This window comes from Kitasatospora sp. NPDC101108 (assembly GCF_055584725.1).
In genome coordinates this window covers 108536-149928 of record NZ_JBVJLM010000001.1, presented here as the reverse complement: position 1 = coordinate 149928, position 41393 = coordinate 108536, and the positions used below count along the sequence as shown (strand labels likewise).

Annotated in this window: 40 protein-coding genes and 1 pseudogene (1 of these 41 cut by a window edge); 15 read left to right on the top strand and 26 right to left on the bottom strand. The window is 71.9% G+C overall.

Annotated features, from left to right (window positions below; genetic code table 11):
• Positions 1 to 193 precede the first annotated feature (193 nt).
• From ACZ6Z8_RS00770 to ACZ6Z8_RS00735, 8 genes are all read right to left on the bottom strand, one after another.
• Positions 194 to 1444, bottom strand: coding sequence for a ferritin-like domain-containing protein (locus tag ACZ6Z8_RS00770; RefSeq protein ID WP_465604771.1), 1251 nt, complete (start codon positions 1442 to 1444; stop codon positions 194 to 196).
• Positions 1441 to 2268, bottom strand: coding sequence for an HvfC/BufC family peptide modification chaperone (locus ACZ6Z8_RS00765; protein WP_465604769.1), 828 nt, complete (start codon positions 2266 to 2268; stop codon positions 1441 to 1443). Before ACZ6Z8_RS00765 ends, ACZ6Z8_RS00770 begins: the two co-directional genes overlap by 4 nt.
• Positions 2261 to 3127, bottom strand: a complete 867-nt coding sequence (gene bufB, locus ACZ6Z8_RS00760) for an MNIO family bufferin maturase (protein WP_465604766.1) — start codon at positions 3125 to 3127, stop codon at positions 2261 to 2263. Before bufB ends, ACZ6Z8_RS00765 begins: the two co-directional genes overlap by 8 nt.
• On the bottom strand, positions 3124 to 3699 hold the full coding sequence (locus ACZ6Z8_RS00755; RefSeq protein ID WP_465604763.1) for a hypothetical protein: 576 nt from the start codon (positions 3697 to 3699) through the stop codon (positions 3124 to 3126). The genes bufB and ACZ6Z8_RS00755 overlap by 4 nt, the downstream gene beginning before the upstream one ends.
• A 333-nt stretch (positions 3700 to 4032) precedes the next feature.
• Positions 4033 to 5061 carry an LLM class flavin-dependent oxidoreductase gene (locus ACZ6Z8_RS00750; protein ID WP_465604761.1) on the bottom strand — a complete coding sequence of 343 codons (1029 nt, stop codon included), beginning with the start codon at positions 5059 to 5061 and terminating at the stop codon, positions 4033 to 4035.
• A gap of 211 nt (positions 5062 to 5272) precedes the next feature.
• Positions 5273 to 5662, bottom strand: coding sequence for an SCO5389 family protein (locus tag ACZ6Z8_RS00745; RefSeq protein ID WP_465604758.1), 390 nt, complete (start codon positions 5660 to 5662; stop codon positions 5273 to 5275).
• 104 nt (positions 5663 to 5766) lie between these two features.
• Positions 5767 to 7338, bottom strand: a complete 1572-nt coding sequence (locus ACZ6Z8_RS00740) for an MFS transporter (RefSeq protein WP_465604755.1) — start codon at positions 7336 to 7338, stop codon at positions 5767 to 5769.
• Positions 7339 to 7591: 253 nt separating this feature from the next.
• Positions 7592 to 8572: an Lrp/AsnC family transcriptional regulator gene (locus ACZ6Z8_RS00735; protein WP_465604753.1), complete on the bottom strand. Its 981-nt coding sequence runs from the start codon at positions 8570 to 8572 to the stop codon at positions 7592 to 7594.
• A gap of 127 nt (positions 8573 to 8699) precedes the next feature.
• Between ACZ6Z8_RS00735 and ACZ6Z8_RS00730 the strand changes: the two genes are divergently transcribed.
• Complete coding sequence (locus ACZ6Z8_RS00730; protein WP_465604750.1) at positions 8700 to 10163, top strand: FAD-dependent monooxygenase; 1464 nt, start codon at positions 8700 to 8702, stop codon at positions 10161 to 10163.
• Positions 10164 to 10832: 669 nt separating this feature from the next.
• Positions 10833 to 11825, top strand: coding sequence for an alpha/beta hydrolase (locus tag ACZ6Z8_RS00725; protein ID WP_465604748.1), 993 nt, complete (start codon positions 10833 to 10835; stop codon positions 11823 to 11825).
• A gap of 30 nt (positions 11826 to 11855) precedes the next feature.
• Here the strand turns inward: ACZ6Z8_RS00725 and ACZ6Z8_RS00720 are convergent, their stop codons facing one another.
• The gene (locus ACZ6Z8_RS00720) at positions 11856 to 12719 is read right to left on the bottom strand and encodes a phenylalanine 4-monooxygenase (RefSeq protein WP_465604745.1); all 864 of its coding nucleotides are present in this window, start codon (positions 12717 to 12719) and stop codon (positions 11856 to 11858) included.
• Between the two features lie 506 nt (positions 12720 to 13225).
• On the opposite strand from ACZ6Z8_RS00720, the gene ACZ6Z8_RS00715 reads away from it, so the two are divergent.
• Positions 13226 to 14863: an alkaline phosphatase family protein gene (locus ACZ6Z8_RS00715; RefSeq protein WP_465604743.1), complete on the top strand. Its 1638-nt coding sequence runs from the start codon at positions 13226 to 13228 to the stop codon at positions 14861 to 14863.
• A gap of 210 nt (positions 14864 to 15073) precedes the next feature.
• Complete coding sequence (locus tag ACZ6Z8_RS00710; RefSeq protein ID WP_465604740.1) at positions 15074 to 15928, top strand: hypothetical protein; 855 nt, start codon at positions 15074 to 15076, stop codon at positions 15926 to 15928.
• Between the two features lie 45 nt (positions 15929 to 15973).
• Here ACZ6Z8_RS00710 and ACZ6Z8_RS00705 read toward each other — a convergent pair whose 3' ends face one another.
• The 7 genes from ACZ6Z8_RS00705 to ACZ6Z8_RS00675 all read right to left on the bottom strand — a co-directional run bounded on the left by ACZ6Z8_RS00705 (position 15974) and on the right by ACZ6Z8_RS00675 (position 23885).
• Positions 15974 to 16522, bottom strand: a complete 549-nt coding sequence (locus ACZ6Z8_RS00705) for a YciI family protein (protein WP_465604737.1) — start codon at positions 16520 to 16522, stop codon at positions 15974 to 15976.
• Between the two features lie 211 nt (positions 16523 to 16733).
• Positions 16734 to 18467 (bottom strand): Ig domain-containing protein, encoded by a 1734-nt coding sequence (locus ACZ6Z8_RS00700; RefSeq protein WP_465604735.1) that lies wholly within the window; start codon positions 18465 to 18467, stop codon positions 16734 to 16736.
• 247 nt (positions 18468 to 18714) lie between these two features.
• Positions 18715 to 19905: a M20 metallopeptidase family protein gene (locus ACZ6Z8_RS00695; protein WP_465606285.1), complete on the bottom strand. Its 1191-nt coding sequence runs from the start codon at positions 19903 to 19905 to the stop codon at positions 18715 to 18717.
• Positions 19906 to 20158: 253 nt separating this feature from the next.
• Complete coding sequence (locus ACZ6Z8_RS00690; RefSeq protein ID WP_465604732.1) at positions 20159 to 21637, bottom strand: SulP family inorganic anion transporter; 1479 nt, start codon at positions 21635 to 21637, stop codon at positions 20159 to 20161.
• A 44-nt stretch (positions 21638 to 21681) separates the two neighbouring features.
• Positions 21682 to 22272, bottom strand: a complete 591-nt coding sequence (locus ACZ6Z8_RS00685; RefSeq protein ID WP_465604729.1) for a carbonic anhydrase — start codon at positions 22270 to 22272, stop codon at positions 21682 to 21684.
• A gap of 214 nt (positions 22273 to 22486) precedes the next feature.
• Entirely contained in the window at positions 22487 to 22831 is a 345-nt protein-coding gene (locus ACZ6Z8_RS00680; RefSeq protein WP_465604726.1) for a hypothetical protein, read from the bottom strand.
• A gap of 679 nt (positions 22832 to 23510) precedes the next feature.
• Positions 23511 to 23885, bottom strand: a complete 375-nt coding sequence (locus tag ACZ6Z8_RS00675; protein ID WP_465604724.1) for a hypothetical protein — start codon at positions 23883 to 23885, stop codon at positions 23511 to 23513.
• A 338-nt stretch (positions 23886 to 24223) separates the two neighbouring features.
• On the opposite strand from ACZ6Z8_RS00675, the gene ACZ6Z8_RS00670 reads away from it, so the two are divergent.
• Entirely contained in the window at positions 24224 to 24427 is a 204-nt protein-coding gene (locus ACZ6Z8_RS00670) for a cold-shock protein (protein WP_045694210.1), read from the top strand.
• Between the two features lie 106 nt (positions 24428 to 24533).
• Here the strand turns inward: ACZ6Z8_RS00670 and ACZ6Z8_RS00665 are convergent, their stop codons facing one another.
• Both ACZ6Z8_RS00665 and ACZ6Z8_RS00660 read right to left on the bottom strand, forming a co-directional pair.
• Positions 24534 to 25025, bottom strand: a complete 492-nt coding sequence (locus ACZ6Z8_RS00665) for a universal stress protein (protein WP_465604722.1) — start codon at positions 25023 to 25025, stop codon at positions 24534 to 24536.
• A 14-nt stretch (positions 25026 to 25039) separates the two neighbouring features.
• Positions 25040 to 26296: an SLC13 family permease gene (locus ACZ6Z8_RS00660; RefSeq protein ID WP_465606283.1), complete on the bottom strand. Its 1257-nt coding sequence runs from the start codon at positions 26294 to 26296 to the stop codon at positions 25040 to 25042.
• Positions 26297 to 26624: 328 nt separating this feature from the next.
• Here ACZ6Z8_RS00660 and ACZ6Z8_RS00655 point away from each other — a divergent pair, with 328 nt between their 5' ends.
• The 5 genes and pseudogenes from ACZ6Z8_RS00655 (at position 26625) to ACZ6Z8_RS00635 (ending at position 30682) form a co-directional block, all read left to right on the top strand.
• Complete coding sequence (locus ACZ6Z8_RS00655) at positions 26625 to 27641, top strand: zinc-dependent alcohol dehydrogenase family protein (RefSeq protein WP_465604719.1); 1017 nt, start codon at positions 26625 to 26627, stop codon at positions 27639 to 27641.
• Between the two features lie 365 nt (positions 27642 to 28006).
• A complete protein-coding gene (locus ACZ6Z8_RS00650; RefSeq protein ID WP_465604716.1) occupies positions 28007 to 28192 on the top strand; it encodes a hypothetical protein in 186 nt (61 codons plus the stop codon).
• Between the two features lie 98 nt (positions 28193 to 28290).
• Positions 28291 to 28809 (top strand): annotated as a pseudogene (locus ACZ6Z8_RS00645) (cobalamin-dependent protein); the annotation flags it as partial.
• Positions 28810 to 28913: 104 nt separating this feature from the next.
• The gene (locus ACZ6Z8_RS00640; protein ID WP_465604714.1) at positions 28914 to 30119 is read left to right on the top strand and encodes a RiPP maturation radical SAM C-methyltransferase; all 1206 of its coding nucleotides are present in this window, start codon (positions 28914 to 28916) and stop codon (positions 30117 to 30119) included.
• The gene (locus tag ACZ6Z8_RS00635) at positions 30116 to 30682 is read left to right on the top strand and encodes a DUF5825 family protein (RefSeq protein WP_465604711.1); all 567 of its coding nucleotides are present in this window, start codon (positions 30116 to 30118) and stop codon (positions 30680 to 30682) included. Before ACZ6Z8_RS00640 ends, ACZ6Z8_RS00635 begins: the two co-directional genes overlap by 4 nt.
• Positions 30683 to 30735: 53 nt before the next feature.
• Here the strand turns inward: ACZ6Z8_RS00635 and ACZ6Z8_RS00630 are convergent, their stop codons facing one another.
• Together ACZ6Z8_RS00630 and ACZ6Z8_RS00625 are read right to left on the bottom strand one after the other, a co-directional pair.
• On the bottom strand, positions 30736 to 30921 hold the full coding sequence (locus ACZ6Z8_RS00630; protein ID WP_465604709.1) for a DUF397 domain-containing protein: 186 nt from the start codon (positions 30919 to 30921) through the stop codon (positions 30736 to 30738).
• Between the two features lie 2 nt (positions 30922 to 30923).
• On the bottom strand, positions 30924 to 31799 hold the full coding sequence (locus ACZ6Z8_RS00625) for a helix-turn-helix domain-containing protein (RefSeq protein WP_465604706.1): 876 nt from the start codon (positions 31797 to 31799) through the stop codon (positions 30924 to 30926).
• A gap of 126 nt (positions 31800 to 31925) precedes the next feature.
• Here ACZ6Z8_RS00625 and ACZ6Z8_RS00620 point away from each other — a divergent pair, with 126 nt between their 5' ends.
• From ACZ6Z8_RS00620 to ACZ6Z8_RS00610, 3 genes are all read left to right on the top strand, one after another.
• Positions 31926 to 32378: an ATP-binding protein gene (locus tag ACZ6Z8_RS00620; protein WP_465604704.1), complete on the top strand. Its 453-nt coding sequence runs from the start codon at positions 31926 to 31928 to the stop codon at positions 32376 to 32378.
• A 430-nt stretch (positions 32379 to 32808) separates the two neighbouring features.
• On the top strand, positions 32809 to 33819 hold the full coding sequence (locus tag ACZ6Z8_RS00615) for a quinone oxidoreductase family protein (protein ID WP_465604702.1): 1011 nt from the start codon (positions 32809 to 32811) through the stop codon (positions 33817 to 33819).
• Positions 33820 to 34132: 313 nt separating this feature from the next.
• The gene (locus ACZ6Z8_RS00610; RefSeq protein ID WP_465604699.1) at positions 34133 to 34630 is read left to right on the top strand and encodes a GNAT family N-acetyltransferase; all 498 of its coding nucleotides are present in this window, start codon (positions 34133 to 34135) and stop codon (positions 34628 to 34630) included.
• A gap of 744 nt (positions 34631 to 35374) precedes the next feature.
• On the opposite strand, the gene ACZ6Z8_RS00605 is transcribed toward ACZ6Z8_RS00610, so the two are convergent.
• From ACZ6Z8_RS00605 to ACZ6Z8_RS00590, 4 genes are all read right to left on the bottom strand, one after another.
• A complete protein-coding gene (locus ACZ6Z8_RS00605) occupies positions 35375 to 35662 on the bottom strand; it encodes a hypothetical protein (RefSeq protein WP_465604697.1) in 288 nt (95 codons plus the stop codon).
• Between the two features lie 171 nt (positions 35663 to 35833).
• A complete protein-coding gene (locus ACZ6Z8_RS00600) occupies positions 35834 to 36280 on the bottom strand; it encodes a nitroreductase family deazaflavin-dependent oxidoreductase (RefSeq protein ID WP_465604694.1) in 447 nt (148 codons plus the stop codon).
• A 54-nt stretch (positions 36281 to 36334) separates the two neighbouring features.
• Positions 36335 to 36562, bottom strand: coding sequence for a DUF3291 domain-containing protein (locus ACZ6Z8_RS00595; RefSeq protein WP_465606281.1), 228 nt, complete (start codon positions 36560 to 36562; stop codon positions 36335 to 36337).
• Positions 36563 to 36676: 114 nt separating this feature from the next.
• Positions 36677 to 37102 (bottom strand): tautomerase family protein, encoded by a 426-nt coding sequence (locus ACZ6Z8_RS00590; RefSeq protein WP_465604692.1) that lies wholly within the window; start codon positions 37100 to 37102, stop codon positions 36677 to 36679.
• 98 nt (positions 37103 to 37200) lie between these two features.
• Here ACZ6Z8_RS00590 and ACZ6Z8_RS00585 point away from each other — a divergent pair, with 98 nt between their 5' ends.
• On the top strand, positions 37201 to 38148 hold the full coding sequence (locus tag ACZ6Z8_RS00585) for a LysR family transcriptional regulator (protein ID WP_465604689.1): 948 nt from the start codon (positions 37201 to 37203) through the stop codon (positions 38146 to 38148).
• A 70-nt stretch (positions 38149 to 38218) separates the two neighbouring features.
• Here the strand turns inward: ACZ6Z8_RS00585 and ACZ6Z8_RS00580 are convergent, their stop codons facing one another.
• Both ACZ6Z8_RS00580 and ACZ6Z8_RS00575 read right to left on the bottom strand, forming a co-directional pair.
• Positions 38219 to 38875, bottom strand: coding sequence for a hypothetical protein (locus ACZ6Z8_RS00580; RefSeq protein ID WP_465604686.1), 657 nt, complete (start codon positions 38873 to 38875; stop codon positions 38219 to 38221).
• A gap of 612 nt (positions 38876 to 39487) precedes the next feature.
• Positions 39488 to 40729, bottom strand: a complete 1242-nt coding sequence (locus tag ACZ6Z8_RS00575; RefSeq protein ID WP_465604683.1) for a PucR family transcriptional regulator — start codon at positions 40727 to 40729, stop codon at positions 39488 to 39490.
• 457 nt (positions 40730 to 41186) lie between these two features.
• Between ACZ6Z8_RS00575 and ACZ6Z8_RS00570 the strand changes: the two genes are divergently transcribed.
• Positions 41187 to 41393, top strand: the beginning of a protein-coding gene (locus tag ACZ6Z8_RS00570; RefSeq protein ID WP_465604680.1) for a SpoIIE family protein phosphatase. The gene runs 1959 nt beyond the window's last position; 207 of the gene's 2166 nt are visible here — the first part of the coding sequence; the start codon lies at positions 41187 to 41189; its stop codon lies beyond the right edge, outside the window.

Genomic DNA, 41393 nt, shown 5'->3' with positions numbered 1-41393 from the left:
GCCCGGCCCCCGGTACCCTCGCTCCAAACACTGAACGTGGTTATTGGCCCCGCCCGGGGTGGGGGCCGCGGGGCCCGGCCCCGGCCGGGGGGCGGGGCGGGGGCCGCCCGTGGCAGGGGGAACGCGACCGGCCCGGCTCCCCAGGGATGGGGAACCGGGCCGGCCGGAGGATGCGAGGAGGGCGACCCTCGGGTCAGACCGCGTCGGGGAGCTTGCTGATCAGCCAGCGCACGCTGTTGTCGCCGCCGAGCTGGGGGAAGTGGACCATCGCGGCGTCGCACAGCTTCATCAGGTGCTGCTTGTTCTTCCCGGCGCCGGGCAGTTTGTGGAACTCGAAGGTGGGGCCGGCGTGGAGCGGCACGTCCTGCGTCAGGTTGACCTGGGTGGCGGCCATCACCTCGGAGATCGAGACGAGGATGCCCTGCATGGTGGCCATGAAGGTCCGCTCGTAGTGGTAGCGCGGGCTCTGCTTGCCCGCCCGGACGTCCTTCCGTGAGGTCCGGTAGATCATGTCGATCATGTGCAGGACGTAGCAGTACACCGCGTTGAAGAGGGCGTTGAGGCTGGTGACGGCCTGGTCGGCGGCGTAGAGCTTCGCCTCGGGGTCGGTGGGCAGCGGCCAGACCGGGCCGATCGGTTCGACGCCGTCCGCGATCCGCTTGAACTTGATGTAGTGGGGCATCTCGTCCAGGCCGGGGACGGGCTTGAGCGGGTCGATGGGGACGGAGAGCTTGTTGTCCTTGGTCCCCTCGCCCTGGTCGACGATGATCTTCAGAGCCCCCTGGGCGGTCTTCAGGTCCTTGATCAGGACGGGTTCGCCGCCGCCGTCCTTGTTCCAGTAGGCCGCCACGTACTGGAGGTCGGGCTTGTTGGACTTCCATAGGTCCGGGACCTTGCCGTCGAGGTACTTGAGCCCCTCGCCGACGGCCTCGTAGAACGCGCCGATGCTCGGGTACCAGCCGGGCGGCACGGGTTGGGGGCGGTTCTTCGCCGCGGGCTTCTCGAACTCCATGAAGACGTCCCGGACCAGCTCCCGCGAGCACGGCCCCATGTGGAGCTTGAGCGGCGGCCAGCGGTGCGGCATGTACATCGGGAAGCCCGGCATGAAGTCCTGGTCGTAGAACGTGACCTTGTCGCCCTCCCCGAGCGCCACCAGCAGGTTGCGGACCAGACAGAGGTGCAGCATCTCCTCCACCACGATGCTGCGGATCAGCCGGAACGCGCCCATCCCCGGGTCCCACTGGGAGTAGCCGCGCGAGGCGATGGAGAAGGACGGGTAGAGGTACATCGGGATGGTGATCATCTCCAGGCGGGCGGCCTGCCTGAGGTGTTTGATCAACTCCTCCCGGGTGGTGATGGGTTCCCCGGCGTTGACCCTGGTGGTCTCGTCGGTGAGGAAGGTGGGGACGAGGGCCTCGTCGAGGGCGGAGGTGGTGGCGGTCACGATGGGTGTCTCCTGACGGTGGGGGTTGGGGGGAGCGGATCGGCCAGGATCCAGCCGTCCGCCGTCCAGCGGTGGAGCAGGTGTGCGGCGGCGGCCTCGTCCAGGCCCGTTCCGGCGGCGGCCGTGCGGACGGTGCCGCCCTCGACCAGGGCGGTGAGGAACCGGTGGGCGGGGTCGGTCAGTTCGGTGGCCGTGACGACGTAGTCGCGCCGGGAGAGCACCAGCGGAACCCGCCTCGGCAGCGGATCCTCGGCGGGCAGGCCCCGGCGGACGGCCGCCGCGTAGGTGTGCACCGGTGCGCTCAGGACGAGCAGCCGCAGCGACGGGGCCGGCCGTACGCGGCCGTGCGGCGGCGGGACGGCTGGGGTTTCCGGCAGACCCTCGGTGCCGGGGCCGTCGTACACCTCGGCGAACGCCCGCTCGTAGCGCGCCAGATCGATGACCACGTCGATCCACGCCTCGCGCCCGGCGGCCGGCCGGTCCCGGTCGGGCCGGTGCTCGGCCAGGAACTCGGCGAAGTGCGCGTCGAGTTGGAACAGGGTGTAGGAGCGGGACGGACGGGAGTCCAGGTACTCCAGGGCGCAGTCGTCGAACAGCTCGTCGCCCAACAGCGCCCGCAGGGCGGGGTGGAGCCCACGCATCGCCTCCAGCAGGCGCAGCCGGTAGCCGCGCCGGTAGACCTCCAGGCACTGGCCGGGGGAGAGCTGGGCGGCGGCCGCCAGCACGGTGTCGGCGGACCGGTCCTTCCGGGGCCCGTACGGGGCCAGGACGGCCTCCTGGAACCAGCGTTGGGCGGCGGCGGTCGCATCGGTCGGGCTAGCCACGGCCCACCGCGACCGGTTCCGGCAGGTGGCGGCGGGCCTTGTGGAGCTCGGCGAGCAGTTCGGGCAGGGGTGGGATGCGGTCGTCCCACTCCAGCAGGGTGGGCACGGGTCCGGTCAGCGAGAGCGCCAACTCGTAGAGCTCCCAGACGGGTTCGGCCACCGGCTGGTCGTGGGTGTCGATGATGTGCGTCCCGAGGTGGGTGTGCCCGGCGAGGTGGATCTGCACCACCCGCTCGGCGGGGAGCGCCCGGACGTACTGCTGCGGGTCGAACCCGTGGTTGACGGCCGAGACGTAGACGTTGTTGACGTCCAGCAGGAGGCCGCAGCCGGACTCGTCGGCCAGGCGGGCGACGAACTCCCACTCCGGCATGCTCGCACCCGCGAACGCCGCGTACGTGCTCGGGTTCTCCAGGACCAGAGGCCGCTCCAGGACGTCCTGGACCAGGCGCACGCGACGCACCAGGTGGGCGAGCGACTCCTCGGTGAACGGCACCGGCAGCAGGTCGTGGGTGTTGACCCCCGCCGTGCCCGTCCAGCAGATGTGGTCGGACACCCAGCGCGCCCCGGTGGCCCGGGCCAGGCGGCCCAGCCGGTCGAGGTAGTCGCGGTCCACCGGGTCGGTGCTGCCGATCGACAGCGAGACGCCGTGCATGACGATCGGGTAGCGCTCGGCGATCCGGTCGAGGGCATGGCGCGGGTAGCCGCCGGAGTCCATGAAGTTCTCGGAGATGATCTCGAACCAGCCCACCTCGGAGGGCCAGGTCTCCAGCACCTCCTTGAGGTGCGGGAAGCGCAGGCCCAGGCCGAGTCCGAGACCGGAGCGGCCGGGAACGTCCACCGGTGTGGCGCGGCCGGTCACGAGCCGGCGGCGCTCTTGCCGTGCGGCTTCTCGTAGCTGGGCACGAGGTCGTCGGGGTAGCCCTCGCCCGGCGAGGGGCCGAACGGGATGCCGGCCTCGAACATCCGGTGCTCGAAGATCTTGCGGGCCCGCTTCCACACGCTGGTGCCGCGGTACGGGCCGGCCGCGTGCACCCGGCTGACGTTGATCGGGCTGGCGCAGCTGCCGTTCCACCGGCAGTCCTGGGCGCCCGGCTTGGCCTGCTCCGCGTCGGACCCGCTGTAGCCGCAACCACCCTGCCCGCGGCACTCGTTGGCGCCGTGGCAGACGTGGAAGACGGTGGCGCAGTCGCCCATGCCCGCCATCTCCCCGGTCCCGCCGAACCCGTGGCCACGGCACGCGTTCAAGCCCATGCACACGTGCAGTTCGATCGCGGGCTGGAGCTTGGCCGGTTCGATCCGGGCCGGGCCCGCCTCGGTGGCCTCCAGGTGCTTCTGCTTCCCCTCCAGGCCGCCGACCAGGAGTGACTCGACGTCCTCCAGGTTGGTCGGTTTGCCGTCGACCTGTCCGTGTCCGTTGTGTTCCGGTTTCATACCGGCCTCCTTGTGACTCCCCCCGGTGGATGGCGAGTGGGCGACCGGAATCGCGCCCACTCGGTTCTGCCGTCACAACGGCTATCAGGGAGCGGGGGCCGTCGCACCTCGGTGGCTACGGAACGTGACCGCCACAGTGGGGTACGGAACGGCGCAGGCCAGCGGGGCCGCGTGGCGGCCGGGTCGGGAGCGCGGAGGCCGCCCGGTCCCGGCGCGCGGGCGCGGGCACCGGACGGCCAAGAGGACCCGGAAGCAGGAGCGCGTCATTCGGGCAGCGCAAACGGCCGGTGCGATCGGCGGGCACCGCGCCGGCGGGTCGGCGGCCCGGCTTCGTCAGACCGCGGGAGACCAGCCGAGGGCCGGCCCGAGCCGGGTGGCGAGGTCGGTGAGGATCTGGACGTAGTCCTCGTGCCCGAAGGTGAACGGCAGGGCGAAGGCGACCTCGTCGACCTCCCGGTAACCGGCGTGGGCGTGCAGCCGTTCGGCGAGCTCCTGGGAGGTGCCGACCAGGTCGGGGGCGAAGAGCAGCCGGGCCGGGCCCTGCGGCGCGAGGGTGCGCGGGGTGCGGGCGAGGGCGTACGCCTCGTACCTGGCGCGCTGCTCGGGGGTGGCGCTGTCGGTGGGGATGACCACCAGGCCCTGGGAGACCCGGGCGCGCTCGCCCTCGGGGTGCAGGGCCCGGAAGGCGCGGATCAGCTCGGCCTGGATCTCGGCGAAGTCCCGTGCGGCATCGTCCGGTTCGGGCTTGACCACGCTGCTGGTCAGCAGGTTGAGTCCGTGCTCGCCGGCCCAGCGGGCCGAGCGCAGGCTGCCCGCGCCGTACCAGAGCCGGTCGGCCAGGCCGGGTGAGTGCGGCTGGACGCGGCGCGAGTACACCTCGATGCCCTCGGTGCCGGCGAAGTCGGAGGCGTCCTCGCCGCGGACCAGGGCGAGCAGCCGTTCGGCGCGGCGGTGGCCGAAGTCCTCGTGGTCGCCGGTGTCCGGGTAGAGGGCGCCGCGCACGTGCTCGTAGTGGGTGGGCAGGCCGACGCTGAAGCCGGGGTTGAGCCGGCCGCCGGAGAGCACGTCGACGGTGGCGAGGTCCTCGGCGAGCCGCAGCGGGTTCTCCCAGCCGAGCGGGGTGACGGCGGTGCCGAGCTCGATCCGGCTGGTGCGCTGGGTGGCGGCGGCGAGGACGGCGACGGGCGAGGAGATCCCGTACTGGAGGTGGCGGTGGCGCAGCCAGGCGCTGTCGAAGCCGAGCCGCTCGCCGAGGGCGATCAGGTCGAGGGTGGAGTCGTGGCCCCGGCGCGGGTCGGCCTCGTCGAAGAGCCCGATGGTGAGGAAGCCGAGTTTCCGCAGCGGGCGGGGGGAGGGCGGCATGGTGGCGGCTCCGCGTGGGATCTTGCGGCCCGGGGAGGGCCGGACGGCTGGTGCCCGTCGACCGTACGCAGGCCGTCCGCGGGCCGACAAGATCGGCGGGCGATCCGGACAGCGGATCGCAACGGGCCGCAACGCGGTGCAACACCGGGGAACCCGCGCCGGGCGCCCACCCGTCCGGGGCGGGCACCCGGCGCGGCCGTGCGCGTGCGGGTCAGCAGCTGCGCAGCTCCGGGCTCTGGTTGCGGATCTGGTTGTGCAGCGAGGTGAACTCGCGGTACGCCTCGCTGTCCTCGGAACCGGGCCGGAAGGCGCCGACGCGGTGGCAGTTGACGAAGGCGAGCTTCACGCCGAAGTGGTCCTCCAGGCTGCCCCGGATGGCGTTGCTGGCCAGCGCGCGCAGCAGCTGGGCGCGCTCCTCGTCACTGGGCGTGGTGTTGTCGGTGGTGAACTCGGCGCCGGTGGCGGCGAGTTCGGTGCTGAGTCCGGCGACGACCTGGTAGGCGTACGGGAGCGAGCCGCGCACGGTGTCGAGGAAGTCGGCCTCGTCCACGCGGCCGTTGCGGGCCTGGTCGAGCAGGGCGGGGGAGACGTCGAGCGACATGGGGGTCCTCTTTCGCGGGGCGCGCACAGGGCGCGGCCGGGGAACGGTTAGCGAAGATGAAAACCATTTGCGAGAAGGACTCTCCTGGAAGCCCCGACGGTCTGTCAAGTACCGCCCCCCGAAGGGCCGACCCCCGGCGCCCCCTTCGAAGGGCCGGTGTCCGGAGCCTGCGGCAGCCGTGGCACCTTGATGACGAACACCGCGATCAGCACCGCGAGCGCGGCGAACACCAGGCCCATCCGGAAGGCGGTCGCGATGCCGTGCACCAGTACCTCCGAGGAGTACGGCGCCGGCAGCTTCCCGCTCGCCCGGAACCGGGCGGCCTCCTGCGGGGTGGCATGGAGGAGGAACCTCCCGACCTGCTGCCGGGCCTCGTTGCGGCTCGCCGTGCCGTACACCGTGACCAGGATCGACAGGCCGAGCGAACCGCCCACCTGCTGGGTGGTGTTGAGCATCCCGGTGGCCGCCCCGGTCTCGTGCGGGGCCACCTGCGACACGGCGGTGAGCATCACCGGGACGAAGATCGAGCCCATCCCGAAGCCGAACAGCAGCGTCGGGCCGAGGATGCCGCCCGCGAAGGTGCTGTCGATGTCGATCCTGGTCGCCCAGAACACCCCGCACAGCACCAGGACCGAGCCGGTGACCAGGAAGGGCTTGGGACCCCAGCGCAGCTGGTTGCGCGCGGCGAACTGGGCGGCCGCGACGATCGCGGCGCTGATCGGCAGAAAAGCGAAGCCGGCCCGCAGCGGGCTGTAGTCGAGGATCTCCTGCACGAACAGGGTGATGAAGAAGAAGATGCTGAACATCGTCGCCGCCACGCACAGCATCAGCCCGTACGCGCCGGAGCGGTTGCGTTCGCGGAACAGGTGCAGCGGGGTGATCGGCTGGGGCACCCGCCGTTCGTTGACCACGAAGGCCGCCAGCAGCACGACCGCCAGGCAGAACGCGGTCAGCGTGACGGCGTCCGTCCAGCCGTGGTCGGAGGCCCGGATGAAGCCGTACACCAGCGACACCATGCCCGCCGTGGCGGTGAACGCGCCGGTCAGGTCGAAGCGCCCGGGATGCCGCTCGGACTCGTTGATGTACAGCGGCGCCAGCAGGGCGATCGCGACGGCGATCGGCACGTTGACGAACAGCACCCACCGCCAGGACAGCCAGGAGGTCAGCATGCCGCCGAGCAGCAGGCCCACCGCCCCTCCCGCACCGGCCACGGCGGAGTACACCCCGAACGCGCGGTTGCGCTCCGGGCCCTCCTTGAAGTTGGTGGCGATCAGCGCCAGCGCGGTCGGTGAGGCGATCGCCCCGCCCGCCCCCTGGAGCGCCCGGGCCGCCAGCAGCCAGGCCGAGGACTGGGCGACCCCGCCGAGCAGGGAGGCCAGGCCGAACACCAGCACGCCGACGATGAACACCCGCCGGCGCCCGAGGATGTCGCCGGTGCGCCCGCCGAGCAGCAGCAGTCCGCCGAAGGTGAGGGTGTAGGCGTTGATCACCCAGGACAGGTCGGTGGTGGAGAACTTCAGCGCCTGCTGGATGTGCGGCAGGGCGATGTTCACGATCGTGATGTCGAGAACCACCATCAGCTGGGTGGCCGCGATGACGGTGAGGGCTATCCCTGGGTGCTGGCCCCGACGTGCGGTCGCGGGCGGAGCCGTGGCCAGGGCACGCGAGGTGGCCATGGCAGGTTCCCCAATGGCTCGGGGGTGAACGAGGGGCAGGGGGACGGATTCGTTCACCACCAACGACAGTAGACCCGGCCGATAAGGAACACAACCGTTCATTACGGACATGCGGCGATTTCCGGACAATCGCTGATCAGGGGTGTGAAAGCGTCTCGGCACGGCACGGCACGGCACGGCACGGCACGGCACGGCACGGCGGGGCACGGCGGGGGTGCGGTACGGCGGGCGTGCGGCCGGGCGTCGACGACCGCTACGCCCGGGGCGCGGCCTGCTTGACGGTCCGGATCACCGGCGCCGTCTCCACCTGGAGGACGCCCGGGAGCGCGCCGACCCTGCTGGTCAGGTAGCGGTACAGCGCCCGCTGGTCCGCGCAGACCACGGTGGCGTACAGATTGGTCGGGCCGGTGGTGGCGGCGGCGAAGGCGACCTCGGGGTGGCTCGCCAGCGCCCGGCCGGCCGCTTCCAGGTGTGGGGGAGCGACGGAGAGCCACAGCAGCGTCCGGGTGCCGACGCCCAGCAGGCGCTTGTCGCAGTCGATGTCCAGGTAGAGCACCCCGCGTTCGCGCAGCTCCGTCATCCGGCGCCGGACCGTGCTGGGCGACCATCCGGTCAGCTCGGCCAGCTGCTCGAAACCGGCGCGGCCGTCGGCGGCGAGGGCGGCGAGCAGCCTGCGGTCGCCGTCGTCGAGCCGTACGGGCCCTGGCCGGTCCGGCAGCGGGCGGCGGGGTGACGGCTCCGGGCGCAGCGCCTCGACGGCCCGCGCGTCCAGCGGGCCCAGCTTGCCGATGAGGCTGTCCGGGCCGCCGAAGAAGGTGTGCAGCACGGAGTGGGCGCTCACCCCCTCCACCCGCGGGGTACGGGGGAGCCGGGCCAGGAGCAACGCCTCGCTGTCGGCCTCGCTCTCGGTGCGGACCGTGCAGGTGATCTCGGTGCCGCCGGAGGACAGGCTCACCCAGGAGGTCTCCGGGCGCCGGGCCAGCGCCTCGGCGACCGCGACCGCCGCGGAGGGGGCGCAGCGCACCCGCAGCAGCCACAGCACCGCGCCCAGCGCCGTCGGGTCGATCCCGCCGAGCACCCGCACCGCACCGGTCGAGCGCAGCCTGGCGTACCGGCGGGCGACGGTGCGGTCCGACACCCCGAGAACGGCCGCGATCGTGCTGAACGGGGCCCGGCCGTCGACCTGCAGGGCGTGGACCAGGCGGCGGTCCAGATCGTCGTAGTCGGATTCCACCGCGCCGAGCGTAGCCGGTGTCGGATCCCGCCGTCATCGCCCCGGTCACTCGTCCAACCGCCCCGGGTGGGACGAGCGTTGATCCCGTCACGAGAACCACTGTTCGACGGAGACCAGGGAGAGAACCATGGACACCGACGTACTCGTCGTCGGCGCCGGCCCGACCGGACTGACGGCGGCCAACGAACTGCTGCTGGCGGGCGCATCGACCGTACTGGCCGACCGGCTGCCGCAGCGCAGCGCCCTGTCCCGGGCCGGCGGCATGCAGTCCCGCACGGTCGAGGCGCTCGACCAGCGCGGCCTGCTGGAACCGCTGCTGGCCACGGGGGACCACCCGGCCGGCACCAGCCACTTCGCCGGCATCCCGCTGCCCACCGACAGCGCCGCCCGTCCCCGGCTGCCGTGGCGCTCCGTCCCGCAGGTCGACCTGGAGGGCTTCTTCGAGGAACACCTCGCCGCGCAGGGCCTGCGCGTCCGGCGCGACCACGAACTGGTCCAGCTCGCCCAGGACGAGGAAGGCGTCACCGCGGGCTTCGCCAACGGCCGTACCGTACGCGCCCGTTACCTGATCGCCGCAGACGGCGGCCACAGCACGGCGCGCTCCCTGCTGAAGGCCGAGTTCCCCGGCCGGGCGGGCACGGCGACCACGATCGCCGCCGACGTCAGGCTCAGCGGCACCGAGGAGCTGGGGACGCACCACCGCGCCGAGGACGGCACCTGGGCGGCGGTGTTCCCGCTCGGCACCGACGACCGGGGCAGGCCGCTGCGCCGCCTCGCCCTGGGCGGGCCGGGCCGCTCGGTGCCCAGGGACGTCCCGATCACCGAGGAGGAGATCCGCACCGGGCTGCTGGCCGTGTTCGGCGAACGGGTGCGGCTGCTCGAACTCCGCCACGCCCGGCGGATCACCAACGCGGCCCGGCAGGTCGCGCGGTACCGGCACGGTCGGGTCTTCCTGGCCGGCGACGCCGCCCACGTGCACCTCCCGCTCGGCGCCCAGGGCATGAACACCGGCATGCAGGACGCCTTCAACCTGGGCTGGAAGCTCGGCGCGGCCGTGCGCGGCTGGGCACCGGAGGGCCTGCTCGACAGCTACCACACCGAACGCCACCTGGCCGGCGCCCTGGTGCTGCGCAACGTCCAGGCGCAGAGCCTGCTGATGGACTGGGAGGGCACCGGCGACCCGGAGGTGACGGCCACCCGGGAGATCTTCACCGAACTGGCCGAGCTGCCGGAGGTGCGGCGCCGCCTCGGCGACATGATGGCCGGAATGGCCACCCGCTACCCGATGCCGGACGCCGCTCCCCACCCGCTCCTCGGCGGCCCCGCCCCGGACGTCGACCTCGGCCCGGCCCGGCTGCACGAACTGCTGCGCTCCGGACGCGGGGTGCTGGTCGACCCCCTGGGCACCCTGGCCGGGACCCTCGCCCCCTGGACGGACCGGGTCGACCGGGTCGGCTGCCTCGGGCGGGATGCTGCGGCGGTCGAGCCGATGCTGGTGCGACCGGACGGCTACGTCTGCTGGATCGGTACCCCGGAGGAGGCCCTGCGACCGTCCCTCACCCGCTGGTTCGGCGCCCCGGCGTCCAGCTGATCCGCCCCACGGCGGGCGTTCCGGTGACCGGTCCGCCGCTCACCACCTCGGTCGGCCTCCCGGGCGAGCAACTGCCCGCGAGGCCGGCCTCCACCGTCCTCCTCGCCCTCGTGCTCACCCGGCAGGCTCTCCGACGGGGCGTACGTGGCGCAGAAGTCGCAGTCGCAGCTGGTCATCGAGTTGGCCTGGCAATGGGCGGTCTCCCAGTACCGCGAAGCACACGGCCCCGGATCGACCGGGGAGCCGTCCTGGGGCAGGGTACGCCGACACCAGTCGCAGCGGACGGCGACCGGTACCCCCGCCTGGCGCAGGACCTGTGCCGCACGGGAGGCGATCTCGAACGGGACGTCCTTCACGAGGGTGGCCGCCCCGGTGTCCAGCACCTGGCCACTGCGCCACAGGCTCAGACCGGTCACAGTGCGGACCGCCTTGAGCGCGGCCGCACCGCGGGGCGAGGCACCGGCCAATTCCACGGTGAATTGCGGGTCCTCCACAGCTCCCCCTCCCCGCCCGGCGACACGTCGACCCGCCCAGTCAACCGCCGGGCCGGTCCGGCGGTCCACCGGTTTTCGGCGGCGGGGCCGGGGCGCGAAGAAGCCGTCCGAGCCCGGCTGGCAAGCTGGACCGGTCGGGGCGCCGCCGGGCGCCCCTCGGTCAGGGGGTGCTGTGATGGACGAGGTGCCGGCCCGACGGGTGCCGCCGTTGGATCCGCAGGTGGGAGCCGCGGTGGCGGCCGCCGGTGAGCGGGCGCGCGGGGTGCTCACCCCGGAGGACCTGGCGGCCTGGCAGGAGCGCGACGCCGCCACCCGGCCCCGTCCGACGCTCGACCAGCTGCGCGACGGCGGCCGCTTCGAGGTGGCGGAGCTGCGCGCACCCCGGGCCGACGGCGCGGGAGAGGTCACGCTCCTCTCCGGGCGGCCCGCCGGAGTCGGCGGCACGCTGCCGGTGCTGTTCTACCTGCACGGTGGCGGAATGGTGACGGGCAACGCCTGGTCCGTCCTGCCCCGGCTGCTGCGCTCATGGGCGCTGCCGCTGGGCCTGGCCGTGGTGTCCGTCGAGTACCGGCTCGCGCCGCGCACCCGCTTCCCGGGGGCCGTCGACGACTGCTGGGCCGGGCTCACCTGGGTCGTCGAGAACGCCGACGCGCTGGGCGTGGACGCGCGGCGCCTGGTGATCGGCGGCAAGAGCGCCGGCGGCGGACTCGCCGCCGCCCTCGCCCTGCTGACCCGCGACCGCGGCGGCCCGGCCCCGATCGGCCAGCTGCTGCTGAGCCCGATGCTCGACGACCGCGGCGACACCTTCTCCAGCCACCAGATGGTCGGCCACGACACCTGGGACCGCGCCTCCAACGCCACCGCCTGGCAGGCCATCCTCGGCGACCGCTACGGCGCCGCCGACCTCTCGCCCTACGCCGCCCCGGCCCGCGCCACCGACCACTCGCGGCTCCCCGCCACCTACGTCGAGGTGGGCTCCGCCGAAACCTTCCGCGACGAGGCCGTCGCCTACGCCGACGCCATCTGGCGAGCAGGCGGCGACGCCGAACTGCACGTATGGCCCGGCGCCTGCCACGGCTTCGACACCCTCGCCCCCCACGCGGCCGTCTCCCAGGACGCCCTCGCCGCCCGCACCCGCTGGCTGCGCCGCATCCTCCCGTCGGAATGAGCCTCCGAGTCGCCTGACCCGCCCGCTCCGTCAGCCGGTTCGCCGGGCGGCGGCCGGGCCGCGGCCGAAGCGCGGCGCGCTCCCTTCGTCGAGCTTCTCCAGGAAGACGTTCAAGGTGTCGGCGACCTCGTGGAGGCAGCGGGCACTGAACAGGACCGGCTGGTAGCCGGAGATCTCGTACGGGGTGGCAAGCACGGCCCCGACGTCCAGGGCACGTACCTGGGCCAGCCGCAGGCGCCGGATCTCCCCGTAGGAGGACAGCAGGGCCGCCCCGAAGGCCTTCGGCCTGCCGCCTTCGTCGAGGACGCCGTACTCCAGCGTGAACCAGTAGACGTCGCTGATCATCTGCAGGACGTCCGCGTCGTCGATGCGCTCGGCGGTACGGCCGATCGCTCGGTAGATGTCGGCGAACGCCGGGCAGGACAGGTGGATCCCGTGGCCGAGGACGTCGTGGATGACATCGGGCTCGGGGGTGAACAGCGGTACGGCGGGGTGCCGGACGAACTGCACGGCGTGGAAGTAGCCGGCGGCCATCGCGCCGAGGAACCGCTTGTTGGCGACGACGCCTCCCGCGAGGGTGAACTCGAAGCCCGTCCTGCGCCGCAGTTCCGGTCCGACCTCGGCATGCTGCGGGATGCGGTCGGCGGGGATCGGTGCCTGCTCCCTGGCGTCGAGGACGGCGCGGCAGGCATGCTCGCTCTGGGCCGCCCACAGCGCCCGGTGGACGGTCCGCCACGTCCGTTCCTCGCTGTCGCTGTACTCGACCCACGGCGCCGGATCGCCGACCCGGTGTCCGCGCGCCGCGGCGGCGAGGGCCCGGCGCCGTCGCAGGTAGTGCGGATCGCTCAGTCCGGGGTGCTCGGCCGGCACGCCCAGCCGCCCGTCGGCCGCCACGGGCGTGCGCCCTGGTGTTTCGCCCACACAGTGCTTGTTTCCCCACGTCCACGGACCCATGCACCTGATCCGGGCGCTACAGGGCCGCCTCGGCCAACGAAAGGACCTGCGCCCGGTCCCGCCAGAAGTAGGTCGAGCCGGCCGCGGCGCGGACCTGCGCCTCGGATCGGCCGGCAGGATCCGGCGGACCGCTTCCGGTGCCCGGGTCCAGGTCTTCGTCGGCGCGGCGCGGGCCGGCGGGGCCAGGGCTTCGTCGGCGCGGCGCGGGCCGCCGGGTCGGGGTCACCCGCAAGGAGGGGCCCGCAGGTCGGACGGCACCTGTCATGTCTCTGCACAACTCCCATGAAAGAGCCGCGAGTTGGTGAGAACTGGGTAAAACCGAACATCTCTCCGCACGGCGGTCCGGTGCTGTTCATGTGCCGGCCGCCGACGGTACACCGAGGGCTCCCAGCCTGGGGGCCGCACCACCGCCGCCACCTCCCCTCCCCCTCCCACAGGAGCCCTTCGTGACCCGTCGTTACCTCCGGCTGGCCGCCACCCTCGGCGCCGCCGGTGTGCTGGCCGGATCCACCGTCGCCCAGGCCGCCGCTGCCGAGGAGGGCCGTGGTGCCCGTGCCCAGCACGTGCTGCTGGTCTCGGTCGACGGCCTGCACCAGTCGGACCTGGCCCGGTTCACGGCCGCGCACCCGCAGTCGGCCCTGGCCCGGCTGGTCCGTGGCGGTGTCGAGTACACCCACGCCAGCACCACCAACCCCTCCGACTCCTTCCCCGGCATGGTCGCGCAGCTGACCGGCGGCGGCCCCGGCACCACCGGCGTCTACTACGACGACACCTACGACGCCGCGCTGCTCCCGGCCGGCACCACCGACTGCAAGGGCGCCAGGCCCGGCGCCGAGGTCGACCTCACCGAGGACCTCGACCGGAACCAGGACTCGATCGACGCCGGCCAGGGCCTGGCCGGACTGCCCGGCTCCATCCTGCGGATGACCGGCCGGCCGCAGACCCTGATCGACCCCGCCAAGCTGCCGGTCGACCCGCGGACCTGCCGGCCCGTCCAGCCGCACTCCTACCTCCAGGTGAACACCGTCTTCGAGGTGGCCCGCCAGGCCGGGCTGCGCACCGCGTGGTCGGACAAGCACGCCGCCTACGACATCCTCAACGGCCCCTCCGGCGAGGGCATCCAGGACCTCTTCACCCCGGAGATCAACAGCAAGGCGCCCGGCTATGGCGGCGACTGGACCAAGGACAACCGGGCCACCGAGCAGTACGACGCGTACAAGGTGCAGGCCGTCCTCAACGAGATCGACGGCTACGACCACAGCCGCTCGCAGCAGGTCGGCACCCCGGCGGTCTTCGGCCTGAACTTCCAGTCCGTCTCCACCGCGCAGAAGCTCAAGAGCTCCGGGGGTCTCCAGGGCGGCTACGTCGGCAAGGGCGTGCCCGGCCCGCTGGTCGAGAAGAACCTGGAGTTCGTCGACCAGCAGATCGGCGCGCTCACCGACGAGCTGCGCAAGCAGCACCTGGACGGCTCCACCACGGTCATCCTGTCGGCCAAGCACGGCCAGTCGCCGATCGACCCGACCGCCCTCAACCGGATCGACGACGGCCCCCTGCTGGACGGCCTCAACGCCGCCTGGAAGGCCGCCCACCCCGGTGCCGGCGACCTGGTCGCCCACGCCGTCGACGACGACGGCGTGCTGCTCTGGCTGAACGACCGCTCCGCGGCCGCCACCGAGTTCGCCAAGGACCACCTGCTGGCGCAGTCCGGCAACGGCGTCGACATCGACGGCAAGGCCCGCCCCTTCACCAGGAGCGGCATCCAGCAGGCGTACGCCGGCAAGGCGGCCGCCGACTACTTCCACGTCGAGCCGGGCGACCCCCGGGTCCCGGACGTCTTCGGTGTCGCCCAGTACGGCGTCGTCTACACCGGTGGCAGCAAGATCGCGGAGCACGGCGGCGACCACGCCGACGACCTGGACGTCCCGCTGGTCGTCTCCGGCGCCGCCACCCCGAACGGCGTCCGCCACGACGGGAGGGTCGAGACCAAGCAGATCGCCCCGACCGTCCTGAAGCTCCTCGGCCTCCGGCCGAACGCCCTCCAGGCCGTCCGCGAGGAGCACACCCGGGTGCTGCCGGTCCGCTGACGACCGGGACCACCGGCCGGCCGGAGCGCCGGAAGCCCCGACGGCCCGGTCCCGGACCGGGCGGCCGTACGCCATCCGCGTAAGGCCGCCCGGCACGTTCGGGTGATCTTCCGCCGGTCCGGGTCGTAGCCGGCCGCCGGCCTCGTTGAAGCCGGTGATCCAGTCACGACGAGTCGCGAGCGCAGCGACCGCATCGAGCAGGGAGACCGGATGGACGATCAGACCGCCTTCGGTTACGGGCGGGGCCAGGGCAAGGCCCGTTTCGACGACATCTACGACCAGCCCGATCCCCGGGCCTACTTCGCCCGGCTGGCTCCTCTCGACTACCAGATCCCGCACCACGCGCAGGCGGAGTTCCGCCGGACCCTCGACGAGCGCCTTCGGGCGGCCGACCGCACGGACCGGGTCGCCGTCCTCGACCTGTGCTGCTCCTACGGCATCAACGCCGCCCTGCTGAACCACGACCTGACGCTCGCGGATCTCTACGCCCACTACACCGACCCCGCGTTGGACCGTCTGACGACGGAGGAACTGGTCGAGCGGGACAAGCAGTTCTACGCCGCCCGACGCCACCGCCACGCCGTACCGGTCGTCGGCCTCGACATCGCGGGGAACGCGCTCTCCTACGCCCTGGCCGTGGGTCTCCTGGACGACGCCTGTTCGGTCAACCTGGAGCAGGAGGAACCGGACGCATCGGTGCGTCGTGCGATGGCGCACACCGGCCTGATCCTCTCCACGGGTGCCGGGAGTTACGTCACCGACCGCACCGTCTCCGCCCTGCTGGGCCAGGCCCGCCACCCCGTGTGGATCAGTGCCTTCATCCTGCGCACGGTCGACTACCAGCCGGTCATCGACTGCCTGAACTCCTACGGACTGGTCACCCGGTCCGACCCGGCCGACCTCCACCCCCAACGGCTGTTCGTGACCCCGGAGGAACAGCACCAGGCCGTTGCGGCGGTGCTGCGAAGCGGTCAGGAGCCCCACGGCCTGGAGAGCGCGGGACGGTACTACGCGCGGCTGTACCGTTCCCGTCCCGCCGGCGCGTGGGCCGACCGACCGGCGTGACCTCCGCGCGCCGCGAGGTCGTGCGCACGCCGACCCCGGCCCGGGTTACGAGGGACGCCCGCCGAAGGTCCACCTGTGCACCTCGATGTCGGCGTACCGCTCCGGGGTCAGTACGGCGCGGGCCGCCTTCTCGTCCGGTGCCCGGAGGAGTACGGCCGTGCCCAGCCAGGTGGCGCCGTCGTCGGACAGGAGGGGGCCGTAGGCGATCAGTTCGTCCCGGTCGGGCGGCGGGGTGAGGTCGGCGGGCTGCCCACCCCCGAGGCCGAGCACCAGGTAGTGGTTCCGGTCGGTCTCGCCGCCGGGGAATTCCCACATGGTGCGCCCGAGCAGGTTGCGCCAGCGCCGCAGCAGTACGTCGCGGTAGACGCCGGCCTGGTAGTTGGGCTCGTCGAAGGCGAACGCGCGGGCGGCGGCGGGATCCGGCAGGTCGACGATGTGGACGCTTCCGGTGGGGGTGTCGTCGTCGTCGAAGGTCGGGCCGCGGGCGATCAGCTCTTCCGCGTACCGGTCCATGTAGGACCAGTGCTCTTCGAGCAGCTGGTGGCGCAGCGTCACGGAGTCGGGCCGGTCGCGGTGGTAGCAGAGGAACTCCATGGGCGCAGTCTCCCCTCAAGTGGCCCGTGGGGTCCAGTGGTTGGGGCCCGGCGGAAGCGTCGGGCGGACGTCGTGGCCGCAGGCGTACCGCGGCCGTGAGGACAGCCGGGAGGCCGCCACCGGGCGTTCGGCGTCGCCCACCGGGGTTGCCCTCCCCGTCCGATGAATTCCGGGAATTCCGGGAATTCCGGGGAGGGCAATCGGTGCCGGATCAGCCGACGTTGACGGCCGTGTCGTCGAGGACGAAGGAGGTCTGCTTGGTGTAGTCCTCCACACCGCTGAACTTCAGGGTCACGGTCTGGCCCGCGTAGCCGGACAGGTTGAAGCTGTGCTGCTGGTAGCCGGCGGCCGCGTTCGTGTTGGAGTAGGTCGCCAGGGTGGTGCCGTTCGCCGTCACCGTCAGCTTGTCGTACGCGCTGGTGGTGGGCTCGGCGGTGTCGACGTGCAGCCAGAAGCTGAAGGTGTAGGTGCTGCAGCCGGTCGGCAGGGTCACCGTCTGGGCGAGGGTGTCGGTGTTGGCGCTGCCGTAGCCGTCCAGCCAGACGTCGTACGTGCCGGAGTGCGGCGGCTCGCCGGAGCTGCTGTTGATGGTGCTGCTGCCGCCGGAGTTGGTCTCCGTCCAGCCGGCCGTCGTGCCGGCCTCGAAGCCGGGGTTGGTGAGCAGCTGGCTCGCCGTGCAACCGCCGCCGGTGCCGCTGGACTGGACGGTCCAGGTGAAGGTGACGGAGGAGGACGGGCCGGTGGAGTCGGTCGCGGTGGCCGTCACCGAGTAGGTCCCGGCGGTGGTCGGGGTGCCGCTGATCAGGCCGGTCGTGGCGTTGACGCTCAGGCCGGCGGGCAGGCCGGAGGCGGCGTAGCCCAGGGTTCCGCCGGCCGTGTCGGTGGCGGAGAGCTGGAGGCTGGTGGCGGTGCCGGCGGTGGCGGTGCGGGCGCCCGGGTTGGTGAGGGTGACGCTGCCGGTGGTGCCGCTGCCGCTGCCCGAGGCGAGCCAGGCGGTGGCGTTGAGGGCGAGGGCGGCGTCGGTGCCGGCCGGGTCGTTCCAGCCGTTGTAGAGGGTCTTGCCGGATTCGCCGGTGCCGTCGTCGATGGTCGAGCTGTCACCCCAGATGGCGACCCGGCCCTTGCCGAAGCTGCTGGTGGCGAAGAAGGCGCCGGTGGTGCCGGAGTAGCCGGTGCGGTAGACGATGCCCTTGACGCTGGGGTTGTCGGCGGGCTTGAGGGTGAAGGTGGTGCCGTTGCGGAGGATGCTGCCGGTGACGGTGCCGAACGGGCCGTGCAGGACGGGGTCGTTGGCGTCGTTGATGGCGGTCGGGTTGTCGGTCTGGATGTTGAGCAGGTCGACCGAGAGCCCGAACGGGTCGTTGCTGTTGACCGAGTTGGTGGTCATCAGGTCGTTGATGATGGCGGGGGAGTCCCAGCCGTCGTTGTTGCGGTCGCTCTGGGTGTGGTCCGAGATCAGGAACAGCCCGCCGCCGTTCTGGACGAACTTCATGACGGCGGTCTTCTCGGCGTCGCTGAGCCGGATGTTGGGCTCGGGCAGGACGAACTCGTCGAAGTTGGCGAGGTCCAGCGCTCCGCCGGTGCCGTAGGTGATGCTGGAGCCGCTCGGCAGGGTCTTGAGGCTGTACTGGCCGGTCTTCTGGAGGGCGACACCCCAGCTGGAGATGGCGCCGGTCCAGTCCGTCTCGGACTGCGGGTTGGCGTTCTGGGCGAGCGGGTCCGGCTGGCTGGTGGAGATGATCCAGTCGGCGTTGCCCGCGGTCTCCGCCTTGGTGGCGTCGAACAGCACGCGGTGCTGGGCGGTCGTGGCGGCGGGGGCGGCGGGGGCGGCGGTGGTCGTGGTCGCGGCCACGGCCCGGTGGGGGACGGCGCCGGCGGCGGTGAGCACGGCCAGGGCGACGGCGCCCAGGGCGAGCGGGCGGGTGGCGGTGGTGCGTCTGAGCATGGGTCAGACTCCTTGTGTCGTGGGGGCGCAGGGGAGTGCTACGCGCGTAGGCGTGATGGCACCGTCCCATGATGGGGTAAGCGGCGCTTGAACGGAACGCGACGAAACGGGTCATCACCGCGCCGCTCGCCCACATCCGGGAAAGCCTGCACAGCTGCCACACCGTCAGCTCACGGGATCTCCCCACCTCCGGCCGGCCGGACGGCCGCCGGGCATGCCGCACCCGGCAGGATCCGCCGGACGGGCCCTACCCCCGGGCCAGCCGCCCCAGGGCCAGGCCGGCCAGCAGGGCGGCGCCGTCGGCGAGGACGTTGTCCTCGAACTCGGCCTCGGGGGAGTGGTTGTAGGCCGCGGTGAAGGGATCGCGGCCGTCGGTCGGGGCGGCGCCCAGCATCAGGAACGCCGACGGGACGAGGGCGGCCAGCACGCCGAAGTCCTCGGAGCCGGCGATCGGCTGGGGCATCGGCACGAACCGCTCCGGCCCGACCAGCCGGGCCGCCAGGCCGGTCGCGAAGTCCGCCTCCACGGGGTCGTTGACCGTCACCGGGTACCCGCGCTCCACCTCGGCCACCACCTCCAGCCCGTGGGCCGCCGCGATCCCGCGCACCACCCGCAGCGCCTCGCTGCCCACCAGCTCCCGCGAGCGCGGGGAGAAGGAGCGGACGGTCGCCTCGAACCGGGCCTCCTCGGGGATCACATTGGCGGCCGTGCCGGCGCTGAGCCTGCCGACGGTGAGCACCACCGGGTCGAAGGCGTCGATCCGCCGGGTCACCATCGACTGGAGGGCCAGCACCGCCTCGCACATGGCCGGCACCGGGTCCAGCGCCGAGTGCGGGCTGGACCCGTGCCCGCCGCGCCCGCGCAGGGTGACGTGCAGGGTGTCGGAGGCCGCCAGCATCGGCCCCGGGCGGGCGGTGACCAGTCCGTTGGGCAGCAGGGCGGCCGCCACGTGCAGGGCGTACGCGGCCACCACCCGTTCACCGGCCGCGTCCAGCACGCCCTCGTCCACCATCAGCTGGGCACCGCCCGCCCCCTCCTCGCCGGGCTGGAACATCAGGACCACGTCGCCCGCCAGCTCGGCGCGCCGCTCGACCAGCAGCCGGGTGGCGCCGACCAGCGCGGCCATGTGCAGGTCGTGGCCGCAGGCGTGCATCGCGCCGGGGATCTTCGAGGCGTACGGCAGCCGGACGTTCTCCTGCACCGGCAGGGCGTCCATGTCTGCGCGCAGCAGCACCTTCGGTCCGGGGCGGCCGCCGCGCAGCACGGCCGTGATCGAGCTCAGCCCCTTGCCCAGGGTGAGTTCCAGCGGCAGCCCGTCGAGGGCCGTGAGCATCCGGGCCTGGGTCCTGGGCAGGTCGAGCCCGATCTCCGGTTGCTGGTGCAACTCCCGCCTCAGGTGCACCAGTTCGGGCTGCAGCAGGGCGGCGGAGCGGGTCAGTTCGGGCAGCGCCAGCCCGTCGAGCAGGGCGGCGGACGAGGGAAGGTCGGACACGGTGCCTCCAGGCGGGGGTCGGGTCTCGCTGGCTCCATGATCCGGGGTTCATCCGACCCGTCCGCCCGGATTGACGGATCCGTGACGCGCGGCCGTGCACGAGGCGCGGGTCGGTGACGCGCCGCCGCGCGGAGGGCCCGGGTCCGTGACGCGCCGCCGCGCCGGAAAGCCGTTGCGGCGGCGCGCTCATGGCCTCGGATCAGGCCTGTGCGGCCAGCGCGGGGACCAGCCTCACCTCCTCGGGTGCGTTGGCGTTGTGCCGTTCCGTCCAGGTGGTCAGCGCGGCCTGGCAGGCGTGGTCGAGGTGGCGCAGGCCGCTGAGGTCCAGCTCCACGACACGGTCGGCCGGCAGCGCCTCCAGGGTGTCCAGGAGCTTGGGCAGTCGCAGGAAGGTGGCGTTGCCCGTGAGCCGGACCCGGATGTGCCCGTCGAGCTGTTCCTCGGTGTCCACGTGCAGTCGGGAGGTCTCCCAGGCCGTCTTGACGATCGACAGGCCCAGGCCGATCAGCACGCCCTCGAACATGTTGACCGTGACGATGGCCACGGCGGTGGCGAGCAGCACGAGCGCCTCCGCGCGGTGCTCGCGCCACAGCGGGCCGAACTGTTGGAAGGGCAGGAGCTTGAACCCGGCGTGGACCAGGACGCCGGCGAGGGCCGCGACGGGGATGACGCCGAGCGCCGCCGGGAGCAGGGCGGCGAACAGCAGCAGCCACACGCCGTGCAGCACGCGGGAGGCCTTGGTCCGGGCGCCGGCCTGGACGTTGGCGGCGCTGCGGACGATGACGGCGGTCATCGGCAGGGCGCCGAGGGCTCCGCAGAGGGCGTTGCCCGCGCCCTGGGCCATGAGCTCCTTGTCGTAGTCGGTACGGGGCCCGTTGTGGAGGCGGTCGACGGCGGCCGCGCTGAACAGGCTCTCGGCGGAGGCGACGAGGGTGAAGGCCACGACGGTGACGATCAGGGCGGGGGTGAACTGCTCGAACGCCCCGGCGCCGGGCGGCTGGATGGCGTCCAGCAGGCCCTTGACCTCGACCTTCTTCATCGGAAGGGCCAGCAGCCAGGTCGCGGCCGTGGCGAGCACGACGGCCACCAGCGCGCCCGGGACGACCCGCGCCTTGGCGGGGAGCCGCTGCCACAGCACGATCACCGCGATGGTGCCGGCGCCGATCGCGAAGGAGGCACCGGCGCCGGGGGAGGAGACCAGCTTTATGAGGAGGCCGGGCAGGCCGAGGAGCTTGTCGATCCCGCTGGAGGGCGCGGGCCGGTCGGCCATCGCGTAGAGCTGGCCGGCGATGATGACCAGACCGATGCCGGCGAGCATGCCCTCGACGACGGCGACGGAGATCGCGCGGAACCAGCGGCCCCAGCGCAGTGCGCCGAGGAGCAGTTGGAGCAGGCCGGTGGCGCCGACCACGAGGCCGAGTGCGGGCAGCCCGAACCGTTGCACGGTCTCGGCGACCAGGACGGTCAACCCGGCTGCGGGGCCGCTGACTTGGAGGCTGCTGCCGGGGAGCAGGCCGGTGACCAGGCCACCGACGATGCCGGTGATCAGGCCGAGTTCGGCGGGTACGCCCGAGGCGACGGCGACGCCGACGCACAGCGGGAGGGCGACCAGGAAGACGACGAGTGAGGCGGTCAGGTCGTACTTGAGCGCGGGAAACCTGGGAGTGGGAAAGCGCATGGGAGCCTTCATCGGTGGGAGTCCGGAGGTGGTGGGCCGCGGCGTCACAGCGGCAGGAAGCTGTCGGTGCCGGGGCGGTACGTGAACACCGCGCCGGTGTGCACCTCGTAGAACCAGCCGTGCAGGCCGAGCTGGCCCTCGCCGATCCGGCGGGCGACGCTCGGGTGGGTGCGCAGCCTCTCCAACTGGTCGAGGACGTGGCGTTGGACGGGGCCGGCCAGGTCGTGGCCGGGTTCGCGGTCGGGCGTCAGCGCGGTGCCGTCGGCGAGCCAGTCGCGTACGGCGGGGACGCCGGTGAGGTCGTCGCCGCGGACGACGGCGCCCACGGCGCCGCAGTGGGAGTGGCCGCACACCACGATGTCGGCGACGCCCAGGACCTCGACCGCGTACTCGATGGTCGCGGCCTCGGCGGAGGGGAGGGACGGCTGGTAGGGCGGGACGATGTTGCCCGCGGTCCGCAGCTCGAAGAGGTCGCCCGGCCGGGCGCCGGTGAGCGCGGCGGGGATGACGCGGGAGTCCGAGCAGCTGATGAACAGCGCCTGGGGTTGCTGGCCGGCGGCCAGTCGCCCGAAGGCGTCGGCGTCCTGCGCGGCGTGCTGGCGGAAGCTGCGGGCGTGGTCGATGAATCCTTGCATGTCGGTGTCTCGGGCCCTTCGGAAGTCTCGTGAGTGCAGGGGGACTTCGGGACCGTTCCCGCTCACCCGGTACGAGGGCAGCGCTGAGCGCGGCGGCGCCGGCAGCTGGGAATCACTGCCGTGGGCCGTCGTGAACTGCCGGTACGTGGTGCGGTGGCAGAGCCCCGTGTGGGGGCCTCGCCACCGGTGAGCGTGCGGGCGCGGTCGGCGCCGATCAGCAGCGGAACACCTGCAGGACCGCGGGTCTGTCCTGCTTGCCCGCGGCGTGGGACGGTTCGGGTACCGCTCCCGGCGACGGGTTCTCCACGGCCGGAGCCTCGTGGTCGAGGGCCGGTCGCGGCTCGGGCCGGTGCTCAGGGGTACGGATGTTCCGGGGCCGGGGCCAGACGGGACCTGGCGCGCACTTCGGCGTCACGGCCTCCTCGGCGAGCTTCGCCGCCGTGGCCGCCCGGGGGCGGTTGGGGTCCCGGGTGTAGGTGGATCCGGACGGGGAGAGCAGCAGCAGGCCCATCACGGTCAGGAGTGCCACGGCGACGGCGCCGACCACTCTCCTGGCCATCAGCATTGACCGTTCCTTTCCCTGGCTTTGGCTCGGTTTTGAACTCTCACGCACTCTGACGACCCGGCGCGGGGGCGAGTTCCGCCTTCCCGTGAACGGTGCGTGAATCAGTTCTGGTGAAACGTGATGATGTGCTCCCCACGGCTTCGCATGTGGACGGCCGGTGCACCGCCTCCGGCGGCCGGCCGGCCCGGGCCCCCAGCAGTGGGCCCGTCGGACCGTCACTTCTCCGGCCCTGCAAGGTTCCCCAAGCCCCTGGCACGCTCGCCGGAGGGTGCCTGTGTCATCCGACCCGAATGATTGGGCCAGCCAAACGTTTGGGTCGGGGGAGTCGACGGCAGCAGCAGGGCCGGGCGGCGGCGGGGACGTCAGCGTGCACCGCATCCACCGCTACGTCCCGATGATGGTCCGGAAACGGGTCGGCTACGCCCTGGTGCTGCTCTTCCGGGTGCTGATGTACCACGCATCCGGTGGCAGGGGCTGGTGGTGGACGCCCTGGCGGTCGGCGGCCCGCTGGTCGCTGGGGCAGATCCCGCCGAGCGTGGGCCTACGGGCCGTCGAGGTGCGCCCGGAGAGTCTGCGGCTGCGCGCCGCGGACGAGGCGGAGCCGGTGCTGCTCGGCCCCCGGTCGTACGTACGGGCCGGGCCCCGCAGCGCGGAGCCCGGCCCGTACGGGTTGTCACTGGTCGGAGTAGCTGAGGTCCCCCACTGTCCAGCTGCTGACGTCGGAGATGGCGATGCGGTACATCCCCCCGGTGTGGGGCAGGCCGAAGCTGCCCTGGAGGATGCGGGCGACGTGCAGGTGCAGGTGGGTGGGCCGGGATACGGGCGGAGCCGTGTCGGCGGCGGCGGACATCTCGAAGAGTGTGGCGAAGGGCTTCAGGTGGTCCGAAGCGGCGAGGACTTCGGCCACCCGTTCGTGCCACAGGCGTTCCGGCGCCAAACGGCCGGTGATGACCGCTCCCGGGACGACCACGGTCAGGGGCATCTGGTTGCTGCGCTCGGACTCCACCATCGCGGCGATGTCGACGAGCAGCGCATCAGGGTTCGACATGGACCTGAGAATAGTGCCCGCGGGGGCCGGCCGGACCAGGGAGGGGTGAGACAGCCGCCGCTCGTCGTTCAAACTTCGAACAGCTGAGAATTCCTTCATTCCGGACCGGACGCGCCGGGAAGCGCGAGACGGGACTTTCCGGCGGTTCCCAGCGCGACGGGCTGTGGCCTGCTACAGTCGACTCAGTTGCAGTAGTGGTTCCCATGAACTTTGTGTGCGCCTGCTGATGTATCGCAGGCGCATTTTTTGTTCCCCGGTCCTTTGCCGGTGGGCGCTCCATACGGTGACTCGAAGCCCGCACGGTGCGTGCTTCGGACAGTCCCTTGAGGGAGATTCAAATGGCTAATGGCACTGTGAAGTGGTTCAACTCGGAGAAGGGCTTCGGCTTCATCGAGCAGGAGGGTGGCGGCCCGGACGTCTTCGCCCACTACTCGAACATCAACGCCAACGGCTTCCGTGAGCTGCTTGAGGGCCAGAAGGTCGAGTTCGACGTCACGCAGGGCCAGAAGGGCCCGCAGGCCGAGAACATCCGCCCGCTGTAGTTCTTCGGCGTAGTTCTTCTGCCACGGCACCCGCCCGGCAGGGAGGGGCCCGCACCGCGCAAGCTCGGTGCGGGCCTCTCGGCGTTGCGGGCCCGGTGCGGGCCCCTCAGTGCTGCGGGCCTGGCGGGGGCGGCAGGGTGTCGGCCCCCGGCGGCGGCTCCGGCCAGACCAGCAGGACGGGGCAGGGAGCGTGGTCGACGACGAAGCGGGTGGCCGGGCCGATGCTGTGCGGCCCGAGGCGGCTGCGGTCGCCGTCGCGGGCCAGGACCAGCAGCTCGGCGCCCTCCGCCGCCGCGACCACCTCGCGTTCGGTACGGCCGGTGCGCTCCAGCCGGGTGCAGGGCCGTGCGAGCCGGTCGGCGGCGGCGTCGAGGAGGCGGCGTGCGGAGTCGTCGGCGAGGCGTTCCACCCGGTCCCCGGGGTCGCGCTCGCGGTGGCCGCGCCCGAGCAGCCCGGCGAACGCGCCGTGCGCGAGGCCGGGGACGTCCGGACCACTGACGTGGAGCAGTACGACCTCCGCGTCCTGCGGTGCGTGGGCGCGGGCGGCGTCGACGCAGGCGGGCCAGGTGCCCTCGGTGATCCAGACGACGACCGTCACGGTTGCCACCTTCCTCACGCTCCGATGACTTGCAGGGACCCCCACAGTGCCACCACGGCCAGCACCAGCGCAGCGGGCACGACGAGCAGCCCGAGCCGGGTGAACTCACCGAGGCCCACCTCGCCGTCGTGTTCGCGCACGATGCGCCGCCACAGCAGGGTGGCCAGCGACCCGGCGTAGGTCAGGTTGGGGCCGATGTTCACCCCGAGCAGCACCGCCAGCACGGCACCCGCGCCGGAGGGGAGGGCCAGCGGCAGCAGGACCAGCGTGGCCGGCAGGTTGTTGATCACGTTCGCCAGGACGGCCGCCAGCGCCGCGATCCCGAGCAGCGCGGGCAGCGAGGTGCCGTGCGGCAGGAGGTGCCCGAGCGCGGAGGCCAGCCCGTTGTCGACCACCGCCCGCACCACCACGCCGAGTGCCAGGACGAAGGCCAGGAACGGCACGGCGGCCGAGCGCACGATCGCCGCCGGGGTGGTGCGGCGCCGCACCAGCGCCCGCACGGCGAGCGCCAGGGCCCCCGCCAGCGCCGCCCACGCCGGATCGACCCCGACCGCCGAGGCCAGCACGAACCCGGCCAGCGTGCCCGCCACCGTGAACAGCGCGAACAGCGGCATCTGCGGCGCCTCCGCCCCGGCCGGAGCCGGCACGCCCACCTCCAGGTCGGTGGCGAAGAACCGGCGCAGCACCAGGTACTCCACGCCGATGGCCACCAGCCACGGCAGCACCATCAGCGCGCCGAACCGGATGAAGCTCAGCCCGCTGGCGGCGAAGGCCAGCAGATTCGTCAGATTGGAGACCGGCAGCAGCAGCGAGGCCGTGTTCGACAGGTGCGTGCAGGCGTACAGATGCGGCTTCGGCCGGGCCCCCAGCCTGGCCGCCGTCGCGAACACCACCGGCGTCAACAGCACCACTGTGGCGTCCAGACTCAGCACCGCCGTGACCACCGACGCCACCACGAACACCTGCACGAGCAGCCGCCGCGGACTCCCCGCCGACGCCCGGGCCATCCACGCCCCGCACGCCCGGAACAGCCCCTCGTCGTCGCACAGCTGCGCCAGCACCAGGACGGCCGCCAGGAACCCGATCACCGGCCCCAGCCGCGTGGCCTCGGCCAGCGCGTGGGCGGGCGGGATCGCGCCGGTGGCGACCACCAGCCCCGCCGCCGGGACGGCGACCACCGCCTCCGGCCAGCCCCACGGCCGCACCACCGCGCAGACCAGCACCAGCACCAGCAATCCGACGGACAGCGCCTCGGCGAACGACGTACTCAGGGCCTTGCTCCTTGCGGCTGGGGGTGACGGCGGCCCCTATCGAACCAGACAGTCCCGGCCGGCGCCCGGCCGCCTCCCCGCGATCACCCGTGCGCCCGGACGTTTTCCCGCGCTCACCCGTGCGCCCCGGACGGCCTCGCGGGTCGCACCCCAGGATGGAGGCCGGGGTGCGGCGTCCACGCCCGGGCGCAGTGCTGGGCCCGGTCAGGATGTGCTGCCGGTACACCCTCACGGGTGACTCGCTGCGCGGCCCGGGAGCGGCTTCCCTGGAAGGCGGAGGGCCGGCGGGACGCACCCCGGCCCCGTGATGCGAAGGAAGCCCCCACTCATGCGCGGAACGATGATCCACGGCCCCGGCGACATCCGCCTGGAGACCCTGGAAGACCCGAAGATCCTCCACCCCACCGACGCGATCATCCGCACCGCGGTCACCTGTGTGTGCGGCTCCGACCTGTGGCCGTACCGCGGCCTGGAGACCGTCGGCGGACCGAGCCCGATGGGGCACGAGTACGTCGGCTTCGTGGAGGAGGTCGGCAGCGAGGTCACCGGGCTGCGCCCCGGCCAGTTCGTCGTCGGCTCCTTCGCCACCTCGGACAGCACCTGCCCGAACTGCCGCAACGGCTTCACGTCGAACTGCCTGCACCGGGAGTTCATGAGCACCTGCCAGGCCGAGTACATCCGCATCCCCAACGCCCAGGGCACCCTGGTCGCCACCGAGGGCGTGCCCGGCGAGGAGTTCTGGCCGGGCCTGCTGGCCGTCTCCGACGTGATGGGCACCGGCTGGTGGGCCGCCGACGCCGCCGAGGTCAAGCCCGGCTCGACCGCCGTGGTGGTCGGCGACGGCGCGGTCGGCCTGTGCGCGGTGATCGCCGCCAGGGCGATGGGCGCGGAGCGGATCATCGCGATGAGCCGCCACGGGTCCCGCCAGCGGCTGGCCCGGGAGTTCGGCGCGACGGACCTCGTCACCGAGCGTGGCGAGGAGGGTGTGGCCAGGATCAAGGAGCTGACCGGCGGCATCGGCGCCGACAGCGTGCTGGAGTGCGTGGGCACCGCCGAGGCCGTGCAGCAGGCCCTGCGCTCCGCGCGGCCCGGCGGCAACGTCGGCTTCGTGGGCGTCCCGCACGGGGTCGCCGTCGACGGGCAGGAGCTGTTCTTCTCCCACGTCGGCCTGCGCGGCGGCCCGGCTCCCGTCCGCCGCTACCTGCCCGATCTGATCGACCACGTGCTCACGAGGCGGATCGATCCTGGCAGGGTCTTCGATCTCACCCTGCCCCTGGAGCGGGTCGCCGAGGGGTACCGGGCGATGGACGAGCGTCGCGCGATCAAGACCCTCCTCAAGCCCTGAAACCGGTCCCACCGGAGGGAAGGCCGATGGAATTCCGCGATGTGGGAGGGCACCGGCAGCGACGACACCCCGAGGCCGTCCGGGCCGAGCCCGTGCCCGTGCCGACCGGCTGTACAACGGCCCCCGCACGCGCGGGCGGGACCGGGTCACGCCGGAGGGAGCGGATCCACCGGTCCGCCGTAACGCCGTAACGCCGTCAGGGCGTACAGAGCCGTGGTGTACGGGCACCGGGCGTGAGGTCGTAGCAGGCGCATTGTCGTACCTATTCACCGATGGTCAGGTGCCGATTACAGTGACCTGGCGTGCGGGCCCGGAAGGATGTGAAGGCCCGGGCCGCAGCGCGCCATGAGCCGTACGGAGAGGAGGTGACCACGATGCAGATCACCAAGACCGTCATGAGCAACGGGACTTCGAGCTCGACCCCGCGGATCGACGCCCCGCCGGCCTACCGGATCGACGCCCCGCCGGCGTACCGGATCGACGCGCCACCGGCGTACCGGATCGACGCCCCGCCGTCCCGGGTTGACTCGTCCGCCGAGCGGGACAGCTGAGCCCACGCCGAGACAGACCTATCGACGGTCGGGGCCCCACCCACTCCGGGGTCCCGGCCCGACGCGGGAGCGGAGCTTTGAGGCTGAGTCTGGTGTCGATGCCGTGGCAGCTGCTGGAGTTGCCCTCGTTGGCGATCGGCATCCTGCGCCGGCGCGTGGCCGAGACCCGGCCGGAGGCCGAGGTCACCGAGGTGCACGCGGCGATGGACTGGGCCGCGTTCCTGCTCGCCGAGAGCGGCGGGGAGCTCACCCCGCACGACTACACCCACGTCGCGGAGACCGGCCTGCACCACGGGCTGGGGGACTGGGTGTTCGCCGGTGTGCTCCACGACGACGACCGCTGGCGCGAGTTCGAGCTCGACCGCTACGCGAAGGACAGTGGCGTCGACATCGACGTGGCGCGCCGGATGCGCCCGTACGCGCGCCCCTTCGTGGAGCGGGTCGTCGACGAGATCCTGGGCCGGGACCCGGACGTCGTGGGATTCACCACCACCTTCATGCAGAACGTGCCGAGCCTCGCCGTCGCCCGGCTGCTCAAGCAGCGGCGGCCCGGAGTACGGACCGTCATGGGCGGGGCGAACTGCGACGGACCGATGGGCGCGGCGCTGCTCCGCAACCACCGCTTCGTCGACTTCGCCGTCCGGGGCGAGGGCGAACTCGCCTTCCCCGCACTGCTGGACCACCTCGCGGCGGGGACGGCACCGCTGGACGTGCCGGGGCTGTGCTGGTGGGACGGCGATCGGCCGGTGGCCAACCCGGAGAGCGCCGCGCAGGTGCCGCCGGGCCTGATCCCCGCCCCCGACTACACGGGCTGGCAGCGCGCCCTGGAAGCCTCGCCGACGCGCACCTTCGTGGAGCCCAAGCTCGCGGTCGAGGGAGCGCGGGCTGCTGGTGGGGGGAGAAGCACCAGTGCACCTTCTGCGGGCTCAACGGCTCGGCCATCGCCTTCCGCAGCAAGGACGCCGACGCCGTGTGGGAGGAAGTGTCCGGCCTGGTCGAGCGCCACCGCATCCTGGATCTGGTGATGGTGGACAACATCATGGACATGGGCTACTTCGGTGAACTGCTGCCCCGGATGGCCGCCAGCGGCTGGGACCTGCGCGTCCACTACGAGGTGAAGTCCAACCTCCGCCCCGACCAGCTCGATCTGCTCGCGGCGGCCGGGGTGGTGCACATCCAGCCCGGCATCGAGAGCCTCAACGGCCGGGTGCTCGACCTCATGGACAAGGGCGTGGGTGGCGCCCGGAACGTGCGCCTGCTGCGGGACTGCCAGGACCGGGGTCTGACGGTGAGTTGGAACTACCTCTACGGCTTCCCGGGGGAGCGCGACGCGGACTACGGCGTCGTGATCGAGCAGATGCCGGCACTGGTGCACCTCCAGCCGCCGGGCGGCACCATCCGCATAGCACTGGAACGGTTCAGCCCGAACTTCGAACGGCCGGAGCTGGGGTTCCCCGAGCGGGCTCCGTCCCGGGTCTACGACCACATCTACGACCTGCCGGAAGAGGAACTGGCGGATCTGGTCTACCTGTTCGACACACCGCCGCAGGGGATCCGGGGCGAGGTCGAGTCCCGGCTCCACCGTGCGGTCGAGGCCTGGCGGGCGGCGCATGCCGCGTCCTCCCTGGTGGTGGTCGCCGACGGGGACGGCGAGCTGCGGATCGCCGACCGCAGGCACGGCTGGCCGGCCCGCGACCATTCGCTGCGCGGTCTGGACGCGGCCGTGTACCGGCTGACCGAGCGGGGCCGTAGCGCCCGGTCCGTGCTGCGGGCGCTCGCCGAACAGGGGTGGCAGGCGTCGGAGGGGGAGGTGGCCGCGGTGCTGGCGGGGCTGCGGGAGACCGGACTCGTCTACTGCGACGGGGAGCAGGTCGTGGCACTGGCGGTGCGGGACCTCCCGGTCACGCCCGGGGGAGGAGTCGAGTGAACGTGGTGGTCGGCGATCGGTCGGAAGGTCTGTTCCGCAGGCACGAGCCGGGGTACGGCGCCACGGTGGAGCGTGACGTCATCGTCGTGCACGACGAGGTCGAGTTGGGCGGGGACCCGCTCGCCGCACTGGAGTTCCTCGGTTTCCTGCGGGTCGCCCTGGAGGAGGGCGTGCCGGTTCGTTGGAGGGCAGTCGTCAGCGGCGATCTCGACACCGCACCGCTGCACCACCTCTGGCCGCCGAGCGGGATCAACGGGCTTCCGGCCACCCCCTGGAGGGAGGCGTTCCGGTACGGGCTCTGCTACTTCAGACGGGGGCCGGGCTTCCTCACGGTCAAGGATGCGCGCGCGGAGCACGACGTCCACCTGACCCTCGACCACCCTGAGTTGATCGCGGCCTTCATGGCCGGACGCACGCCGCTCCCGGTGGACCGCCTCACCGCGACGCAGCGGGAGGCGGTCCGTCTGCTGACGGCGGAAAGCCTGATGTACGGCCTCGGCGGGCTCCTGTTGACCCTGCCCACCCACATGCGCCGCTGGCCCGTCCCGTTCAGCGCGGTGTGAGCCGACGGCCCACCGCCCGGAAGGCGGTGGGCCGTTGAGGGGCGGTCGTCGGATCAGGCCTCGGTGGTGGCGGCGAACGTGACGAACGCCTTCCATGCGGCCGGCTCGAAGGCCAGCTGGGGGCCGCTCTTGTCCTTGGAGTCCCGGACGTGGACGACACCGGGCGTCTCGGCGACCTCGACGCACTGGGCCTCTTCATTGGTGCTGTAGCTGCTCTTGAACCACGCTAGCTCGGCCATGCCTACCGCTCTCCCAGAATCGCTTCGATCAGGGCCAGGGACTCCTTCAGCCCCAGGGCCTGGGCCCGGATACTGCTGTACCTTGCGGCCATATTACGGACTTCTACCGGATCCGTGATCAATCGATTCACGTGCTGCGCTGCTGCGTAGCCGATTTGTGGCCTGCCCCCGGGCGGGGTGAGGATCGTGAATGAGCCACCCATTCCCGCGTGGCTCATCCGGTCAAGCGGCATGATCTGTAGCTCGGGCCCTCGCATCTGTCCTACTTCAAGAAGGTGCTGGAGCTGCTCCTTGTGGACGTCCCATCCACCCAAGGGGCGACGAAGCACACTCTCGTCGAGTACCCAGGTCACGACTGGCATGGGCCAGCGAGCCAGGATCTCCTTTCGGGCCAGACGTGCTGTCACCCACTCGTCGATCTGCTCGGGCGAGAGCAGTGGCCGACGCATCTCGTACAAAGCACGGATGTACGTCTCGGTCTGGAGCAGTCCCGGGATCACCATCGTGCTGTACTCGTGAATCTCGATGGCCCGGTTCTCCTCGACCGTGAAGGCCTTGGAGAAGGCCGGATGCCGCTCGCTGACCCGGATCTTCGCCTTCATCACGTCGTCCGCGACGAGCTTCAATGCGCCACCGGCGTCCAGGAGTTCATCGACAATGGTCAGGTACTCGACCCTCGGGGTCCGAACGCCACGCTCGATGGCGCCGACCAGGTCCTCGCTGTAGCCGGACATCTTCGCCAGCTGCCTCTGCGTGATCCCCGCTCGCTCACGGAAGAACTTGATCAGCTTCCCGACCGCGCTGTAGAACTCCGCGACCCCGTCGGAGTTCTCTGCCGTCTCCCCGTCATCGAACACCGTGCGCTCGACGCCAGCCACGGCAATCACCCGCCCTTTCGATTGATCCGGGCCAACTGACAATCCGACCCTCTGCATCCGTACAGGCACTCTCCGTGCCCGCTGGATCCATGGTCAGCGTACGTCCGTCCCGTCACGCTTTTCCCCATGACGACCGAAATCCCCCTCGACAGACCCCGCGCCCACACCATCACGCTCCCCGCCACCCCCAAGGGTGCGGCCGCCTGCCGACGCATCGCCAGGCGTCAACTCACCACCTGGCGACTGGACTCCACGCACACCGAGTCCTTCCACTCCGCGCTCCTCGTCGTCGCGGAGCTCGCCGCGAACGCGATCTCGCACGGACGCGTTCCGGGGCGCGGGTTCGAGCTGCACCTCACCCTCACCACCACCGTGCGCCGGGGCACCACCCTCCGCATCGAGGTCAGTGACCCCAGGGGCGACAGGCTCCCCCTTCTCCCCACCGTCCACGTCCCCAACGCCCAGTCCGGGCGCGGCCTCACGCTCATCGACGCCCTCTGCGACCGCTGGGGCACCATCCCCCGCCACCCCAACGCCAAGACCGTCTGGGCCGAACTCGACCTCACCGATGCCCCCTGAACCCCGCCATAGCGAAGCCCAGGCGGCGGCCTTCGGCACCCTGCTGCTCTTCGCCTTCCTCCTCGCCTGGGCCTACTGAAACAAGCGGAGTGGGAAGTCGGACAGGCCGACTTCCCACTCCCGTCATCTCCTGGACGCACAGTCTCGGAGGTCGGCCGACGTGACAGATCCCGCGAGCCGCTTGTAGCGGTCAGGGCGGCGGCCGGGGACTGGGCCTTCCGTGGAACGAGGGCCTCCGGGCGAGGGATTGCCGTGTGCGGGCTCACTGTGGCGCCGCGTCAGCGCGAATCGCTGCCGTGACCGAGCACGTCGCAGCAGGCCTCTCAGCTCTCGGCGGGGGGCGGCGGGCTGGTATGTCCCGGGCCGCTTGTCGGGGAATTGGATCGCCATCAACGGGGTTGGTGGGGGACGAGCCGTTATCGGAGGGGTCATGCGAGCAATTCAGGTGTACGAAGTGGGCGGTCCCGAGGTGCTGCAGGAGGCCGAGGTGGACCAGCCGAGGCCGGGTCCGGGCGAGGCGCTCGTGGAAGTCGCCGCATCCGGGGTCAACTTCCTCGACGTCTACCACCGCGAAGGCCGGTACAGCCTCCCGCTGCCCTTCACCCCGGGCGCTGAGGGCGCCGGCACGGTCGTCGAGGTTGGACCCGGCGTCGCTGACGTCGCAGTCGGGGACCGGGTCGGTTGGGTGGAGATACCCGGCACGTATGCCGAGCGGGCCGTCGTGGATTCCTCCCGGCTGGTGCCGTTGCCCGACGATATCGGCTTCGAGACAGCCGCCGCCGTGCTCCTCCAAGGCATGACCGCGCACTATCTCGTCAAGGACGCCTACCCGGTTCAGGGGGGCGACACGGTGCTCGTGCATGCGGCTGCTGGTGGCATGGGGCTGCTTTTGACCCAGCTCATCACCCATCTCGGCGGCAGGGTGATCGGCACGACGTCGACCACGGCGAAGGCCGAGCTGGCGAAGCGCGCCGGGGCCGCTGAGGTGATCCTTTCCTCCGCAGTCGACGATCTCGCAGCCGAGGTGAGGCGACTCAACGGCGGTCAGGGACTGCCGGTTGTCTTCGACGGCGTCGGCGCGCACACCTTCGATGCGAGCCTCGCCAGCCTGCGAACCCGCGGCCATCTCGTGCTCTTCGGCGCGGCAAGTGGTGCCGTGCCGCCGTTTGATCCGATTCGGCTCGCCCACGGCGGTTCGCTGACCCTGATCCGGCCCAGCCTCGGGGACTTCATCGCCGATCGGTCCGAACTGCTCCGACGGGCCGCCGATGTGTTCGAGTGGATGCGCTCCAAGGCGCTTGAGGTCACCGTAACGGGCCGCTACGCATTGTCCGAGGCCGCCCAGGCCCACAGCGATCTGGAGGCTCGGCGTACCACCGGCAAGCTGCTCGTCGTACCCGATGCGGCCGCTCTTGGACGCCGCGAGGAAGCGCAGAGCTGATCGCGCACGAGTCGGGGATCTTGGATACTGAGATGTCGATGGCATGGCCGACCGTCATCGCCAAGATCCACGACAGCGTCGGGCACTCGGCAGGCCAAGATCAAGTTCTGGCGGGTTTCTGGCGTATCTGGGTCACATTTCTTCAAGATCCCTCAGCCGAGACCTGGCTCACCCGTCCACAACCTCCCGGGACTGAACGCCCAGTGCCGCATCCGGCAACGTTCGCCTCGGAGAGCTGGCCGCGGGCAGGCCTCGGTGAGCTGGGGTGACCATGCGGCCGATCATGTCGGTGGCGGAGCGTATCGTGCGCGCCATGAACACCCTTCGCCTCGATTCATGGTCCGACGCCGGTCTGGAAATCCTGCACCGCCAGAACACCCCTGAGATGACCGAACATCTCGGCGGGCCCGAGACCGAACAGGCGATCGTCGATCGTCATCAGCGCTACCTGCATCTTGACAGCGGCGAGATGCTGATCGTCCGGCTCGGTGACGAGGCGATCGGTTCGGTTGGATACTGGGAGCGGGAGTGGGACGGCAAGGACGTGTACGAGACCGGATACGGGATCTTTCCGGAGTTCGGTGGTCACGGATACGCCGCTGCCGCCCTGCGGTTGGCAGCGGACCGGGCGGCGGCGCGTGGCGTACGGCGCTACCTGCATGCGTTCCCCCACGTGGACCACGCGGCGTCGAACGCGGTGTGCCGCAAGGCCGGGTTTGAGCTCGTCGGCAAGGTCTCTTTCGAATACCCCAAGGGCACCTGGCTGCAGTCCAACGACTGGCGGCTCGACTTGAGCGCCCTGGACATCTGACCGCCCCGATCGAACAGGTGGCAATCGCCACGCAGGTGAAGTACCTGGCACGAGCCGGACCGTAGCCAGCCCCGGACCAGGGTCGGAGGCGTTTCACCGAACCTCAGCGGCGAAGTGGATCACTTTGCCAGACGGCCGTGATCGTTCTCACCGATAGCCGCTGTACCGATGTTCGCCGAGGCCGTGGAGTGCCGCGAGTTCGCGGAAACTGAAGGTTTCTCACGGCGAACCCACGGGCTGGCCACCCCGATTCTCGCGAAAGGACGCGTGAGTTCACCTCAAGACACGGGCCCACCCTCAGCTGACTCCACAACCGGCGCCGCCTCCGGACGGTGGATGGTGTGGACGCTGAGCACGGGATCGAGGGCAGGTACGAGGACCCTGGTGGCGATGTCCACCAGGTGCGGTGGTGCGGTGCCAGCCTGCAGGGCGGTGACGTACTCGATGACCTGCGCGTGCGTGAGCGTCTGGTCTGGGCAACTCGGGCGGCATGGACCGCGGCGATGGCGAGGATGAGTCGTGTCGCCGGGGTCGTGGCCGCCGCGACGGCCCGGTCGACCTGTTCGGGGACGAGTGGCTGCAGCAAGGCGTACTCGTACTGCCCGACCTCAATCCGGCTGGTGGGGTTGCGGAAGACGAGCCCGTTCCGCTTGGCCCAGCTGAACAACGAACGCAGGGCAACGAGTTGGCTGTGGCGATGGCGCCCGTGCAGAGCCTTGAGGCAGGTGAGGACGTCGTCGCGGGTCACTTCGCGCAGGTGGTCGTAGCGGTCCGACCACTCCAGCAGGGCCGGACGGACCCCGGGGCGGTCGGCGGGATCCGCAGCTGGGCATCCTTGGAGCCGCGAGGGCGGTTCACCTCGTCGATCGGGCACTCGACGACCCGGCCGGTCATCCGGTGGATCTCGACTTTGTGCCGCAGCTCCAGGAACAGGAAGTAGGTGCTCAGGTCTTGGGAACGAGCCAGGCGGGTGCTGCTGGGCGAACCCCGTAGCACCCGCCCGAAGTAGGCGTCCGCGTCGGCTGGCTCCATGTCCCACAGCGGCCGGCCGAACCAGGTCCGCACGTGTTCCAGATGCCCGACATGCCCGCGGATCGTGCCGTCCGTCAGCCCCGCCGATGCCCGAGCCAGTACGAAGCCGCGCTGGATGCCGAGCAACCGGCCCGGTGCCGCTGGTGGTTGCGGGCCACGGCGTGGATCCGGCTAACGACGCTCGGGTTCGAGCACGAAGACCGGGATCACCCGGTCGGTTTTCTCCTGGTACTCGGCGTACGGGGGATACGCGGCGACCGCGCGCCGCCACCATTGGGCGCGCTCCTCGCCGGTGACCTCGCGGGCCGTCATGGATTGGCGCTGCGGGCCGTCCTGGAGGTCCACCCGGGGGTCGGCCTTGAGGTTGTGGTACCAGACCGGGTGGCGTGGGAAGCCGCCCTTGGAGGCCACCGCCGCGTACCGCCCCTCGTGCTCCACGCGCATCACCGGAATCTTGCGGATCTTGCCGCTCTTCGCGCCGCGCATCGTGACGATGACGACCGGCAGGCCCGTGTCCCGGAGCGTGGTACCCCGGGTGCCGCCCGAACTCTCGTACAGCTCGACCTGTTCGCGGATCCACTGCGCCGGACTCGGCTCGTACTCGCCTTCAAGGGGCATCGGATTCATCCCGTCGCCGTGTGTGGAGGATATCGGGACAGTCCAGCACGAACCTCACGCAAAGGGGGAGACCGCCGCGCTCACCTCCGAGGGACGAGCCGAAGCGCGGGCGGCGGGGGCCGGGTGACCCGGCACGGGGGCACGAGGTGGCGTGAGCCTCGGCGGCCTCGGTGGCGGTGTCGCGGGAGTTGAGGGTGACCCCGCGGGGGACGGCCCGTGCGCCCGCAGGTCGGCCAGCCGCTCCAGGGCCTTGTCGACGGTGGGGAGGTGGCCGGCGGGAATTCATCAGAGCAACAACTGCGCTTTGACATGCCGCTCGACGAAGGTGCCGTACGCGGGTCGCCGAGGGGGTGGCGGAGGCGGCAATCCCGGCACGGCACGCTTTTCACGCGTTTCTCAGCCCGTGGTCTCGCCGCCCGTGTCGACCATGCGCTCGTCGTAGCCGGTGGCGGGGTTGACGACGCGGCCGGCGGCCCACCAGTTCTCCCGGGCCGTCTCGTTGATCGTCATCAGGACGTCCTCCTCCGGGACGTCGGCGAACAGCCGGAGGCTGTCGACGATCGCCCGGAACAGCTCGGCCTTCTGCTCGGCGGGGCGATGGTTGATGGAGATCTGGATGAACATGGCGCGCTCACTGCGGCGCAGGCCGAACACGACCGGCTGCATCTGGAAGTTCTCGGGCTCGACCTCGTGGATGACGTGGAACTGGTCGTCCTGGGGGACCTTCAGCACGTCGACCATGGCCCGGTGGATACCCAGGGAGACGTTCCGGCGGTACTCGGCGGTGGTGCCCTGGCGCAGGTAGACGTTGATCAGAGGCATGTTCTGTGGCCTTCCTTTCGGTTGCGTGCCTTCACGCTAGAAAGCCGAAGGGGCATTCCGCCAACGAATGTCCGGCATGCTGGATATGCTGACCGCTCATGGAGATGACACTGGTCGGGCTGCGAGTGCTGCGCGAGGTGGCGGAGCGGGGCACCTTCACCGCCGCGGCGGAAGCGCTCGGATACACGCAGTCGGCCGTCTCCCGGCAGATCGCCGGTCTGGAACAGGCGACCGGCGCCCGGCTCTTCGACCGTTACCCCGGCGGGGTCCGGCTGACCGGCCCGGGCCGCGTCCTGCTGCGGAACGCCGTCGTCGCGCTGGACGCCCTGGAGGCCGCCGACCGGGAGCTGCGCGGAGCGGAGGAGGCCGAGCGGGGCAGCGTACGGCTCGGCTTCTTCCCGGCCGCCGGAGCGGTGATCGTGCCCCGGGCCCTGGCGACGCTGCGCCAGGAACACCCGCACATCCAGGTGACGACGCGTGAGGGGACCACGCCCTCGCTGGTGCGAGCGCTGCGGGCCGGCACCCTGGACCTCGCCGTGCTCTCCTCCCGGCCGCCGCACCGCTCGCCCGACACCGACGATCCGCCGCTGTGCGTCGAGCCGCTGCTGGAAGTGCACCTGGCCGTGGCGGTGCCGGCGGACGGGCGGTACGCCGAGCGGGGCAGCGTCGGTGTCGAGGAGCTCGCGGGCGCGCCGTGGATCGCCGGTCCCGGTACGGCTGACGAACCGCTGCTCGGTGTCTGGCCCGGGCTGCCGGGGCGGCCCACGGTCCGCCACACCGCCCGCGACTGGCTGACCAAGTTCCACCTGGTCGCGGGCGGGGCCGGAATCACCACCGCGACGCCGGCGCTGCTGCCCGTCGTTCCTCCCGGCGTCCGCTTCGTGTCCGTCGAAGGCGTCGCAGAGGAGGTCCGCCACATCAACCTGGTGCGTCTGCCGGGCCTTTCCATGGCACCCGCGCAGGCCCTGGCACGCGCCCTGCGCCGGCAGGCCGCCGAGCTCGCGGACCTCGCGGACCTCGCGGACCATGCCGACCTCGTGGACTGACCGTGCCGGACACAGGGCGCGTTGACGATGAGTTCGGGATCCGGCACGGTTCCTCGACCGCAATCGCTCCCTAATCGAGGATGAGCAGGACTCCCACCGTGTTGCCCTCGGTGTCCAGGCACTCGGTCGTGTTGGAGCCGTCCGGATCGGCCAGGATGCCCAGCACGGTGCCGGTGCCGTCCTCGTTCGGGATCATCAGCCAGTCGTTCGCGAAGTCGCCGTCAACAGGCTCCACCGGCCAGTCGGCCGGATCCACCGATGCATGCTGGAGCGTCTCGCGCAGGTTCTCCAGCCTCCAGCTGCTGCCCGCGGCCGCGCGCGCGTGCAGGGTGGCCCAGGCGCGCTTGAGTATCCCGATGCCCGGCTCGATCCAGGACCTGCCCGGCGTCGCGTGCACCACGGCCAGGCCGGACGGGGTCGCCACGCGGTCGCCCCATTCCTGCGTTCGCACCGGGACGCGCTCGTCAGGGTGAACCAGGAGCGCCACCGGGGTCCCGGGCGCGTTCTCCCGGGCGATCAGGTAAACCGGCGTGCCGCCGGGCCGCATCGGGAAGCCTCCGCCCTCCGGTCCCAGCGGGTCGTAGATCGTGCCGTGGCCCGCAGCCCCCCGGATCAGACCGAGTCGCTCGATCCGCCAGCCGTCCACGGTCCGCACGCCCTCGTACGGATCGGCCAGCGCCGTGCTCAGCGCGGGCATGAAGCCGTACTCTTCTTCCTGGTAGGACATTTGCTCAACTCCCGAAGTCGTAGTTCCCGGAAGCGTAGGCCCTGGTACCGACACACCGGTGGCAGCCCCCGGTCAGGGCCGCAGCGGCGGCGGAACCCGCGACAGCCGCACCACGAGAGGCGATCGACCGCTGCTCGGACAGACCCGACTGACCCGGGCCGACCTGGGCCGGCCTGGGGACCTTCTCCCGGAGGCACGGCGACGGGCGGGGGCAGCGCGGGAAGTCCCCGATGCGGGCGGCACGTTGGGAAGGGGATGCTGCGGGAAGCGGTGGCTCGCTGAACCCGGCCCTGGCCCGGAATCCGTGAAACCGGGATGACCCCGCCTGTTGCGCTGTCGAATACTCTCCTCATGCAGGCCTTCCCCATGAATCCGGACCGCCTCGAAGCGCCCGTGCAACTGCTGGACGACACCGGCACCTTGTGGCAGCTCCGGAAGAAACGAGTCGATCTCCGCGCTGTGGCGGATGTTCCGGCGCGGAACGCTCGTGGCGGTGCCCCCAGGGCTGTGCGGCCCATCTCGACGGTGGTCAGGTCGAGGTGCGGCCGGGACAACAGGTCCAGGTTGTCGAGGGTTTCGATCAGGGGCGGAGTGCAGTGCCGACGCGTGCGGTCACCCCGGGGGCCGGTCCACCTCGACGCGGCGGGTGTCGAGGGCGGCGAGCGCGGCGGTGAGTTTGACGCGGTCGCCGTGGTCGGCCGGGTTCATGCCGGTGAGGGCGGCGATGCGGCGGATGCGGTAGTCGACGGTGTTGGGGTGGACGTGCTGCCGGGCCGCGACCTCGCGGCGGTTGAGGTTGTTCCGGAGGTAGATCCGCAGGGTCGGCAGCAGGTCGGGGTTGTCCGCGATGGGTGCCAGCAGGTCGGCGAGGTGGTCGCGGGCCGCTCCGGGGCGGGTGAGCTGGTACTCGATCAGCAGGTCGTCGAGCAGGTACGCGCCCGGGGGCCGTTGGAAGACGATCGCGGTGTCCCGCACTTCGGTGGCGAGGCGGACGGCGTCGGGCACCTGCTCGGGTGCGCAGAGCGCGGCGCCGGCGGTCAGCGGGACGGCCGCGGCACGGCTGAGGTCGTCCGTCGCGGCGGTGAGCCAGGCACGGGGGACGGTGGTCGCGTCGGGGCGGGGCACCAGCGCGAGGCCCTCGCCGACGGTCATCTGGGCGAGGACCGGACGGCCGACGAGCCGGTCCAGCTCGGCGCGGATGCGCCGGATCTTGCGGCGGGTCGCCACGGCGGTGTCCACGTCCTCGCGCAGCTCGTCGCGGTGGGCGCCGACGGCCAGGGCGAGGACCAGGTAGGCGGGCGGCAGGACCGTGCCGGTGTGGCGGGCGGCGGTGTGGATGTCGGTGCCGGTCAACAGCGCCGAGAGCATCGTGTGCTGGGCGGCCCCGCTCTCGCCGACCTGGGCCTGGCGTTCCTCCAGGTAACCGGCGGTGACCTCGGCGACGGTGACGCGCAGGCCGGTCAGCAGCGCGCGGTAGGCCATGCCCACCTGCTCCGGCGGCAGGTGGGCGCTGAGGAAGTCGACGCAGACCTGCGCGCCCAGGTAGTAGGCGTCGACCACGGACTCGATCGGGACGCCCTCCTCGGCCCGGCGGGCGGCCGAGGCGCGCTGGAAGGCCCGCCACCGGGGCTCCAGCGGCTGGCCGGTCTGGAGCGAACGGGCGACCCCGCGGATGCTCTGCTCGGTGACCCGCCTGACGTCGTGTCGGAGCTGCTCGGCGGGCAGTCGCCGGTAGACCGGCTGCTCCGCCATCAGGCGTGCGGTGATGTCGGCCTTGAGGCGCGGCAGTTCGGCCAGCATCCGCTGCGCCATGGCGTGCCCGATCGCGAGCTCGTCCGTGCTGTCAGCGGTCACAACGACGTCCTCCGGTGGTGGCGGCCGTTCCGGTCGTCGGCTCGGCGCGCACCAGGATAGGCGGGCCGCTCACCACGCGACCGCGCGCGGGGTGAGCGGCACCGCGGGCCGTGACGGGTGCCAGCCGGACGGCGCTCCTTTGTGACCGGTCACAGTTTTCGGCCCGGGAACTTTGGGCGTCGTCCCGAGTACATCCGGGCCCCGGGCCCCGAGGATGGTGGGCACGGCGTACCGGCCGGTAACCCGCCCACCCCACCCGGGCCCCCACCGAACCGCCGGTACGCCGTTCACGTATGCCACTCACGCGGCCCGGGCACGCGCCCCGGGCACGCCCTTCGACGGCGTGCCCGGGGTGCCTGCTGGACTCGAACAACGGGACGACGGGACGCGCGGGGCCGTCCGGGCGAATATGGAGGGAGGCTCCAGCTGCGCTTACCGGCCCGAACGAGGTTCTGTGATGACCATGCCGTGGAAGTCGCCGTCGGGCCCCGGCCTGGGGACGGCCGGGGCAGTGGCCGGGCGCGGCATCGAGGCGCTGGCACGGATCATGCGGTCGCTGCCGGACCGGCTCGACGCGCACATGGGTGGGCTCTACCTCCTGTCGGAGGACGGGCAGGTGCTCGAACTGGCCGTGACGCTGGGGGCCGCCCGGCAGTTCACCCGG

Excerpts from the sequence above, each read along its gene's own strand:
- ACZ6Z8_RS00755 (WP_465604763.1), bottom strand. The coding sequence starts at position 3,699 with ATGAAACCGGAACACAACGGACACGGACAGGTCGACGGCAAACCGACC.
- ACZ6Z8_RS00750 (WP_465604761.1), bottom strand. The coding sequence starts at position 5,061 with ATGCCGCCCTCCCCCCGCCCGCTGCGGAAACTCGGCTTCCTCACCATC.
- ACZ6Z8_RS00745 (WP_465604758.1), bottom strand. The coding sequence starts at position 5,662 with ATGTCGCTCGACGTCTCCCCCGCCCTGCTCGACCAGGCCCGCAACGGC.
- ACZ6Z8_RS00740 (WP_465604755.1), bottom strand. The coding sequence starts at position 7,338 with ATGGCCACCTCGCGTGCCCTGGCCACGGCTCCGCCCGCGACCGCACGT.
- ACZ6Z8_RS00730 (WP_465604750.1), top strand. The coding sequence starts at position 8,700 with ATGGACACCGACGTACTCGTCGTCGGCGCCGGCCCGACCGGACTGACG.
- ACZ6Z8_RS00725 (WP_465604748.1), top strand. The coding sequence starts at position 10,833 with ATGGACGAGGTGCCGGCCCGACGGGTGCCGCCGTTGGATCCGCAGGTG.
- ACZ6Z8_RS00710 (WP_465604740.1), top strand. The coding sequence starts at position 15,074 with ATGGACGATCAGACCGCCTTCGGTTACGGGCGGGGCCAGGGCAAGGCC.
- ACZ6Z8_RS00705 (WP_465604737.1), bottom strand. The coding sequence starts at position 16,522 with ATGGAGTTCCTCTGCTACCACCGCGACCGGCCCGACTCCGTGACGCTG.
- ACZ6Z8_RS00700 (WP_465604735.1), bottom strand. The coding sequence starts at position 18,467 with ATGCTCAGACGCACCACCGCCACCCGCCCGCTCGCCCTGGGCGCCGTC.
- ACZ6Z8_RS00690 (WP_465604732.1), bottom strand. The coding sequence starts at position 21,637 with ATGCGCTTTCCCACTCCCAGGTTTCCCGCGCTCAAGTACGACCTGACC.
- ACZ6Z8_RS00685 (WP_465604729.1), bottom strand. The coding sequence starts at position 22,272 with ATGCAAGGATTCATCGACCACGCCCGCAGCTTCCGCCAGCACGCCGCG.
- ACZ6Z8_RS00680 (WP_465604726.1), bottom strand. The coding sequence starts at position 22,831 with ATGGCCAGGAGAGTGGTCGGCGCCGTCGCCGTGGCACTCCTGACCGTG.
- ACZ6Z8_RS00675 (WP_465604724.1), bottom strand. The coding sequence starts at position 23,885 with ATGTCGAACCCTGATGCGCTGCTCGTCGACATCGCCGCGATGGTGGAG.
- ACZ6Z8_RS00670 (WP_045694210.1), top strand. The coding sequence starts at position 24,224 with ATGGCTAATGGCACTGTGAAGTGGTTCAACTCGGAGAAGGGCTTCGGC.
- ACZ6Z8_RS00655 (WP_465604719.1), top strand. The coding sequence starts at position 26,625 with ATGCGCGGAACGATGATCCACGGCCCCGGCGACATCCGCCTGGAGACC.
- ACZ6Z8_RS00630 (WP_465604709.1), bottom strand. The coding sequence starts at position 30,921 with ATGGCCGAGCTAGCGTGGTTCAAGAGCAGCTACAGCACCAATGAAGAG.
- ACZ6Z8_RS00620 (WP_465604704.1), top strand. The coding sequence starts at position 31,926 with ATGACGACCGAAATCCCCCTCGACAGACCCCGCGCCCACACCATCACG.
- ACZ6Z8_RS00615 (WP_465604702.1), top strand. The coding sequence starts at position 32,809 with ATGCGAGCAATTCAGGTGTACGAAGTGGGCGGTCCCGAGGTGCTGCAG.
- ACZ6Z8_RS00610 (WP_465604699.1), top strand. The coding sequence starts at position 34,133 with ATGAACACCCTTCGCCTCGATTCATGGTCCGACGCCGGTCTGGAAATC.
- ACZ6Z8_RS00605 (WP_465604697.1), bottom strand. The coding sequence starts at position 35,662 with ATGGAGCCAGCCGACGCGGACGCCTACTTCGGGCGGGTGCTACGGGGT.
- ACZ6Z8_RS00600 (WP_465604694.1), bottom strand. The coding sequence starts at position 36,280 with ATGCCCCTTGAAGGCGAGTACGAGCCGAGTCCGGCGCAGTGGATCCGC.
- ACZ6Z8_RS00590 (WP_465604692.1), bottom strand. The coding sequence starts at position 37,102 with ATGCCTCTGATCAACGTCTACCTGCGCCAGGGCACCACCGCCGAGTAC.
- ACZ6Z8_RS00585 (WP_465604689.1), top strand. The coding sequence starts at position 37,201 with ATGGAGATGACACTGGTCGGGCTGCGAGTGCTGCGCGAGGTGGCGGAG.
- ACZ6Z8_RS00580 (WP_465604686.1), bottom strand. The coding sequence starts at position 38,875 with ATGTCCTACCAGGAAGAAGAGTACGGCTTCATGCCCGCGCTGAGCACG.